The sequence below is a fragment of the Atribacter laminatus genome (assembly GCF_015775515.1).
Taxonomy (GTDB): Bacteria; Atribacterota; Atribacteria; order Atribacterales; family Atribacteraceae; genus Atribacter; species Atribacter laminatus.
In genome coordinates, this window is record NZ_CP065383.1 from 173,015 (window position 1) to 230,685 (window position 57,671).

Consider the following 57,671-nt stretch of genomic DNA (forward strand, 5'->3'; position numbering starts at 1 on the left):
AATTCTTCCATAATCGTGAAGCGGTTTCAAAGGAACAATCGTGACAATTGTCGTGCAATTTGGATTGGCAATAATATTTTTCTTTCTAAAATCGACAATGGCACCGGGATTCACTTCCGGAATAATCAAAGGCACATCGGGGTCCTGACGAAATGCCGATGAATTATCAATAACGATACACCCCTCTTGACCAGCGAGAGGAGCAAATTCCTTACTAATCGATGCTCCAGCGCTAAACAATGCGAAGTCCATTCCTTGAAAACTTTCCGTTGACAGAATCTCGACCGGGATCTTTTCTCCACGAAAAGTAACGATCTTTCCTACCGATCGCTGCGATGCCAACGGTTTTAATTGTTTAACCGGAAAATTTCTTTCTTCAAGAATTTTTAACATTTCCTGGCCAACTGCTCCGGTTACTCCGGCTACCGCGACATTATAGCTCTTCATGGATAGAGACCTCCTCATCTTCGATGAATTCTTTATGAAGCGCTTGAACAGCTTCATTGATACTCGAATTGGGAATTAAACATGATATCCTCAAATTCGAGGTACTGATCATATCAATATTAATCTCCTGCTCAGAAAGAACGTGGAACATTCGATAGGCTATATTGGGATCGCTGGCAATACCCGCTCCAACGATAGAAATCTTTGCTACTGCTTCATCCAGTTTGACCCCTTTGAATTGAACCTTCCGGCTTAAATTGTCCACCACTTTTTTTAAGCGATTATCATCTTCTCGAGATATAACAAAAGCTACGTCTTTTTTATCTTCTCGACCTTCGCTTTGAATAATCATATCCACCGAAACCGAGCAATCAGCCAACTCTTTAAAAATAAGGGCAGCAATGCCTGGCCGATCGGGAACTTCCAGAAAAACCACTTTGATAACATTTCCATTATGGGTAATCGCTCTCACTTTGACGTCTTCCATCGATCGCATTTTTTCCACCCACGTCCCTTCTTCTTGAGAAAAAGTACTCCGTACCTGGACTTTTACTCCATAGACCTGAGAAAAGTCCACAGAACGAATTTGGAGAACCTTGGCACCTAAATTCGCCATCTCGGACATTTCATCATAGGATATCCGATTGATTTTCCTGGCCCGGGGCACGATCCTGGGATCAGCAGTAAATACCCCATTGACATCGGTAAAAATTTCGCAATACTCAGCAGACAAAGCAGCCGCCAAGGCACAGGCAGTGGTATCGCTTCCTCCCCGGCCTAAAGTCGTGATATCATAATCCGAACTCATCCCTTGAAAGCCGGCGACAATGACCACCTTATTTTCATTAAGATGACGAAATATTCTTTGAGGATCGATGGTAATAATCTTCGCTTTGGTATGGAAATTCGAGGTGTGAATCCCTGCTTGGCCGCCGGTTAGAGCTATCGCTTCCTGGCCGAGAGCATTCAACGCCATGGAAAGCAAGGCGATGGATACCTGTTCTCCGGTCGACAGGAGCATGTCCAACTCTCGATCCGGGGGAGAAGGGTGAATATCTCGGGCCATTTCCATAAGACGATCGGTGGTTTTTCCCATAGCCGAAACCACCGCAACCAAACGATGTCCTTGATCCACATAGGATTTTATCCGACAAGCTACCGACTTCACCTTATCCAGATCGGCTACCGAAGATCCACCATATTTTTGAACAATAAGACTCATAATTGTTTCACTCGAATTCCTTGATTCTGCCAATTTACATTTTTTATAATCAGATCTTTGGTGCCCTTTTGAGCAAACAGTTCACTGATCTTTTCCTTGCCAGAGGTTGTGATCGGATCCCGAAGCATTAAAAGAACCGTCGAGCCCGAGCCACTTATAACTGCCTCTCCCATCCCCTTCTCACGTAAGTATCCACGAACCTCAAAAAAACCGGGTATTTTTTGCCCTCGAAAAGGCTGATGAATAGCGTCATCCAGGGCCGTAAAAAAACCTTCCCGGTCTTGACGAAAAATACTCCCCACCAAATAGGCAATTCGGGATAAATTAAATATAACATCTTCCCGTGAATAGTCAGATGGTAGAATCCTTCTCATTTCTTCAGTAGAGAGGGTATATTCTGGAATACAGGCAACGAGATGAATATTATCAAAAAATGGAAATTTTTGATAGTGTATTTGTTCACCGTTTTTCATGGCAACCGTCAAACCACCAACCATGGCGGGAATGACATTATCGGGATGTCCTTCGATTTGGGCGGCGAAATGAATCATTTCCTCAATCGACAGTGCTCTTCCGTTCAACTCATTTACGGTAGCTACCGCCGCGGAAATACAAGCCGCACTGCTTCCCAATCCCCGGCTGACTGGAATCTGATTGAAAGCTTCAACCTCCAATCCCAGCTCGGGAAAATTCTTCCATTTTGAAATTTTTTTTATAGTTCTAAAAAAGAGATTCCGTTCATCTTCAGGGAGATAGCGTTCTCCTTCCCCACGATTTCGAATAATATATTGGTTCTCTTTTATAGTTTGAACACGAACGGTATAAAAAATATCCAAAGCCATCCCCAATACATCAAACCCGCATCCCAAATTGGCAGTGGTTGCCGGTATGCTGACTTCAATCATGCTTTTCTCCAGATAATTCAAGGTGTTCAATGATTTTCTCTTCCGATGCCTCCAATTCTTCTATCCGATCCCGGCATTGTTCAATGGCGATATCAGGATCTTTGAGTCCATGGCCGGTGAGCACACAGACGACCGTTTCCTTTCCCTGGAAAAACCCGGCTTGATTTTTTTTCAATACACCTGCCAAAGATGCCGCCGAAGCCGGTTCAACAAACAATCCTTCTTCCCCGGCTAACATTCTTTGCGCTGCAAGAATTTCTTCATCGGTTACTGCTTCAATGCTCCCACCCGATTCATCACGGGCATTGATCGCCCCCTTCCAACTGGCGGGATTTCCAATTCGTATCGCCGTTGCAACCGTATGAGGTTTCTCAACCGGTATCCCGGTTACCAGCGGGCAAGATCCTTGGGCTTGAAACCCAATCATCTTGGGTAGGACGTTGATTTCTTTTCGGTTAAAAAGTTCCTTAAAGCCCTTCCAATAGGCAGTTATATTTCCGGCATTGCCAACCGGAAGAGCAAGATAATCCGGTACTCCTTTCATCCAATCAACGATTTCGAAAGCCGCTGTTTTTTGGCCTTCAATTCGAAAAGGATTGATGGAATTTACCAATGCCACCGGATAATGCGAGGTTATAGAACGGACAATAGTCAAAGCCTCGTCAAAATTACCCTGGATAGCAATAACCCGTGCTCCGTGCATCAATGCTTGCGAGAGCTTCCCTAAGGCAATTTTGCCTTGAGGTATCAAGACAATACATTGAATCCCTGCTCGTCGAGCATATGCGGCAGCCGAAGCAGAAGTATTCCCGGTTGATGCACACATGATTACTTTCTTGCCTTCTTCGACCGCTTTCGCAACTGCCATGACCATTCCTCGGTCTTTAAAGGAGCCAGTTGGATTCATCCCTTCAAATTTAAAAAAGAGAGACTTTAATTTCAAATGTTTAACAATATGCTGAGACCGGATAAGCGGAGTGCTTCCTTCCTGTAAAGTCAATTCCGGAGTCCGAGGGTTTACTGGAAGATAGTCAGCAAAATGTGAAATAACACCAGGCCAATACAAGTTCATGCCTCCTTGATCATAATAAAATAATTGAGATAAAGAATATCATAAAAACCCTTTATTTGTAACATCTTGGTTTCTATTCAGCAAGATTTTCTTTCAGATCGGTTTCATTGACAGAACAGACTAAAAATCATACTATTTTGATATCCTTAGAAAGGTAGTGTGCTATCCAATGAAAATTTCTACAAGAGCTCGATATGGATTACGATTATTAGTCGATTTGGCCGAACACTCAGGGAAAGATCCGGTTAAATTAAAAGATATTTCCCGGCGTCAAAACATATCCCTCAATTACCTTCGGCAGCTTATCATGCCCCTGGAATCGAATAATATCGTTCGAAGCATCCGTGGAAACCGTGGTGGTTATCTCTTAGGAAAAAAACCAGAAGAAATTAACCTTTTGGACATCATGAACCTTTTAGAAGGCCCAATGAATTTAGTCGATTGTGTTCATAACAAAAACCTTTGTCAAATATCGGATACCTGTCCAACTCGAAAAATATGGGTAGAAATATCGGAAAAAATGGAGCAGTCACTTTCTCAAAGAAGTTTAAAAGATCTCATGGAAAACAATGAAATACTCAACTAAAAATTGAACAGGGGGTCAAAAAAGATTGTCCAAAAACTACCTTCTTGCCCCATTTTTTTTAGCTCTCATTGTTATTGGTTTGGGGCTTTCTGGAATCGGGTCGGTCGTCCCCGAAATGTCCAAACAGTTTGGTGTCAGCTCAGCTGTGATGGGACGGGTTTTCCTTTTCCATGGATTAGGATACTTCATTTCCATTATGGTTGCCGGTTTTTTAGGTGATATTATTCAAAAATCTCTTCTTCTTCGTTTGGGCTTGTTAATTAGTGCTTTCGGGTTTGCCGGAATTTCTTTTTTTACCAATTTTACCCCGGTCATTCTCAGTTTCATGGCAATGGGAATTGGACTTGGTTTTTTAGACTGCATGGTTAATCCAATTTTAACCGAAATTTTTACTAAAAACCCCGGAACCATTCTCAACGTTGTTCATGCTTTTTACGGCCTTGGTTCCTTGTCTGCTCCTCGTTTGTACGCTTTTTTAAGCCAACGACAATATAACTGGCAGAATTTTTACTCTATCGTGACGGTTATCACCGTGGTGGTTTTTATTCTTTTTCTTCTCCCCTTCCTCCCCAAAAGTCAGGGAAAAATGGGCTTTCGAAATATCTTAAAAATTTTTCGCTATCGAGCTTTCTGGTTTATGGGAGCGATAACCATGTTTTATTCCGGTGGAGTGACCGTGTTGAACGGATGGATCGTGTCCTATTTTAAAGAGAAAGGACTATCCGTTCCCGTTGGAGCAGTTTACCTATCCTTTTTTTGGCTGGGGTTAATGGTTGGCCGTTTTGTTCTTTCCTGGATGGCCGATCGAATCGGACATCTCCGCATGATCCAACTCAATACCATTGGAGGAATAATTTTTGTAATTTTAACCATCAGTCTTCCTATTTCGGCAATTCTCACGCCCACCTTCCTCTTCTTTACCGGCTTCATGCTCTCCACTATCATGCCAACTACTCTTGCTTATGCCGTTGTCAATTATCCAGAGACAGCCTCAACGGCTTCGGGATGGGTCTTAACCAATAACGGGATTGCTACGCTCTTTTTCCCATGGTTTGGAGGGATTTTAGCTTCTTATACCAGTTTCCAAACCACCTTGTTATTAGTTCCGGTTTTGCTTGTCACCATGCTCGTTTTTCAGTGGTTATTAGCCGGGGAAATTAAAAGAACTCAAAAATCCCCAGTTAAAAGCACGGTCAGCGGTTAATAGGTTAATAGGCATATACCCTTCCATAAGGACGAGTAGTGGTAGGGAAAACCTTGACAAAATCATCCCTTTTAAAGTCTGGTATTTCCAGGTCAAGGTCTTGAGAAAACTCGTTCAGGTAGGAAGTGATTTCGTCATAATCTCTGGGAGTCGGCTGCTCAATGCCGATTCCCAGACCAGCTTGTTCCGGCCGGAATCGACCGCGAATAAATAATTTCCCTCCGTGCATTCCCGAAGCGATGAACTTCCCCACCGGAGAACAACTTGAATCATAACCAAGACCTAATACAACAATTAAACCCCCTGCCATATACTCCCCAAGAAAATCTTGGCTTGACCCACCGATAATGATAACTGGATAGTCGTTTAGATATGATTTCATGTGAATACCCACTCGATATCCAACATCGCCTTTAACCCATATCTTCCCACCCCTCATAGCATATCCGGCAATGTCTCGAATGTCGCCTTCAACGATAATCTTCCCCGAGTTCATGGTATTGCCAACCCCATCTTGAGCATTCCCATGGACAAGTATGGTCGCACCGTCCATAAACATTCCCAAGTCATCTCCTGGAACACCATTGATCTCGATTATTCCCTCACCAGATAAGGATCGGCCGATATAACGTTGACCGTTCACTCCTTGGAGAGAGAAATTACGAAATCCGTCTTTCCACATGGCTTCGATTTCCTGGTTAATTTCTCGGTAATGACGTCCTTGACAAGGGATAGTAGTCATACTTCAATACCGGCTCCTTTCACTAAATGTTTACGATACCGAGTCGGAAGGTTAATCAATCCGAAATTAGGTTCCAGTAACTTGTCAAAAAAAGCCTGAACCGGTAGTTTTTGTCGCATAAGGTTGATATAAATTCCTGATTTTTCAATATCCCCAATAAAAATCACCCCAACGATACAGTCATCTTTGATCACTAATTTCTTATAATTTTCCCGATCCTTCTTGATTATAATTTCACAGTTATCATCGGTAGGATTCACAATCCCAGCTGATACCAGCGCTTTTTCGCCAACTTCAACCGCATTCATAGGTAAGCTCCCTAGATAAGAAACCACCCGTCCAGACATATTCCAACCGGCAATGCGTCCTTGATTGACCGCCTCAGGCCAAATTGCTACCACATTCCTTTCGCCGGTCAATAAATGACAAGTTTCTGCAACATCACCGGCTGCATAAATTCCCGGACAGGAAGATTGTTGATATTCATCAACCAGAATCCCTCGATTAATTTTAATGTTGGAAGAACGAAGCCAATCGACATTGGGACGGACTCCTATAGCCATAACTGCTATATCGGCTGGGATTCGACGTCCACTTTTTAAAAGAACATCACTCAACTTCCCTTTTTCATTTTCAAAGGATACAATTGTGTCTTCTTTGATAATATGCACTCCGGAACGAAGTAGTGATTTTTCTAAATAATAGGATCCTTCTTCATCTAACATATTTTGCAGAAGGCGAGGTGCCAATTCGATTAAGGTAAGGTTTTTATTCATGCTCATCATGGCTTCACAGGTTTTAAGTCCGATAAATCCTCCTCCAAGAATAACGATATTCTTGGAGGAATTTTTTTTCATAAAGGCATCGATATTCGCCATGTCCTTTCGTCGAGTAAAGGTAAAAATTCCTGGGATTTCATGACCCGAAATCTCTGGAAGGATTGGAACGCCTCCAGAAGCAATCAGCGCTTTATTGAAAGTAATTTCGGTTTCATCGGAAAGAAAAGCAAGTTTTCTATTTACATCCAATTGCTTCACTTTCGTTTCGTATCTGACTTGCACTTGACTTGATTCTTCAAGTGTTCCGTGATAAGCAATGGAGTTAATGGTTTTACCCAAACCATAGGTAATTAAAGGTCTTGAATAAACAGTCTTTTCATCAGAAATCGCCTGGATGCAACAAAAGGAATCATTCTCAACAATACTTTTGATACACCACCAAGAAGCAACCGAATAACCGACGATAAAAAAATCAGTTTCAATTTTCTTCATAGCTGAGAGCCTCATTTGGACAGTTGGCGACACAAGCCGGTTCACCATCGTTTCCGCATAAATCACATTTACTGGCAATTTTGCGCTCTTTCTTTTCTCTTTGGATGACGCCAAAGGGACAACTCATAATACACATCCAGCATCCAACACACTTTTCCTCATCACAAATCACCGCCCCGCTTTTTTCATCCCGATGCATGGCACCAGTCATGCAATTCTCGATACAGGTTGCATCCTCACAATGACGACATTGCAGAGCAAAAGAAAGATATCCTTCTTCTTCCACATGAACTCGGGAAATCGGTCGAGGATATTCTTCCCGGAAAGCTTTAATAATTTTTCCAGAACTAGAATGCTTTACCAAGCATTGAATTTCACAAAGACGACATCCAATACAGTATTCCTCATGGATAACGATTTTTTTCATCATTACCACCCCTCTCCAGCCGGTTTCACTCCCAATATTTGCGACTCCTCCCTAGTGAGCCCTACCGTCCTGAGATGTTCTTTATTGCCTCGCAAACTTTGAATCGAATTAACTCCCATTCCCCCAAGCATTTCTTTGATTTCAAACGCCCAAGCTCTCATAAGATTCACTAGACGACGTTTTCCAATCGAAGGATTCAACCGCTTGGTGAGATACGGGTCTTGAGTGGCGATTCCCCAATTGCATTTTCCGGTATAACATTTTTGACAGAGATGACAACCCAACGCGACCAAAGTTGCCGTTCCGATATAAACGGCGTCAGCACCCAAAGCAATGGCTTTGATGACATCAGCACTGGAACGAATCCCTCCGGCTATAACCAATGAAGCTCGATGACGAATGCCTTCCTGACGCAAACGCTCATCAACCTGAGCTAAAGCTAATTCGATGGGAATCCCAACGTTGTCACGAATGACTTGGGGAGCTGCTCCGGTTCCTCCCCGAATGCCATCGATAGCGACGATATCAGCCCCGGCTCGAATGGCTCCCGAAGCGATTGCGGCGATATTATGAACTGCTGCAATTTTCACCGAGACCGGCTTTTCATAGGAAATCGATTCCTTTATAGCAAATATCAAACGCTGTAAATCTTCTATCGAATAAATATCATGATGGGGTGCCGGGGAAATGGCATCGGAACCCTCGGGGATTTTACGAGTTTGGGAAATTTCCAATGAGACCTTCTCACCAGGGAGATGTCCACCAATACCCGGTTTCGCTCCCTGACCAATCTTAATTTCAACTGCTCCCGCTACCTGGAGATAATCCCGATGGACACCAAAGCGACCGGAAGCCACTTGGACAATAATGTTTTTTCCATAGGGATAAAAATCGGGGTGCAACCCTCCCTCACCGCTATTACAGTGGGTTCCAACTTCGCGGGCGGCTTCAACAATAGAGTGAAAGGCATTATAACTTATCGAACCATAAGACATAGCTGAAAACAATATGGGAAGATTCAATTCCAGTTGGGGCGCCAGCTGAGTTTTAATCACCGGAAAATCTTGATTCCAATCGATATCCAGCATCTCTTCCTTTGCTCCTAAAAAAGTTTTTAATTCAATAGGCTCCCGGAGGGGATCGATTGATGGATTAGTTATCTGACTGGCATTTAACAAGAGATGATCCCAATAGATACGATAAGGTTGATCACATCCCATGCCCGAGAGCAGTACGCCCCCGGTTTCCGATTGTTTATAGAGGTTGCGGATATGTTGAACGCTCCAATTGGCATTCGGATGAAAACCAACTTCTCTTTTTTTAACTTCCAAGGCGTTGGTCGGGCACAGAGTAACGCATCGCTGACAGCCAACACAGCGTTCGTCTTGGCAAGAAACTGTATCGTCATCCTGATCGTAATGATGGACATCATTGGCACATTGACGAACACAGACCTGGCACGCTATGCAACGGTCGGTATCACGAATAACTTTAAACTCTGGAAACAAAACACTTTTTGCCATAGCTAATTTTTTCACCCACCTGTCCAGAGACGACTTCACCTGCTTGGAGAGGTCTTATTTCATCCAAATCAGGAGCAATTTCACGAATAGCCGATTCTTCGCTGGATAAATAAAAAGTTGAATCTTTCCACGCAGCGATCATGGGACGAAGTTTGATCCGATCCACTAATCCAAACATTCCCTTATCAAAACCAACAATGATACTGAAAGGACCATTTAATAGTGCACCGCCGTAAATCATCCGCAGTGAACGATAAAAAGTTTTTTCCGGTTCCGACATTAAATCGATCTCATGCCAGAAAGGACTGGCTAAAACCGAGCCGAGAAAGGGAATGCGTATTTGGTGTTTTCGTCCGAGCAAGTCAACTAAATAGGTAATAACCTCGGTATCGGTCTGCAAATTGCAGTGATAATCAAAATTTTGTAAATAACGTCGGTTGATCCCATAAGAAGAAATTTCACCATTATGAACAACCGACCAGGAAAGCAAACCGAAAGGATGAGCACCCCCCCACCATCCGACGCTGTTGGTGGGAAATCGACCATGAGATATCCAGCAATAAGCTTGATATTCTTCCAGCCGAAAAAAACGGCCGATGTCTTCTGGATAACCAACTCCTTTAAAAATTCCCATATTTTTTCCGCTGGAAATAACATAAGCTCCCGAAATCGAAGAATTTATTTTCATTACTAGCTTAACCACTTCATCATCTTCAGAGAAAATTTTTCCCTTCGGAAAGAGAAAGTACCTTTTAAAATAAGGATAGTTTTGGACTTCTTTGATTTCCCGAAAGGGAATCACTTCAGAGTGTTCGACTTCACATAAATTTTGGATGATATCTTCGGTCGTTATAACCGCTTGCCGATCATCATAAAGAATATGGAAAGCATAAAGATCGGGGAAATCCGGATAGATACCGTATCCCGCAAAACCACCTCCCAAACCGTTGGAACGATCATGCATAACAGCTATTGAACGGATGATTCCTTCACCCGAAATCCTAAATCCATCTTGGTTTAGAATGCCAACTACGGCACATCCAGATGGTATGCGGTAAAGTTGGTCCTCTCTCATGATTTCTTCACCTCGATCCTTCTTATAACAGCGAACAGTGATGAGAATAATTTCGCCCTATCCTCTCTTTCTCCCATTAAGGGAGAAAGAATCATGGGGTTGAGTCATCCAGAAGCTTCGTAATCGAAAGCCGTGAGGATCTCATTCTTTCTTCAATTTCAGCTGCCCATTTCCTCGGTTCTTCAATATCACTGCTGGTTAAAATTCAAGAATCAAGACCTGACCCCAAAAATTACAAAATCGGGAGATAGCGTTCTACTTCATAGGGATGGACCACAGTTCGGTATTCATCCCATTCAATTTGTTTACTCTGAATTAAATATTCATAAATATGATCACCAAGAGCGTTTTTCAGCAAGCTGCTTTCGGATGCACAATCAATAGCTTCTCTTAAGCTCCCCGGGAGTGATTTGATTCGGTAGGACTCCCGATCTTTCTGACTCATGTGATAAACATCCTTTTCTATCGGATCGGGAAGTTGGTAATTGTTTTCTATGCCGGCCAGTCCAGCAGTCAACATGGCCGAAAAAGCCAAATAGGGATTGCAAGCCGGATCGGGATTTCTCACCTCAATTCGAGTCGCTTTCTCCATCCCGGGTTTATAAAGTGGGACTCGGACCAAAGCTGATCGGTTTCGTCTTGCCCAGCAAATATAAACTGGTGCTTCATAGCCTGGTACCAGTCTCTTGTATGAATTAACCCATTGATTGGTTACCAATGCTATTTCTCGGGCATGGGTTAGAATTCCGGCAATATATTTCTTTGCCATATCAGAGAGATAATAAGTATCTTCTCCGTTAAAAAATCCATTATGATCGCCATTGAATAAAGACTGATGGACGTGCATTCCCGACCCATTGATACCCGCCAAAGGTTTGGGCATGAAAGTGGCATAAAATCCATATTTTTGTGCAATTTCTTTGACTACGATTCGGTAGGTCATCACGTTGTCGGCCATCTTTAAAGCATCGGTATAGCGCAGATCGATTTCGTGTTGAGAAGGTGCGACCTCATGGTGACTGTATTCAACTTTAATACCCATATCTTCTAAGGTTCGAATGGTATCCCGTCGGAGATTGGAGGCGGCATCCAAAGTAGTGAGATCAAAATACCCCCCTCTATCCAGTGGAATAGGCTCAGTATCGCTTTTAAAATAAAAGAATTCCAACTCAGGACCGACATAAAAGGACATCCCTTTTTCGGCTAATTTCTTCAGTTTCGATTTGAGAACATATCGTGGATCTCCTTTGTAGGGAGTTCCATCCGGATTGGTGATATCGCAAAACATCCGAGCCACCTTTTCTTCACCACTTCTCCAGGGAAGGATTTGAAACGTTGAAGGATCCGGAAAAGCCATCATGTCACTTTCATCAATACGAGCAAAACCTTTGATTGAAGATCCGTCAAATCCCATTCCTTCATTGAGGGCACCTTCTAATTCTTGGTAGGTAATGGCAAAGCTCTTTAAACTTCCCAACACATCGGTAAACCAGAGTCGGATAAATCGAACGTTGTTTTTTTCGCAGAAACTCAGAACTTCATCTTTGGTTTGCATACAACATGCCATTTTACATTAACCTCCTTAGTCGATAAAAAAAAGGGCGCTTTGCTCCAACAACGGAGCAAAACGCCCTTGTCTCAATCTTATTGTCCAACTCTGGACAATTTTCCTTTAGAAATCAAAAACAACTAAAACTTTCTCACTAATGAGAACATCTTTATGGAACTATTTGGTAAATTCTAATCAAAGTGGATGTTTCTGTCAATAGGAATAAGAGAAATATCTCAACTTCTTTAATAGCGAGTAAGGCTTAAATAAAAACGAGTCAGTAAGATTCCGATATAGGCCAAAAGAAAGGCAATAAATAGAATATTAATAAAAATTCCGACAATTGGAATCAAGCGAATCAACCAAGTGAGTAAATACCCAATAATTAACAACGACAATGAAAGGATGAAAAAAGCAAACACTTCGGCCAGATTTTCGTAAACCATGCGGAAACTGGTTTTTATAGCACTAAAAGGGTCGTCACCGCTGATAACTATTGCCGGTAAACAAAAAATTAATAAAAAGGCCAGAAAAAATCCAGCGAATACAAACCAAATCGAAAAGAATCCAATTAATAATCCCAAACCCAGACAAGCCAAAAGAACATCCGAATATCGGCTCTGGATGATGCGGTAAACCCGGCGAAAATCGACCCGGTTACGATATTGATAATCCCATACCAGTGCAATAAGAAAACACGTACCGAGAAAAACGCTAAACATACCAACAATTCCCAAACCAGCAAGAGTAAAGGATTGAAAGTATGACGATATCCACACCAATCGTCTTCCTGGAGATAGAAATAAAATAAGAGAAAATATCAATGCCGGTCCAATGGTTGGCAGAACAAACACCGGGCGGCTGATTAAGAGACGAAAACTTCCTTTGGCTTCATTCCAGAACTCTCGGCTATTAATCATGTTCTTCTCCTAAAAAAATATTCAGTTCTGTTCATATTACTATCATTCACGGGTCATGACAAGTTTTTTTCTGAGAAAATTTAAGTTGATGGTATAATAACAAAAAGAAATTTTAGTAAAAAAAGGAGGATGTGGTTTGAGAAATAACTTGATGACTGGGTTTTTTATCTTAACCCTTCTTCTGTTCTTCTGTTCAACCAGTTTTGCTTTAGGTGCTTTTGACCAAGCCCAAATCTATTTAGAGAGAGGGGATGTCGACCGAGCGATCCATACTTTAAAACCATTAACCAGCTCTTCGAATGAAGATGAACTCTCTCAGGTAGTAGAGGTTTTATACACCTTATATAGTGAAAAAGGACAAACCCAGGATGCAATTGAGGTTCTCCAAATTTTTATCGAAAAATTCCCTCGAACCCAACTAGCCTACTTATATCGTTATTGGATTGCCAAAACTGAAGAAGAAAGCAAAAAATACCAAGAGTCTTTAAAATTATTACAAAAAATTGCCTCGGAATATCCATCAGATATCAGTGATCCTTATAATATCCGTCAACAAGCGATGGAAGACATAGCTCTCCATCAGGAATACTACTTTGGAAACTATCCAGCCGCCATTGAGAGTTATTTAATGATTTTAACCCAATACCCCGCTTATGAAGAGAAATCGAGAATTCTACTACAAGTTGCTAACTGTTATGAAAAAACAGATCAATTCGATAAAGCCATGGAATCTTATCAGAAAATTCGCTTTCAAGAAACCGATCCGTATTATCTTGATCTTGCTGAGTTGAGGATTGAGTATTTGCAGTCCGATCCAACCTGGGCAAGAAAAAATGCAGCTATTTTAATCAAAGAGCTTCGAGATGCTTTTGAAAAAAAAGATCTTAAAACTATCGAAAGTTTAGCTAAAAAAGGCGATTTTTGGACTGGACAAATGTTCAGCGAATTTGATATTGTGAGTTTTTCTCAAATTGTTCAATATTTTTCAACCTATTTAACTCAATCTCCTCTCCAAGTTCACCCCGCTCAAAAAAGAGAAAATGAGTATATTCTTAAAATTACTTCATGGGGCGATCCTGACTTTTCAACTCTTTATCTCTATATTGTAAAGGGCATTTACGGATGGGAATGGAGTAAAATCGTCCTGTCCAATCCCGAAATCGAGTGTCAGGCAAACAATTTCGGTGACACATAATATGAAATAAATTTGATATTATTCATTTTTTTTGTAAAATAGAAGGAGTTACATAAAGTCAGCTTGTTATAATGGAATACATATCGATTCAATATTGATATATAAGCCCTCGTAACACCAAGCTGAATCCTCCTCAAGCTGGAGGAGTTGGATGAAACAATTCCTCTGGGGGGAGGTTTCATGCCACCTTCAGATTAAAAAAGGTTATTTAATATGAATATATTGTTCTATTCTACAATATATATAATCAATGAGGTGATTTTGTGCAAAAACGAGAAGCCTTAAAAAAAAGGACAACTCTTGAAACCGATATTGAAATATATATTCATCTCGATGGTCATCAGCAAATCAACTTTGACCTTCCAATTCCTTTTTTCCCTCATTTATTGAAAAGTATGGCATTTTTTGCGGATTGGGATCTCAATATAAAAGCTCGTGGAGATGTTGAAGTTGATTTTCACCATCTCGTTGAAGATATTGGTATTGTATTAGGAGAAGCTTTTCGAGCTGCCATTGGTGAAATAAAAAATATTCAGCGTTACAGTAACCAGTTTATTCCCATGGATGAGGCTTTGAGCATGGTTTCTATTGATGTGGGTGGTCGACCCTTCCTCTATTACGATGTCCCAATTGGCTCTCAATTAGTTGGTGATTTTGAGGTTGCTTTGATTGAAGAATTTTTAAGAGCTTTTGCCAATCATTCACAAATTACTATACATAGCAAACTATGGTGGGGTAAAAACGGACATCATATCTTAGAATCTCTTTTCAAGGCTTTAGGAAAAGCTTTAAAAGAAGCTGCAAAATTAAATGGTGAAACAATTCCCTCCACCAAAGGAATCATATAGGAGATTATTAAAAAATGATTGTCATTGTTGATTACGGAATAGGTAATTTGCACAGCGTTTCAAAAGCTTTGGAAAAATTAGGATTCAAGAACCAAATCAGCCAAGACCCAGATTTGGTTGAAAAAGCTCATGCTCTTATCCTCCCTGGGGTTGGATCTTTTGGTGAAGCGATGGAACAAATGGAAAAAAATAATTTCATTGAGGCTATCTGCAACTCGGTTCAAAAAGGGAAACCAATTTTAGGTATTTGTTTAGGGCTACAACTTCTTTTTGAAAAAAGTCAAGAATCGACGAAGAAAAAGGGGCTATCACTCATCAAAGGAGAGGTGCGAAAACTTCCACCAACCAATAAAGTTCCTCACATGGGTTGGAATAAAATTCTTTTCACTAAAAAAAAGGCACTCTCGGGATTGATACCCGATGGCCGTTTCTTTTATTTTGCCCATTCTTATTACGTAATACCGGAATCAAAAGAATGCATTGTCGGAATCAGCAATTATAATGTGGTTATTCCGGTTATTATCAATCAGGATAATATCTGGGGAGTGCAATTTCATCCGGAAAAAAGCTCAAAATGGGGAATCCATTTTCTCGAAACCTGGGCAAAGAGAGTTATCCCATGATATTTCCCATTCCAGCTATTGATATCATCAACGGACATTGTGTTCGCTTAGAAAAAGGCGATTATTCACAAATGAGCATATACAGTGATTCTCCATTGGAAATGGCATTGCATTGGGAAGAAAAAAAAGCTCCAATGCTTCACCTGATCGATTTAGACGGTGCAAAAATTGGTAAACCAGTGAATCATCCTCTATTTCAGAAGATCATTCAATCGGTTCAAATTCCAGTAGAGGTGGGTGGCGGTATCCGAAGTCTTTCCACTTTTCTCTCTTATCTCGATGCCGGTGCTCAACGAATAATCTTTGGAAGTATCGCCATCAAAAATCCAAATCTCATCGAGGACTGCCTTAAAAGAAATCAAGAAAGTGTGGTGATAAGTATTGACTCCCGAGGCGGCATGGTAGCCCTTCAGGGTTGGACCGAAAAAACGACCGTTTCGGCCGTTGACCTCACCAACCAATTAAAAAACCTCGGCGTGATCAATTTTATATTTACCGATATCGAACGGGATGGTGCTCTTCAGGGAGTTGACGTAGATCGCATTCAAAATTTTCTTCAAAAAACCGAAGTTCCGACTTTCATTGCCGGAGGAGTTACTACTCTCGAGGATGTGTTACAGCTCAAAAAATTGAATCCTTGGATAAAAGGTATTATTTTAGGAAAAGCACTCTATTCGGGTGCATTAAAATTTGAAGAAGTTCAGAAAATTCTTCAGGAGGAAGAAAAGTGCTCGTTAAGAGAATAATCCCTTGTTTAGATGTCAAAGAAGGAAAGGTTGTCAAAGGAATTCACTTCGAAAATCTGAAGGATGTCGGTGACCCGGTCGAGCTTGCCAAGCGCTATGAAGAAGAAGGCGCAGACGAATTAGTATTCTTGGACATCACCGCATCCTATGAAAAAAGAGAAACCATGGTGAATATTGCTGAAAAAGTTGCTGAGAATATCTACATGCCCTTTACCGTTGGAGGTGGAATCAGTACTCCTGAACACGTCAGCAATCTTCTCAAAGCAGGAGCCGACAAAGTATCCATCAATACTGCAGCGGTGCTCAATCCCGATTTGATTGCCCAATTGTCTGAAAAATTTGGAAACCAATGTGTCGTAGTTGCCATTGACGTCAAAAAAACCTGGGATCGTATCACCCGTCGTAGCTATTGGGAAGTCTACATCAATGGAGGAAGAACGCCAACCGGAAAAGACGCAATAGCCTGGGCGAGTCAAGTTGAAAACCTCGGAGCTGGTGAAATTCTTCTCACCAGCATGGATACCGACGGTACACAAAATGGGTATGATTTATTCCTCACCAGGAAAATCGTTGACAGCGTAAATATTCCAGTAATCGCTTCTGGCGGAGCTGGAAAATTAGAGCATCTTCTGACAGTTTTTCGTGAAGGAGGAGCCGATGCTGCACTCGTCGCTTCAATTTTCCATTATAAAAACTTCACTATCCAAGATGCTAAAGCCTTTCTTAAAAAGCGCGGAATACCAGTAAGGATAGAAGAACCATGATGGAATCCATTCTTGAACATCTTCATTTCGATGAAAAAGGTTTAATTCCGGCAATCATCCAAGACGAAAAGAGTGGAAAGGTTTTAATGATGGCCTATATGAATTCTGATGCACTGGAAAAAACCATCAAAACTGGTAAAACCTGGTTTTATAGTAGAAAAAGAAAAACTTTATGGAATAAGGGAGAAACCAGTGGTCATTACCAACTGGTAAAAGAGATGTATATCGATTGTGACCAGGATACTCTCCTGATTATAGTTGAACAAAAAGGAGTAGCCTGTCATACCGGATTCAACTCCTGTTTTCATCGCCAGGTTTCAGAAAATGGAATTGCTTCACCTCACCCAGAATTGCCACACTATGCCTTGGGATGCTTTGCTCAGGAACTTTTTGATGTGATTCAAGAACGAGCCAAGAATTCATCGCCACAGTCTTATACCAGCAAGCTTTTGCATTCCGGGGGGGAAAAAATCCTCCGCAAAATTTCCGAAGAAGCGACTGAGGTCATTCTGGCTTCATTAGAAAATGATGAACAAAAAAAAGAGCATTTACAATGGGAAGTTGCCGATCTCCTTTACCACCTTTTGGTTCTCGTCCAGTACGAGCAATTAAACTGGTATGATATCATGAACGAGCTCAAAAAAAGGCGAAAGTAATCAAGAAAGAATTCTAATTTCCCTTCTCCCACTCGCTCTCGATTTTTTCTCCTGGTGGGAGAGCGCTTTATTTTTTTTCCTCTTCCCCTGGTTCACCCTCTCATCTTGTCCTTCTCCCATCAAGGGAGAAGGAACCGCCAAAACCGAGACTGAAGGAATTATAAAATTAAAAATCGAAGATTTAAATCATTCTATAACCTATTGAAGAGGTATCTCCTATTTAAAGTTCGAAAATCTCTTGAATTGAAAAAAACGATATGATATTATGTATGCCGTCGCGTGGGTCCATAGCTCAGCGGTAGAGCAGTCGGCTCATAACCGATCGGTCCCTGGTTCGAATCCGGGTGGGCCCACCAATTTAAAAATCAATACCAATAACCCTATGACAACTCTCCAACAATTACTTGATTTTTTTGAATATCTGTATCCATCCCACTTTGCCCTGCCTGACGACCGGACTGGTCTTCAAATCAAGGGTGAACGGAACCAAATTTCCCGAGTTCTCGTAGCGCTTGAACTCAACCAGGAAGTTTTTCATAAAGTCCTAAAGCACCAAATCGATTTTTTATACCTCCATCACCCGCCAATTTGGAATCCACTTTTTACACTTAACAATGATGATCCCTGGTGCCGGATGATTACTCGACTTTTTCACGAGGGAATTAGTGTTCTTGCTCACCACACTAATCTTGACATCTATCCAGGGGGAATTGCCGATCAGTGGATATCAATTCTTCAACTCAATGGGGAGGTTAAACCGATATCTCCAAGATCAAGCTCTGCATTTAAAATTATAACTTTTATTCCACCCGATTATTTAGAAACAGTCGCTCAATCTCTTTTTCAAAATGGCGCCGGAATTATCGGTCCATATCGATCGTGTAGTTTTCAAGTTGAAGGTATAGGTACTTTTCTTCCTCTTGAGGGAGCTCACCCTTTTATAGGTAAAGTTGGGAATGGGGAAAAAGTCAAAGAAATCCGGATTGAGGTTAACCTTTCTGATCCGAAACTCATCAATCAATTGGTTGACGCTATAAAAACAACTCATCCCTACCAAAATCCGGTAATCGATATCTACCCCTTGTACTTTAATGGTTCGACTTCTGATGGTTTAGGCCGTTTCATCGCTCTGAACCAACCCTTAAAATGGAAAACTTTAATCAAACATCTAAAATCGTTGTTAAAAAATGAATCCTCTCTTTTCAGTCAGAAAGATTATGGAAACTCACTCCTTCAAAAAATTGCTTTATGTCCTGGGAGCGGTGGAAGCCTTCTTGACAAAGTCATTTTGGAAAAATCTGATGTTTATATAAGTGGTGATTTAAGCCACCATGAAATTGAAAAGTTAAAACTCTATCATATTGACTATATTCCAGTTCCTCATGGTGATGGAGAAAGAATCGGATTAAAGATGATCTTTGCGAATATAAAAAAATCTGCTACCGAACTTTTGCCCGAGGTAGTGTTTCTTTTTGAGGACGAGCTGAATGGAGAAGGCTGCTAAATCTCAGGTTAAATACGAATACTTAAGAAAAGTATCAGCAGTTTCTTGTAGATTTTATTGACAAAACCATAGATTACCTATCACAATAAGGAAAGATTTTTGCCAAGGAGGTTGCCTTTGCTCAATATCTTCGAAAACCTGACACATCTCCAGAATATCGATGGAATCATCCTTAGTCAAAAAAAGAAAATTGTCCAAAAAAACGAAGAAATTCGAAAAATTCAGCAAAATATCGAAAACAATAATTTAGAGTGGGAAAATTACCGAAAATTGTATGACAAAGAAAGAATTGAATTATCTCGCTTAGAACTGGAACTGAAAGATGTTGAGGAAAAATTAAATAAATCGCAAAATCAACTCTATAGTGGCAATGTTCAGTCTGGGAAGGAACTGAGCCAATGGAAATCTACCATGGAAAGCCATGAGAAAACTAAGTCGAATCTTGAAGATTACGTCATTAATCAAATTGATAAAATCGAAGGAATGAGAATTAAAGAAAAGGAAAAAGAACATCAGCTTCTTATTCAGCGATTTGAGAAAGATATTGACAGTCTAAAAAAAGATATTGAGAAAATGAAATCGGACCTTTCCAACAATATTCAGCTGAGAACCGATTCTATCCAGAATATTCCTGCTGACATCCTTTCTCTTTATGAAGAATTACGAAAAAAATTCTCCGATCCAGTTGTTGAAATGGACGGTGATACTTGCCGAGGATGCCACCTGGCTCTTCCCTCTTCGATTGCTAAAAGAGTCCGAAAAAAAGAAGAAGTAATTCAATGTCCGAACTGCCAACGCTTCATTTTCTTTAAGTAGTTTTTAAATGGTCCATTTGGTTTCAAATCACCCTCAAGAAAACCATCTTACCTTCATTACCATTCATTTTATACAATACTTGTCTTGATTTTAAAGATAAACCCTCCCACCAATTGCTGGCATCAAATGAAGTTGAAAACATATGCTCAATAACCAATTTTCCCTTTTAGCAAAGGGGGTTAGGAGGATTTGATTTTTTTTACTGCTCCGTCATTGCGAGGAGCGTTTTGTGCGACGTGGCAATCTCTCATTTGTTAGAATCAGTGAGTCGTGAGAAGTGTGACGTGAGCCGGATAAAAGAAACAGCAAGTGATGATAAAAACGACAATCTGGTGTTTCTTTCCCTAAAGGCCTGAAGATGAGATCCTTAAAAATAATTTGGAAATAAAAAAAATTAAAGGATGAGATCCTCACGGATTCAAAAGACGAATCCTCAGGATGACGCTTGCGGCGTCAGATGAGATCCTCGTGCTTCCGAATACAAAGCCTCAGGATGACGGCATTATTAATCGTTCCGGTATTTTTAGAATAGTGTATAATATCAGTGGGAAGATCTGGCAACCGCAGGTAAACAAACCTGAGGAAAGTCCGAACTCCACAGAGCAAGGTACTGGATAACATCCAGCGGGGGTAACCCCGGGAAAGTGCCACAGAAAAGCAAACCACCTTGGTTTTTTACCAAGGCAAGGGTGAAAAGGCGAGGTAAGAGCTCACCGATCACCGGGTGACCGGTGTTATCTGGAAAACCCTACCTGGAGCAAGGCCAAATAGGAAGGAATGAGGCTGCTCGCTGACCTTCGGGTTGGCCGCTTGAGGAACCGGGCAACCGGTTTCCCAGATAGATGGTTGTCGTTCTCTTTTGAGAATACAAAATTCGGCTTATCGATCTTCCTAAAAAAGAAAGGTTAAGTTATCTTTCTGATAACTTAACCTTTCTTTTTTTTAAATTTCCAGCAAAAATTATCTTTTACGCAAGATCGAATGCATAGCAATAGATACGATGACAATTAAACCATATATAAGCTGGGTCCAGAATCCGGTCATACCAATTGCAATGATTCCCGCTTCTAAGCATCCTAATATAATTGCACCGATAAAGGTGCCAAAAATGGTCCCCACTCCTCCATCAACCGGAGTCCCTCCTAAATATACTGCAGCAATTGTTTTCAAAAGATATCCTTGACCAAGAGTTGGCCAATAATAAGTTACCTCGAGGCTGGCAAGAACACCTGCAAAAGCAGAAAATAAACCCATTTGGGTAAAAACCATCATTTTTACCCAGTCAACATTAACTCCCATTACTCGGGCACTCTCTGGATTGTCACCGGTAAAGTAAACATGGGCACCAAATCGATGACGATTTAAAAAAAACCAAATAAAGAAAGCTATGATCACCGTCCAAATCATCTGCGCGGGAACCAAGCCTCCCAATCTTCCAACTAATAATTTATAGACAGCGCTGGTTTTAGCCGGAACCAGTGTTTTTCCTAAACCACCGCTGACTACCGCCGTTGCTCCAGCCCAAAAAAACTGGGTACCAATGGTTGTTATCATGGATGGAAGTTTGAGTTTGACAATCAATAAGCCATTCATCAACCCGGCACCTAATCCAAAAACCAAAGCCAATAGCAACGCCATACCCGGACTTCCGGTTCGATGGAAGATCACAGTAAATACCCACCCCGCAAAACCCATGATCGAAGGAAATGAAAGATCCATCTCACCTGAAATAACGACCAAGGTCAAAGATAATGCCATGATGGCAAAGAAGGGGATGGTTGACATAAAAGAATAATAAATATTATAGGATAAAAAGGTTTGAGGGCTTCCTATGGTAAAAAGGATAAAAATCCCAACCAAAACAATAATGACGCTGATTTGAGATTTACTTTCACTTAGTAGTGCCGAACTCATAATCTCCTCCGTGCTTCCTCTTAAAATGATGCCATAAGACTATTCAAGTCCCAAACCAATTTAATTTTAAGAAAATATTCACCTCTAATTTTTTCCGCTAATCTTACGGCATTTTGGATTGCATATCATCCTGGGGTTGATCACAAGCAACAGTTGAAGCCTCATTATCACTTAATTTTCCCGTTCGAGCTACCAGATAAAGTCGGTTAACTAATTCTTCCAAAGATACTTCATCTTTGCGAAATTGCCCAACAACACTACCTCGGTCCAGCACAACAATGCGGTCGGCCACCGGATAGACATGATATATATTATGTGTGATAAAAATACATGACTTCCCCCTCATTTTGATATCATCAACAAAACCAAGTACTTTCTGAGTTTCAGATAAAGAAAGTCCAGTTGTTGGCTCATCAAGGATGATAAGATCGGCTTCGAAGTGAAGAGCTCGAGCTATGGCCACCCCTTGTTTTTCTCCACCTGACATTGTTCCAACCACTGCATCAGTCGTTAAAGCCGATGAGGTAAAACCCATGTATTCTCTCATAATCCTTTCGGTTTCTTCCTTTTCCCTTTTTACATCGATAAACCCCCAGCGGGAAGTTATTTCTCTTCCCATAAAAATATTTCTCCAAAGACTGTGCTCTTCACTTAAAGCACGTTCCTGGAAAACGGTTTCGATGCCAATATCACGGGCTTTCGCTACATTATAATTGACCAGTTTTTCTCCCTTCCAAAAGAGATCACCGGAGTCCGGTTGATGGACTCCGGTGATAATCTTGATCAGGGTGGATTTCCCGGCACCATTATCACCCAATAAGCCAACCACTTCATTGGTGTTAATTTCCAGGTTAATCCCCTTCAAGACCTCAACATGGCCAAACGATTTCTTGATATTGCATAATTTGACCAAAGACTCTTGAGTAGCCACTAATTATCGAATCCCTTCTTCAGCCAGCTTTGCAACAGCTTCGACATTGTCAGCATCTATAAATCCGGAACCGGTATCGATATGCAGCCCGGAAAAACCATATTTTTTAGTTAAGCAAATCTGGAGTATTGGCAGATATCCTTGGAGATAAGGTTGCTGGTCAAGGATCAAATCGCAAAAACCATTTCGAATCGCCTCAACCGTAGCTGCGGTCAAGTCAAACCCAATCCCGATCACATCATCTGGACCCTTGCCAGCTCCCTTTAAATAGGTTTCCAAAGTAGCGGTGAGTCCACCGTGATCAGTCACGATAATTTTGCAATCTGGATGAGAAGAGAGATAACCACTAACTATTGGGGTTCCCAATGGAGCATCAGCGTTCACTTCAGGAGATATCTCGATATAGTCGACGACTAATTTGGCTTCTTCAAATGCATCGATTACGCCTTTGGTTCTAAGACCACGAGTTTCTTGGGAAAGTAATCCCCAAACCATGGCCCGATCCCCTTCCTTAAGTCCAAACTTTTCAATCGCTTTTTGACCTAAGGCAAGACCAGAAGCATAGAGTTCCTGACCAACATATCCAAAACCTCTATCTTTATATTTCCCCTCAGCTATTGGCAAAGCAGTGTTTTGCGAAGTAACGATAATGCCTGCGGCGACTGCTTCATCAATAAGCGGATCCAGGGCATCATCTCCAGGGTGTCCCATGATTGCTATTCCATCGGGTTTGGCAGCAATTGCATCTTTAAACTGTGCGACCATCCGGTCTGGTTGCCACTGGGAAAATACATATTCAACCGTGCAACCAAAGTCCTCTTCAGCCGCTTTAGCGCCTCGATATACTACCGAAGCAAAGGGATCTCCTTCTGATCCACCTGGGAAAAAACGAATCCGTATTCCTTCAAAATGTTTCCCCTGAGCCGATGCTGCTCCAACCAGGGTTAAAACTAAAGACAAAACCAGCACAAGAACTAAAAATTTCTTCATACTTAAACCTCCTTAATTGTTTATGAAATATTCTTTCTATTCCCCTTCTTAAATATTTTTTACCAACTTGACCTCCCCTCAAGTGTTATTTTTTCATTTATAAGTTTATTCTACCCCAAAAAGTATCATTTTTTCAACATATATCAGCAAAGAACTGGAAGTTTAACAAAGCCTTTCTGTACCTTGCGTTTCAATGGTTACTTGTTATTCGTCAGCTTTTTACGTGTATGACATCCGGGCTACTTGGTAGCATTGAATGAGAATGATAATAGCTATGGCTGTTTAAAACCATCGCTGCGAGGGGTGTGGCGTCGTGGCTCTCTCATCCATCCGCTCTGTCTTTCTGATGAGTTCGGCATTATTAACCGGATGACGCCTTACTATAATTCCTTCTCCTTTAAGAGAAGAAGGCCGTACTCTCCCCTCACTCCGTCTTAATCGGATAATTGCCGTGAGATTGAACTGTTTCCAAAAAGGTTAAAAAGTTCTCAATCGGGGTATCCAGTTGAATATGATGAGTTGGAGATAGGATTAAACCTCCTCCTGGAGCGACGTTTTGAATCCGAGAAAGAGTTTCTTGGCGAACATCCTCGACTGATCCAAATGGAAGGGTATACTGTTCATCAATAGTTCCCCAAAATGATAAGTTTTTACCATACCGCTTTTTGAGATAAACTGGATCCATTGCTGCGGGTTGAATTGGATTGAGAACATCAATCCCAATTTCGATTAATTCATCGATAATCGGATATATATTCCCATCGCTATGGTAAGCAATCTTCAGGTTTGGATTAATAGCTTTCAGTTCTTGACAAAATGCAGCCATTCGAGGCTTGAGATACTTTCTCCACATCTCAGGGGATATCATCATCCCTTTCTGAGTTCCTACATCATCACCAATCCAAATACCATCTGCTCCCATCTTGGTTAAGTTACTGGCAGCAACAAGATGATAATGAAAGGGAATGTCAAGGATGCAGTTGGCTTTTTCTTCATCATAAACCATATCCATTAATAAACGGTTTAAACCTCGAAGATACCATGCCCCCTCAAATATTGTACAAACTGTTACTCCAAGGATGTAATAATCCTTCCCATACTGCTCAATAATTTTACTAAAAGGGGCATAAAGATCTTTCCGATTTGGATCTGGAGGCTGGTAATTGTTTAATCGATCTTCATCGGCAAGAGGATTCTCGGCTATTTCAGTATATCGACCAACCCCAAACCTGGTATCATACTCGGCTTGCTTCCACTTAATACCCCAATCACAGGTATATTCATCTTCATTGGAAGCATAATAGGAATTGGCAATTCCAACTGAATACTGAATGATATCAAGATGAAAATGCTCTTCTAAATCATGGGTTTCTCCTCCATGGGGATTGACCAGATGCATAGGGAAATTCAGTTGTTTTCTCAATCGTTCAACAAATTCAGGGACAAAACTGGCAGTAACCGGAACTCGATCTGGTTCTTGATGTGATAATGCTGTTTTAACTCTTTCTTTGCTATTCAAAAATGAACACCAACCCCTCTATATAAATTTTAGAAAGCTTATCTCTCAATAAATGCCTCTACTCATTTTAGAATATTCTCTCACAAATCCAGAAACATTCAAATATGAGTAAAGATTCCTGTCTATCCTGAAAATACCATCTTATAAATTCCCCCATTGAGGGGGGATAAAGGGGGGTGTGCCTTTAATCGGTCATCCTGAGCCCTCGCTTTTTGAGGGCGTGAGGATCTCATCTTTTAATTTTTTTCTTCATAAATACTTTAAATGATGAGATTCTTACGTCGTCCGGCAAAAACACCGGACTCCTCAGAATGACTAAGTGGATGGTAGAGATTGCCACGTCGCACAAGACGCTCCTCGCAATGACCGAGCAGGAAAAAAAACTCAAATCCCCCTAACCCCCTTTGCTAAAGGGGGAAACGATTCCTGGGAAGGCATTTTCATCCTCATCTGGTGCTGCAAAGCAGCATGAAGGTCTATCCTAAAAATATAGGAATGAGTAAAAAGGAATCAAACAAAAAAGAAAAAGGCACACCCCCCTGAATCCCCCCTCAATGGGGGAATGAATTCAATAATTATAAAAGATGAGATTCTCACGTCATCCGGCAAAAACACCGGACTCCTCAGAATGACTGAGTGGGTGGATGAAATTGCCACGTCGTCCAACCAAAAATCGTTTGGACTCTTCGCAATGACGGTTTTATATAGGTATTTTCACCATCATCCTCACCTTCTCTAATCAAGGGAGAAGGAATTAAAAAAGCCGCCCTTTCGGCTTTTATCGCGCCCGATTAATAGAGCGACATGCCATGGCATGTCGAATCTTGGTTTTCGTCCTCATCTTACATAGGGGAAAGGAATGGATAGGACTCTGATCGTACAAAATATTAATTTTTTACCCCTTTCACCGAGTTCAATTTTATGAAAAAAAAGGATATACTACCGTTTGTATGCTTTTAACTGTCAACAAATAATACGCAAAATATTTTATAAAAGAAAATAAATAACTTAATCTTGAAGTGATATTCAAAGGAGAGTCTTTTGAAAGTAAATCGAGCACTGATAGCTGATCTTTCCTTGGCAGGAGTTTGCCTTGTCTGGGGAGGAACTTTTGTCATGATGAAAAACTTATTAGGCAGAGAAGCCCCGTTGAATGTTCTCTTTTGGCGATTTGCCATTGCCACTTTATTTTTGCTACTCATACTTCCAAAAAGAATACCAGATAAAAAAACCTTTAAATACGGCCTAATATTAGGAGTCGCTCTCTTTGGTGGTTATCTTTCTCAAACCTTTGGCTTAGTTTACACAACACCAGCCCGTTCAGCTTTTATCACCGGATTATCGGTTATTTTAGTCCCCTTTTTTTCTTTCATATTCCTACGAACCAAGCTGAAAAAAGAAACTATGATTGGAGTGGCTATGGCTCTGGTTGGATTAGCTTTTCTGACCTATAATCCTACCGAATTTTTAAAAGGGCAAATTTTTGGAGATTTATTAACCTTGGTTGGTGCCGCAGCTTATGGATTGCAGATCGTATTAGTTGAAAAGTTTTCCCAAAAAAGCCAAGCTCTTCCTTTAGTAATTATTGAAATGGGTACAGTGGCCTTTTTGAGCCTTTTATTAGCAATTCCTTTTCGATCTCTCCATTTTCCGGCTCAATGGACCGATATCGGCCAGTTTGTTTTTTTAGGGATTGCCGCAACTGGTTTGGCTTTCGCCATCCAAAAAGTAGCGCAAAAACACACTACCGCTATACACGTGGGAATCATTTTTGTTTTAGAACCGGTTTTTGCTGCAGTAGTTTCTTACTTTCTTTGGCAAGAGAAATTTACACCCCGCACTATAGCGGGGTGCTTCTTTATCGTTGCCGGGATTCTTTTTGCTGAAATATCACCCCGGCTTTTTAATCATTCACCGGATTCTGAATCAACAATTTTTAAATCAAATTCCAAGCCTTCAACATAGAGAAGATCAATAATTTTTTGAAGTAATCCCTGCTCTTCAGCTCGGCTCATAGGAGTCCCTTTTCTTCTAAAGTTAGTTAAAACAATTTTCATTTTATCGTCCTCCTGTTCCGGTCATGAGATCCGGTTTTATGCTTTTAATCGCTTTAAGGCAAGTTCAACTCGATCCATGGCTTCAGAAATATTTTCCATTGAATTTGAGAAAGAAATTCTTAAATAACCTTCACCCTGTTCACCAAAACAAGTTCCGGGGAGAAGCGCAACCCCAGCTTCTTGCAAAAGATAGGCAGCCATCTCTCGGGATGTTAATCCAAAAGATTTAATGTTGGGAAAATAATAAAAAGCACCATTTGGTTTGACGATTTGAACCCCTTCAATTTTGCTCATCCGATCAAATAAAAAGTCTCTTCTTCGACGAAATTCGTTGGACATATTCTGAACCGAGTCTCTCTCGAATAAAAGAGCTTCAGCTCCTGCCATCTGAGTAAAAGTACAGGTACATGAGTTGGAGTTGGTTACTAATAAAGTTAAATATCCGGCTAATTCCCGAGGAAGAACTGCATAACCCAACCTCCAACCGGTCATGGCAAAGGTTTTAGAAAAAGCATCGAGCAATACTGTTCTCTCTTTCATGCCTGGATATTGGAGTATGCTTACATGATCTCCATCATAAACTATTTCGCTATATACTTCATCAGTAAATACCATTAAGTCCTCTTCGATTGCAACTTGCGCTATTGCTTCTAAGTCTTCGGCCAATAATCTCGAACCAGTCGGATTATGAGGAGAATTTAAAACCAACATCTTGGTTTTCGAAGTTATCAAACTTTTTAGTTCATTGGTGTCCACCCGAAATCCATTCTCTTCTAAAAGAGGAAGTGGCACTGCTTTTGCTCCGGCAAAATCAATAATTGACCGATAAGCTGGAAACCCAGGATTAGGATATATCACCTCATCACCTGGCTGAAGAAGCATAAGAAAAGTTAAAAATATGACTGGTTTGGCTCCTGGGGTGATAACAACTTCCTCCGAATCAACGTTTACTCCCCGGGTTCTTTTCATGTAAGTTGTAACTGCTTCTTTTAAGTCGTTTAATCCAGAAGAAGGTACATAGTGGGTATGCCCAGTCTGGATAGCTTGAATTGCTTTATTTTTAACTCTTTCAGGAGTCTCAAAATCTGGTTCTCCGATTTCAAGATGAATAATATTTTTACCTAACTTCTCCAATTTTTGTGCTTGAGCTAAAACTTCAAAGGCACCTTCACCACTCAAGTGGTATACTCTGTCGGCAATAAAGTCATTCAGTTTGGCAAATTTTTTTACTTTCTCAATGGATTTCATGGTCTCACCTACCTTATTTGGTAATACTCTAACCACCGAACCGTCTTTTTGCAATACCTCAGTATTGAAATAAATAATAAACGGAATTACTCATTATATCATGAGAGCTCATTTTGCTAATATTACCCTCTCATTTCTTGAAGCTGATTTTGATGGGTAAATCCTTATGCCGTTTGGTAATAAACAGATAAGGATAAAATACAAATTTAGAAACGAATCGAATCCCGCATCCCCCCCCAGGAGAGAGGAAAGAAAAAAGCGAGAACTCTCTCGCCTGGAGAAAAAAATTAACTTGAAGGTTCGATCAGTGCTACCGCTTCGTAATGAGGTGTTTGAGGAAAAAGATCGATCCAGGTTATTTTTTTCAACATGAAATTATCTTCAGCAAATACCGCTAAATCACGAGCTAACGATGTGGTATTGCAAGAAACATAAACAATTTTTTCGGGATGAGCTGCGACTAAAGTTTTGATAACTTTTGGCGTCAAACCAGCTCGAGGAGGATCAACTATTCCTTTCTTAAGAGAACTTCCAATAACATCCAACAAAACCTTTTCAACTCTCCCACAAATAGCTTTATAAGAAGAAATCGAGTTTAGCGTCGCATTGAATCGAGCATCTTCAACAGCCTGGGGATTTTCTTCAATTCCAGTAATCCTGTTCCCCTGGCGTGACAGATACAATCCAATACTCCCATTCCCTGAATAAAGATCAAAAAGAGACTCTCCTGGTTGAAGATCAGTATAATTCTCAATAATTGGAAAAAGCAGCTCGCCGACATGAATATTAACCTGAAAAAAACTATCAATGGAGACTTTATACTGGGTTGAGCCAATGGTCTCGATATAGTATTCTGAGCCATATAATAGAATTTTCTCTTCAAATAGGAGGGCATTGGCTGGAGAATCATTAACAATATGTACCAAACCGGAGACACTGGGAAAATTATGGACCAAATCCTGAACCAGCCTATCCTCCTCGGGAAGTTTCCCACTTACTGTTGAAAGACCGATTAAATATTGGTCAAGGCTGCGGTTATAACGTATTAACAGATTTCTTAAAAAACCATCTTTGCGAACCGGATCATACCCTTTTAAGTTATTACGGTTCCCATAAGATCGAAAAAAATCTAATAACCCAGCAATCACCTTTTCATTCATCAAATAACAGGTTTGTAAATCAATAAGATCCCAGTATTTTCCCTTGGGTCTCAACCCGCAAATCAGTTTCCCATCTTGGGTACCAAAGTTAAATTCCATTTTGTTTCGATAGCCAAGGTGTTGAACTGATGGAATAAACCCTTCATAGTCTACTAGTGAAAGATTGACTTTCCCAATTCGTTCGATGGCATTGAGGGCATTTTTCTCTTTTATTGATACTTGCTCAGCATAATCCGCAAATTGAAGACTACAGCCACCACAACCCATTTGAAAATGAGGACAAACTGGCTCGATTCGCATCGGGGATTTTTCAATGAATTCACTGAGTTCTCCTTGCAGAAAATTTCTTTTGACTTTTCGAACTCCAACTCGACATTTTTCTCCAGGAAGAACCCCAGGTACAAATACCACCCAGTTTTGATGACGCATCACTCCAGTACAATCGGGAAGAGCAAAGGTCTCAACCGTTCCTTCGATAACATCACCTTTCTTCAGCATGAATGACTCCCCCGTTTTTGACGAATCACCTCATAAAGTCCTATACCAAAGGCAACCGATACGTTCAAAGAACTCACTAAATTTTCCATGGGAATAGAAACGACGTAATCGCAGAGTGAACGAATAATCTTTCGAACTCCTCGATCTTCCCCTCCTACTATAATTCCCCAAGAACCACGAGTAAAATCCATTTTCCATAAAGACAATTCAGCAGCAGCTTCAAAGGATACCATCCAGAAATTATTCTCGCGAAATTGCTTAACAATTCCAGTAAAATTATTTTCCTGAACAATATCGATTTTTTCCATTTCTCCCGCTGAAGCTTTTATTACTTCTGAATTTATCGGAGCGGTATGAGCCTTACTGGTTATAACTCCATCAACACCAAAAGCTGAAGCCGTCCTGAGTATTGCACCTAAATTACGCGGATCTTCAACGCTATCAATAAAAACCACCAAAGAATCCCTTTTGGATTTTGCTTTGATTAAAATGTCTTTCCAGGTTGGATTTCCCAATGGTTCATAAACCAAAAGAACTCCCTGGTGACGAGCTTGATAACCGGCAATTTTTTGCAAAGCAAACTTATCCAACCTAACAAGGGGTAAATTTAAACGATTGGCTAAATCGACAATTTTACTAATTACTTCACCTTGAATATCCTTTTGAAGATAAAGTTTTAATGGTTTTTTTCTTGGTGATTCCAACGCTCCTATTACTGGATTTCGTCCGTAAATTATATTTTGCATTGCTTTCCTCTTCTACAAACTTATTTAAATTCACTCTCAAATTTGATAAATCAAGCTTCTGCAAAAGATTTTATTATAGGGACGCAATTTACAGCATCCGATTAACGTAGCGACATGCCATGGCATGTCGAATCCAGGTTTTCATCCTCATCCTCACCTTCTCTCATTTTTCTTTTTTTCCTCTCCCCTGGTGGGAGAACCATTTCTCTATTTTTTCCTCTCCCCTGGTGGGAGAGGATTAAGGTGAGGGGGAACTTAAATCTCTTATCGAGTTTTAAATTCAAAAAACCATACTTGGGTTATAATCCAGCCTTTCACCCTCATCCTCACCTTCTCCCATCAAGGGAGAAGGAACTATAGTCTTACGTCTTAAGGATTGTGATTTCTCAGATGAGGATCTCATCTTTTAATTTTTTTTAAAAAAAATACTAAATGAGATTGCCACGTCGCTGCGCTCCTCGCAACGACGGAACAGAAAAAAAATTCAAATCCCCCTAACCCCCTTTGCTAAAGGGGGAAAATGATCGGCAGATAAATATTTTCATCCTCATCTGGTGCTGCTATGCAACATGAACACCTATTCACAAAAAGAGAACGTATCAATTCAATAAATTTTTCACTATTTTTTGGAATGGATTTTCAACAACGATCAATCATTGAAGTAATTATTTTGCTTGACTCATTAGATGGGGGAATTATGAATAACCTTCCCTAGCTTAATTGATCTTGAGCTTAGTTAATCTTCATCTCGATAATAACGAGGCCCCAGAGGTGTATCTTCGATGGTATAGCCGGACTTCAAGATGGTATCTCGTAGCAGGTCTGCCTGGGAAAAAACTCGATTTTTTCTGGCTATTTCCCTATCTTGAATCAGTTTTAAAACTTCTCGATCTTCTTCTTCCATTTCCTGAAGCGGTATCACGCCTAAAATTTGGTTCACTTGATTGAGAAAACCTAAAATACTTTTTAGGGTATTGAGATTCCATTTTTTTCTTTTGGGTTGAAGATAGGTATTCATTTCTTTAATAAAATCACTCAAAACCGCCAAGGCTTGAGGAGTATTAAAATCATCAGCAAGTGAAGCAATAAACTTTTCATACATTGACTGGATTTTATCTATTAAACTTTCATCGCTATCCAGCCATTTCGAATCTGACTGGATTTGGTTATAGATGAAAAAGAAATTCCGAACAAAATTTTTAATCCGATTTAAATAACTCCCAGCAGCGTCCAAAATCGTATCATCGATATTAATAGGATTGCGGTAATGAGTAAAAAGAATAACTAATCGCAAGACACGAGGATCACGATTGGTATAAAGTTCTCGAACGGTCAAGATATTTCCTAAAGACTTGGACATCTTTTCATTTTGAATATTTACATAGCCATTATGAAGCCAATATTTAACGAAGGTTTTCCCGGTAGCTGCTTCACTTTGGGCAATTTCATTCTCATGATGAGGAAATATTAAATCAATTCCTCCGGCATGGATATCAAGGGTCTCGCCTAAATATTTCATCGACATCGCCGAACACTCAATATGCCATCCCGGCCTCCCCTTTCCCCAAGGACTTTCCCAATAAGGCTCTCCTGGTTTGGCACTTTTCCAAAGAACAAAATCGGCGGGATTTCTTTTTTGGTAACGAGCTTCAACTCTCGCACCTTCCATCTGGTCTTCTAAAGGTTTTCGAGATAATTTGCCATAATCAGAAAAACGCGAAACATCAAACAAAATATCACCTTCGAGAGCATAAGTGTAACCTCGATCTTCAAGCTGTTTGATGAGTCCGATAATATCATCGATATGCTCAGTCGCTCGGGGAGAAACGGTTGGTTGTTCTATACCCAATCGATCGGCATCGATTAAATATTGTTCAATATAGTAAGAGGCAATTTCTTCTGGTTGAAGCCCTTTTTCCCTAGCTCGGTTGATTATTTTATCATCTACATCAGTAAAATTTTGTACAAAGGTAACTTCATAACCCAATTGTTTAAAAAAACGTCGTAAACAATCAAATACTACAAATACCCTGGCATTTCCAATATGGATTAAGTCATAAACGGTTGGCCCACAGGTATATAAACCTATTTTCTCTTTATTCTGAGGAACAAACAATTCTTTCTTTTGGGTTAGCGTATTGTAAAGGTAGATTTCCAATTTCGTTCCCTTTCCTGTTTTTCATTATGAATGAAAACATTAAACCAGTTTTGCCACAAGAAATATAATTATTTGGCCTTTTTCGTTATAGATAATTATGTCACGTGGTGGCCTCTGATAATGATAAAAAACTGGATTGAGCTCATGAGATTGCCACGTCACTTCGTTCCTCGCAATGACGAGCAGAAGTTCCTTCTCCCTTGATGGGAGAAGGTGAGGATGAGGGTGATTATTTTGAAACCCACCACACTCACCACTCGCTTCTCACTATATTTTCAGGATAGACCCTCATAATATGTTGCGACACTATTTAAGGATGAAAATCCAAGATTCGACATACCGTGGCAGGTCGCTACATTAATGAAAGAATGGGCACAATACATTGTGCCCCTCCAATTTTAATTCTTTTGTGAGAGCATGATACATCATGCCCTTCGGTTATTGAATGAAGTCAAATTTACTTTTTACCGAGTAAAGTCTAATCAATAACCTCAATAGTCACATTATCGACGCCATTTTGATGGATCCCAATGGTTTTTGCCGCTGCGAGCGATAGGTCGATTTCCCGATTTTTGCTTCTCGGTCCCCGATCATTTACTCTTACAACAACTCTTTTACCATTATCTGGATTCGAAATCAGTAGAATCGAGCCAATCGGGAGGGTTCGATGAGCAGCCGTAAAAGCATACGGATTAAATGTCTCTTCACAGGCCGTTGCCCTTCCGGAGAATCTTGGTCCATACCATGAAGCTAAACCAATAATTTTATTGACTACTCGTCCTTCGTATCCATCATATAAACGATAAAATTCCATTTGGATCTGATTTAACCAGAGAAGAGCAAGGTCTAACATTTCGGAGTTATTTAAAGAGGCATCGCTTGGGTAAACTGAAAATAGAAGTTTTTGGTTACAATAAGCATTTACTTGTTTTGATTCAGGTGAAACATAGAAATTAATGGTACCCGATGGTGGATGAATGAACAAATCCGACAATCGCTTATAAATTTTCTCAGCTCTTTCATCAATAGAAGAATAATCACCGGAATGACGAACCCGCATTATTCTCCTTCCGTTAATATGAATCGTTCCTGAATTTCGTGTCACCATTCGACCTGGTATCGATTTGTTTGCCAAAACTGAATTAGAAAAAATAAAAACTGCTAGGGATAAAATAAGGGTTATCGATATCCCTTTCATGAATTTCTCAAAATAAGACATACGGATAGGCATGCTATGCCTTCCCCCTTTCCTAAACTTCCTAGTCTTTCATTGGTCGTCGCTTTAAGGCCGATCGATTGAATACTTACCCCGGTTGCTCGGGACAAGTTTTGTTTCATTTCTAGAGAAAAAGGTGTGATTTGGGGAAACTCGGCAATGAGGGTGCAATCAAAATTAACGATATCCCACCCATCTCCCCGTATTTTTTGTGTTATTTCTTCCAATAATAAAAGACTGTAAGCACCAAGGAAACGTTCATCTTGATCGGGAAACCAATGCCCGATATCCGGGAGCGATGCCGCTCCCAACAAGGAATCCATTAATGCATGGCATATCACATCACCATCGGAATGCCCGGATAAACCAAGATGATAAGGTATGGTAACGCCACCTAAAACTAACTTCTTTCCTTCAACAAAAGGATGAATATCATATCCCAAGCCCACCCTTATGCCGTTCAGGATTTTATCCATCGTAAATTCTCCTCGGCTCGGATAAAGTCCTGGGGTGTGGTTATTTTATAATTTTCTTCAGAACCGATTACCAAGTAAACTGGAATTCCCAACCGCTCAACCATGGCTGAATCATCAGTCGCACAAAAACCGTCAGCTTTGGCTTTTTGGATGGCTTCCCAAATAATTGAAATCTTAAATGATTGAGGGGTCTGGGCTCTCCAAACCATTGATCGATCTAAAGTTGATTCAATACAGTTATTATTTTTACTCACCTTTAAGGTGTCAACCGATGGTATAGCACAGCACACCGCTCCATATTTTACGACATCCTCTACTGAGCGTTTGAGTATTTCATCACTTACCAAGGGTCGAACTCCATCATGAATTAAGACATAATCGTTAGGACGGTTAAAAATTAATTCCAATCCGGCGTAGACTGAGTCCTGTCTGGTGTTTCCACCAAAAACAAAACGTAATGCTTTTTTGGCGTGTATATTGGTTAGAACTTGATCCCGGAACTGCTTTTCATGATTTTTGTTAATAACAACAATTATTTCATCAATTAAGGGTGACTTTTCAAACACATCAATAGTATGTGCTAACAGCGGTTTTCCTAAAACCGGTAAAAATTGTTTGGGAATAATTGTGTTCATTCTTTCTCCAGTCCCGGCAGCAACGATCAACGCTATGAACAAACAATATCACCTCATGTTTCAGGATAATGAGTTTCTCTATTTTACATTTTTCCTCTCGGTTTGGCAAAAATCATCCTTCCCGCCGGAGTCTGTAGAACGCTGGTTACAACGGTATCTATTACAACATTGATGTATTTTTTTCCTCCCTCAACCACCACCATGGTTCCATCGTCCAAATACCCTACTCCTTGATCGGATTCTTTCCCTTCTCGAATGATTTGCACTCTCAGTTCTTCTCCTGGCAATACATAGGGCTTTAACGAGTTAGCGAGTTCGTTGATATTAAGAACTTCAACTCCTTCTAACTCAGCAATTTTGTTCAAATTATAATCATTGGTAATTACTTTTGCCCCCATTACTTTTGCCATCTTGATCAACTTGGCATCGACATCCCGTATCTCGATAAAATCTCTCTCAACGATGCGGATATTAACCTTTTTTTCCTTTCTCATTTTATTTAAAATATCCAAGCCTCGCCGCCCTCGACTTCTCTTCAAGGGATCTTGGGAATCGGCAACTTGCTGTAATTCTTTTAGAACAAATCGAGGTATTATCATGTCACCTTCAACAAAACCGGTTTTGCAAATATCTGCTATTCGTCCATCTACGATTGAACTCGTATCAAGTATTTTAGCTATATTGTTTTGCCCCCGTAAAAGTTTCATTTTCGGGATTCCGGTAAAAATCATAATAATATCTTCTTTGCGAATTATTGCCAATGCCAAACCAATAATGCCACAAGCCAAAGTCACTAACAGTGGTAGAGTAGTAATCTTACTAAAAAGGAAGGAAAGAGGGTAGGTTAAAAGGGCTCCAATCACCAGGCCTACAATCAATCCCCCTAAAGCAACTAAAATATCAATAGCAGACAGCCGATTAACTGCGAGGGAGATTTTATTCCATTTCTCCAGGAAAAAAAATCCGGTATATTTCTGGCTTAAATAGGCAATAAAACTATAAATACCGGTAATGAGAATAATTCCAAGCCATGAATACAGATTTAGTGAAGTTTGTAGGGATCGGTAAATTAAAGTACTCAGAATAAAGACAATAATAATCGAAACGATATACCCCCACTTACCACCACTCGTCATATCATATCTCCTCCTAACTGAATGGATAATAAGCTTCATTATCTCAATTGCTTATGTATTGGAGTAAGTCCCTCCTCTCTATTAGAAGTTTAAAGAAAAAAATATCTTGCGGTTTTAACCTTCTTTTTTTAAACCGCTTTTCCATATGGATAAGTTGAGATTATAATTCCCATATTTGAGTGTTATAAAAATAATTATAACACTCAACCAATACTATCCAAAATACTATTTATCTTTCATTCAGTTCCTGGTGGGCTAAATTCAAAAACCTTTCATTTTATGGTACTAAATTTTCTTTTTGTGCTGCTTCATAAAGGGTTTGATATCCAATAATTTTCAATCCCTTTAGCTTTTTCTTGGCGCTATTATGGAGATGATATTGCGATGTGACCACCCGACTAATTCCCATTCTAGCCGCTTCTTGAATCCTCCCTTCAAAAAAGTGGACTGGACGAATTTCTCCTCCTAACCCAACCTCTCCTAAATATATGGTGTTTTTATTGAGACTCTTTTCTAAACGTGAAGAAATGAGACTAAAACAGATGGCTAAATCAGGAGTAGTCTCGGTGACCTTCATTCCTCCAGCCATATTCAAATAAATATCTTGCTGACCGAAACGAATACGCACTCGTTTTTCAATTACTGCAACCAAAAGATGGAGGCGATTGACATCAAAACCAACACTCACTCTCCGTGGGTAATCAAGGTAAGATTGATTGGCTAAAGTTTGAACTTCAAGAAGTAACGCTCTTCTTCCCTCGGCAAGAACCGTGCGTGCGGTACTGCTATTGTCAATATCTTTTTCCACCAAGAAAAATTTTGAAGGATCAATCAATTCGACCAATCCTTCTTCTTTCATTTCCAATAATCCAACTTCTTGAGTTGAACCAAATCGGTTTTTTACACTTCGTAAAACCCGAAGTTGATGATGGGCTTCGCCGTCTAAATAAAGAACTACATCAACTAAATGTTCCAAAGTCCTCGGTCCGGCAACGATGCCTTCCTTGGTTACGTGGCCAACTAAAAAAATGGCAATATTTTTCTTTTTTGAAATATCCATAAACCGAGAACTCAAATCGCGGATGAGAGAGATGTTCCCAGGCATGACATCTAGTTCATCCAAAGATAAATTTTGTATTGAATCGATAATAATTAGAGACGGAGTGATATTCTCTATGCTTAGCTCTATATCGTTATAACTATCAGTTGAATGAAGCCATAAATTGGGGTTTGGTTTAAAACCAAAACGTTGTAACCTGATAAAAAGCTGATGGAGTGATTCTTCAGTACTAATATAGAGCACTTTTTTTCCTTGACGGGCAATTCCAGCGGCTATTGCTAAAAGCAAAGTGGACTTCCCAATTCCTGGGTCTCCACTCAAAAGGGAAAGAGATCCTTCAACAATACCACCGCCTAAGACACGATCAACTTCGACCAAACTCGTACCAAACCGCCGATCAATTTCGTAATTTTGATTAAATAGGTCTGGAAAAGAGATTGGTTGAGTATTGGACTTAGACCCATTTTTTTTTGCGGATTTTGGGGGCAAAGAAACAATTTCTTTAAAAGTATTCCACCCCCCGCACTGGGGACATTTCCCCAGCCAGCTGGGGGTGGAATATTCACAAGTCTGACAAACAAACTCCGATTTTTTCACACTAATCCTTTAACGATAGCTCAAGAGGCAACATTTTATCAAAGCGAAGGGATTCTTCTTCTAGTCCGATCAAAATCCGGTCTCCTTCTTTAAATGTTCCTTTTAAAATGAGATCCGAGATTGGATCCTCCACCATTCGTTGGATCGCTCTTCTTAGTGGTCGAGCACCAAAGTTTGGATCATACCCTTCTTTAGCAATTTTTGTACGTGCCTCCGGCGTTAATTCAACGGTTATTGATTGTTCAGCAAGACGTTTGATCGTCTCTTTCATCATTAAATCAACAATTTTCTCAATTTCTTCCTGCTTTAAGGGTTTAAATACTATTAATTCATCAATTCTATTAAGGAACTCAGGAACAAATACTCGCTTTACCTCTTCCATGACTTTATGCTTGATGTCTTCATAAGTACAACCTTCATCGGTCGTATTTCCAAAACCAATGGAAACATTAGATGAGATCATCCGAGCACCTAAATTGGATGTCATGATAATAACGGTATTTTTAAAGTCTACGGGTCTTCCCTGAGCATCGGTCAAACGTCCTTCTTCAAGAATTTGAAGAAGAATGTTAAAAATTTCCGGACTGGCTTTTTCAATTTCATCAAATAAAATGACCGAGTAAGGATGTCGTCGAACTTTTTCTGTCAACTGTCCACCTTCATCGTAACCAACATATCCAGGAGGAGAACCAATTAACCGGGATATGGTATGCTTTTCCATATATTCTGACATGTCAAGAGTGATGAGTGAATCCTCTTTCCCAAAAAGGAATTCCGCTAATGCTTTCCCTAATTCAGTTTTTCCTACTCCAGATGGACCCAAAAAGATAAATGAACCGATTGGTCGACGGGGGTCTTTAAGACCTGCTCGAGACCTTCTTATCGCTCGAGATACTGCTTTCACTGCTTCATCCTGTCCGATTAAACGTTTATGAATTTCTTCGTCCATATTGACCAGACGTTGCTTTTCTTCGAGTGCCAACCGGGAAACCGGTATTCCAGTCCAGTTGGCTACCACTGCTGCGATGTCTTCTTCCGTTACCAACGGACGCATGGTATCGATCTGTTGCAACCATTCGTCTTTATTTTTCCGGTATTTTCTCTTTAATTGATCTTCGAGATCTCTCAGGGTTGCAGCTTCTTCAAAATCCTGCTGTTTTACCGATGTTTCCTTTTTGACACGGGTTTCCTCAATCTCTTTTTCCAATTGCTTTAAATCATCCGGTAAAACTGTTGCTCGGAGACGAACCCGGCTGCTTGCCTCGTCCATTACGTCGATAGCCTTATCTGGAAGGTAACGATCGCTAATGTATCGTTGTGAAAGATGAACCGATGCTTTGAGAGCTTCGTCGACTATTTCAACCCGATGGTGTTCCTCATAACGTTCTTTGATTCCTCTCAAAATTTCAATACTACTTTTTACTGACGGCTCGTCGACGTACACCGGCTGGAAACGTCTTTCCAATGCCGAATCTTTTTCAATATATTTTCGATATTCGGTAATCGTTGTTGCCCCAATGGCTTGCAATTCCCCGCGGGCTAAAGCCGGTTTTAGTATGTTGGCAGCATCAATGGCTCCCTCCGCAGCACCAGCACCAACCAAGGTATGAACTTCATCAATAAACAGAATGATTTCCCTGGTTTGAACTATTTCAGAAATAATTTTCTTAAGCCTTTTTTCGAATTCACCTCGATATTTGGTTCCAGCGACAATTGCTGCTAGGTCAAGACTAACCACTCTTTTATTTTTTAGTATTTCATGAACTTCACCTTTAATAATTTTTTGACCTAATCCTTCAACAATAGCGGTTTTTCCAACCCCCGGTTCACCAATCAAAACCGGATTATTCTTCGTTCTTCGGCTCAAGATTTGAATAACTCTTTCTATTTCTCTCTCTCGACCAATAACTGGATCTAATTTTCCTTCTTTGGCAAGCTGAGTTAGGTCTCGGCTGAATTCATCCAAAATCGGTGTTTTACTCTCTCTTTTAGCTTGACTAGCCGGTGCAAAGGGATCTTGCTGTTGGGAATTTTCATTTAATATTTGATTCAATCTCATTCGGACGGTTTCAATATCAAGCCCGAGCCTCCTGAGGATCTGGGCACCTACTCCATCTCCTTCTCGAAAAACACCAAGCAGAATATGTTCGGTCCCGACATATTTATGCGATAAACGACGTGTCTCGTCTAAAGCTAGTTCCAATACTCTCTTGGCACGTGGTGTAAAAGCTACCTCAGTTGCGCCTTGATATTCAGTCCGGTCAACAAAATTTTCTAATTCATTTCGAACCGCTTCGACACTAATATCAAGACTTTCGAGAATTTTAGCCGCAATTCCTTCTCTTTCTCTTAATAAACCTAAAAGAAGATGTTCAGTCCCTATATAATTGTGCTTGAGGCGCACGGCTTCGTCTTGAGCCAATATAATTACCTTTCTGGCTCTTTCGGTATATCGCTCAAACATCGTAAAGTTCCTCCCCAGAGATAACTCTGAAAAAACGCAAAATATTCAAACATTCTTGTTTTAAACTGGTATCGTTTCCCCAGATTTTTTGCAATATCTGTCTTACTTCTAATAATTTTAAACCTTTACGCGGTGAAAATATTCCACATTGCCAGGCTAATGCCCAAACTGAAAGAAAATCAAAAATATCTTTTAACGAAAAATGACTACTACGATACAGTTGTCTTCCTTTTATCATAACCGTTTCTTCAAGTTCCCGACTTCGGGGTGGATTATTCTTTAAAGCTTCACGAACTTGTTTTTCCCACTTTGACAACGTACATCCGAACTTCTTTAAATCACTTATAATCTGCCACTCAGAAACCCCTAAAGAATGAATATTGGAAAAATGATAAATATGACCAATAACACCATCTTCTCCGCGGAAATTCTTAACCAGTAAATTTTTATCTGTCATCCATTGGATAAAACGGTTCTCACCGTAAAGCAAAGATAAAGCCGGAAGATGAATGGTTACTGATAGATCCATCCCTGTTCCGACTTTATTTACATGCGAAGTAAGAAACCCCCATTCTTCAGAAAAGGCATAATCAATGTTTTTTTCAATGATATTATCTAATTTATTGACATCTTGGTAAATTCGATTCAAATCTAAGCCTGTAGTAACTGAAAAAATTTGGAGATGATCCAGATAATTTATTAATATCCCCTTATAATTCGAATAAATCAAATACCGATTCGATGGATCTTCCAGTACCTCTCTGGGGATTAAGTTTTGATAATAAAACCTCTGAAGCACATTGTTTGGCACCGTATCAAGTTGCACCCATTGATATTTTTTGGGAGCAAAAAATTTTTGATAGAGATTTCTAATTCTTTGTTTGAGATCTTCAATCCAGATTGACGTTGCTCGGTTGGGAAATGGAATACCTTCTATATTACGAGATAAAGATATTCGAGAAATAACCTTTGACAATTCGCCTGGTTTTTGAGAAAAAAACTTGGGAAAGAATATTGTCATCTTAGATAGGACTCAAACTTCTTGAGTCTTCGGACTACACCACTAGCTTGTTCATAATTTTCTTCTTCAAGACATCTTTGATATATTTGCTTCATTTGATCGATATCTCTTTTTATTTTTTTTCTCCGAAATAACCGAACAGGGACTTTCCCACGATGAATGAGTTCTGGTTGCTTATCAATAATAAAATCCCGTATTAGTTCCTGAAAAGTACCATAACAATGAGCACACCCCAACAAACCACTTTCTAAAAAATCTTTTGCAGATGTGAGACAATAGCTGCAAGACAAACGAGATGTGTTCTTATCAGTTTCTTTTGGCAGGGAAAATTTCTTTAGGTGTAGTGGTTTTTGATTCTGGTTGGTTACCAAGCATGATACTGGAACCGTATTGGCACAAAATTCACACAAATAAAGTTTTTTTTCAATATTCTCTTCCTTATCTAAGACAAAAAAAACTATACTGGCAATCTTATCATTACACAGTTCACATTTCATAATCATACCCAACCTTTAAAACTTGAAGAAGCATTTCTCGAAGGATGTTGGACCGCAATATGTTCACATCCCGAACCGAAAGGAGTGAATCAAAGTTAAGTTTATTAAAAGTATCTATAATCGCCGCTTTCATCAAGGAACCTTCTCTTGAGGTAATAAATCCCTCTCTCTCTAACCATAATAATAAACTTTCTACTTCACTTTCTTTGATATCTTTTTCGGATATTTCAAGAAAATTAACTACTGGTTCCAACCGATCCATTTGTATTTGTTGTATTTTGACATACCCGCTTCCTCCCCTTCGGCTTTCGACAATAAAGCCCTTAAAAACATTAAAACGGGTCATCAATACATAATTGATTTGAGAAGGCGCACAATCAAACTCCTCAGCCACCCTGCCCCTTTGGATAGTAACAGTGTTGTTAGGTGATTTTTTAATGAGTCGAATTAAATATTTTTCAATAGAGTCGCAAAGGGAGTACACCTCTACCGACCTCCCATTTTCGGTCGTTCTGGCAATTCCAACCAGCAACAATACTGCCTCAAACTGCAATATTCTTTTTTGACCATTATTGACATTTACTATTATAGGAATAATCTTCCCGATTGTCAATCAACTTTCGGTCGGAGAATAGGAAAGAAAATAACTTCCCGAATCGAAGGCGAGTTGGTTAAAAGCATAACCAGTCGATCAATGCCAATTCCCATTCCACCAGTAGGTGGCATCCCATATTCAAGAGCTTCTATATAATCTTGATCAATAAGATGGGCTTCGACGTCACCCCTGTCTCTTTTTTGAACTTGATCTAAAAATCTCTTCTTTTGTTCGATAGGATCGTTCAGCTCGCTATAGGCATTTCCTAATTCTTCCTTACCAATAAAAAGCTCAAATCGTTCCGCAACCAAGGGATCATTTTTTTTCGCTTTGGCTAATGGTGATATTTCAACCGGATATTCTAAAACAAAAGTTGGATTAACCAGGTGCGGTTGAACAAAAATATCTAAAAATTCATTAACGTATTTTCCCCGATCCCAAGTTTGGTCACAGTTTAAGCCGGCTTTTTTCCCTCGTTGATATAGAGTTTCAACACTATCATTAAAAATATCTATTCCGCCTTCTTTTTGGATAACTTCTCGAAGGTTTAATCTTCGCCATGGAGGGGTAAAATCAATAGTCATATCTTGGAAATTTACTTCATAAGTCCCCAAAATTGAAAATACAATCGATGACAACATTTGTTCACATAAATTCATCATCGTCTCATAGTTTCCATAAGCCTGGTAGAGCTCTAACATGGTAAATTCCGGATTATGACGAACCGATATCCCCTCATTGCGAAAATTTCGGTTTATTTCATATACCTTTTCCATGCCACCCACAATAAGACGTTTGAGATAAAGTTCTGGAGCAATCCTGAGGTATAAATCTAAACCAAGAGCATTGTGAAAAGTTACAAAGGGACGAGCCAATGCCCCTCCAGGTATGAGTTGCATCATCGGAGTTTCAACTTCCAAAAAATCTCTTTCATCTAAATATTTTCGGAGCTCACTTAACACTTGGGAACGTATTTGAAACACTTCTCTGACATCAGGATTCATAATTAAATCGAGATAGCGCTTTCGATATCTCACTTCAACTTCTCTTAATCCGTGCCATTTCTCTGGAAGTGGATGTAAACATTTGCTAAGAAGACTAAAATTTTCAACAACAATAGTCAGCTCACCACTGTGGGTTTTAAGTAATTTTCCTTCTAATCCAATAACATCTCCCACATCCAAACTTTTAAATATCCCAAAAGAATCATCACCAACAGTATCTTTCTTAACGTAGATTTGGATCCTTCCCAAACGATCTTGTACATCAGCGAATATGGCTTTTCCGTGACGGCGAATAGCCATTATTCTACCGGCAATTCGCAAGAGAACATCTTGGTCCAGATATTTATCTGGATGAGATCGAATGCCTTGAATGGAATTTTTCTCGGGAAAGGGTACTCCGTAGGGATCAATACCTAAATCTCTTAATTCATGTAATTTTTTAGTTTGTTCTTCAACATTTATTTGGTCGAACTGCTCCTGCGCTTCTTCATTCATGATTAAACGGATTTACCTCCTTTTTCTTTATATCTATCACTCGATATTTTACCATTCCAGCAGGTACCTTTAATTCAATCTCATCTCCCTTGGTCTTTCCAATCAGAGCTTGAGCCAAAGGTGACTCAAAGGAAATCTTTTGGAGAGAAGGATTAGCTCCCACTGAGTCAACTATTGAGTACTCAATCTGTTTTCCACTGTTGAGATTTTCGAGCATCACTCGCACCCCTAAATGGATTTTTTCTGAATTTCCCCCAGTTTGTTCTTCGACGATTGTCGCTTTCATTAGCTTTTCTTCCAAAACCAAAATACGTCCTTCAATAAAGGCTTGCTCATTTTTAGCTTCTTCATATTCAGCATTTTCGCTTAAATCACCGAATGCTAAAGCTTGGTTAATCTTTTCTGCAACTTCTTTTCGCTTCACCGTTTTGAGATGCTTTAACTCTTTTTCCAAAATCTCATATCCCTCTTTAGTTAGCATAATCTTTTCGTCCAATTTTTTCTTCTCCATCAATTAAAACCTCCTGAAAAGCTTTTCCGCTATCGAAATACCATATAAAATGCTTACTGGGTTGTCAAGTTATCCCCAAGGAGATAATCTCGCTTTGGAAGGTTCATTGCTGCTGTTTTTTCTCGCGGAAGGATATCATTGTTATTGAAATATGAATTATACTTTTTTCTTAACTATGATTCAAGTCATTTTTTATTTTTCTACTGACAACATTGAAAAATGAATATTCTTAATGATCAATTCTTTTACCGATAATTTTCCCCCTATTTATAATTTTTGTTCGGCGAAGTCGAGGAATTTTTTACATAATGAATGGCAAGAGATGAAATATAACCGGTGAATAAACCGGTTAGAATAGCAAAGGGAAGTAGCAATAGTAAATACCAAAAAATATGAGTACTTTGTATATACAAATAAGCAACAATAATCTGGCCGATATTATGAAAAAGGGCTCCAAACATGCTGATGATGAGAACTGATTCGGTGGCCTTACTCGTCATTTTCATTCCCAACCAGGCAAATAATCCTCCACTCAATGAAAGAAAGAACCCAATATTGAGAAAGTTTCCGGAAATTAGTCCTCCTAAAAAAACCCTTAATAAAGCAACCAATAAAGCCTCGTTTTGGCCTAACAATACCAAAGCTATCAAGGTGACAATATTAGCAAAGCCTAATTTCGCTCCGGGAATAAATAAATTAGGAAGCGGGATCAAGCTTTCCAATCCATGCAAAACACTTCCCATTGCCACCAAAATGGCAACATATATTAATCGATTAATTCTGTTTGATTTAATAACCAACCGATTATTTTCCATTTTTTATCTCATATCCAAATATACTATAATTTTTTTATTTCCTGGTTTCTTTGGGAATGACAGCTGTCATATTTGGTTTAAAATATGAATGGACAAGTTCAATAAAGCTGTTATTTCAACTCCTTTATTAAAAAGAGCTTTTTAAATTTAAAGATATTATAAACCAATGGTGATGTTGAAATGGACAAAAAAAATAAAAGAAAAAACATTCTCATTACCGGTTTAACTTCACTCCTGACTGATATCAGCTCGGAAATGATCTACCCAATCATTGCTCTTTATTTAAAAGCCCTGGGAGGCAGCCCGGCTATTTTAGGAGTCATTGAAGGTGTTGCCGAGTCAACGGCGTCGATTCTCAAAGTGTTTTCCGGAGCTTTTGCTGACCGAATCGGCAAAAGAAAGCCTTTAGCAATTGCTGGCTACTCCTTTTCTGTTATAGGAAAAGTTCTGTTCTATTTAGCCAATGGTTGGAGTTTTATATTTGCCGGACGATTTTCTGATCGTTTTGGAAAAGGTGTGCGCACTGCACCCCGTGATGCCATGATTTCAGAATCAGTCGAAGGGAATAATCAGGGAAAGGCTTTTGGTCTCCATCGTACCATGGATTCAATGGGTGCCGTGATCGGAACACTCATTACTTTTTTCTTCCTCTTTCGTATTCAAGAAGCTGCCCAACAATCAGGTCATTCGGCTTTTTATGTTCCTACCTTTCGTCTTATTATTCTTCTCAGCCTTATTCCAGCAGCGATTGGGGTAGTTGTTCTCTTTTTGACCATTGAAACCGGCAGCGGTAAAAAAAGTACTCATGCTCTGCTTTCTTGGAACTCATTTCTCAACCTGGATCACAAGCTGAAGATTTTCCTGCTCGCCACCTTTTTATTTACTTTGGGAAATTCCTCCGACCAGTTTATCTTATTAAGAGCAACTGAACCTGATTTAGGATATAGCGCTGCTCAAGTCATACTTCTCTATCTGCTCTTTAATATTGTATATATGGTGGTTTCTTATCCGGCAGGATGGCTTTCTGATAAAATTGGTCGCAAGTGGATATTAGCTGGAGGGTTTCTCCTTTACAGCATCACTTATTATGTAATTGGTTTTACTCCCGGCTTTATTATCCCGGCCATGATCCTCTATGGTTTCTATATCGGTATGACCGAAGGGGTTGCTAAAGCATTGGTTTCAGAACTTTCACCTGCTTCAAGGAGAGCTACTTTAATCGGTCTTCACGCAACCATACTGGGAATTGGCCTCTTTCCGGCTTCTTTAATCGGGGGATTGCTTTGGAGCGCTTTTGGCCCTTCGGCAACTTTTCTATTCGGAGGATCAATGACATTTATCTCGGCTTTGATTCTTATTTTATTTCTATAAACATCAGCAACTATTTTGCAGCCAGGTCTTTTTTCCCTTTGATCCAACTGCTCTTTCTCACCATATCCAAAGGAAGAGGTGTGTTTTATGATTTTCACGCTTTCAAAGCCTCAAATTTTAAATTATTATTCTACTCTCCACTCACTTCTCACTAATTTACTAGATAATATATAATAATCATACCAACTCTTCTAAAAATGATTGGAATTATGGAGGCTAAAGATGCGTTTCATCGCCTTTTTAACCGATTGGGGAATGGCCAGTTATTATGTAGGAATTGCAAAATCAGTTATGAAGCAGATCAACCCAGGTGTTGAAATCATTGACATCAGTCACGATATTCAACCTTTCAATATCCGTGAAGCCATGTATATTCTTCATCGTACTTTTCCTGATTTTCCTCCCGAAACAATCTTTTGCTCAGTAGTCGATTACGGAGTAGGCACTGAACGTTTTCCAGTTGCCGTCGAGCTTACTAATGGTTCGTTTTTAGTTGGACCGGATAATGGAACCTTTACCCTCCTTATCGAACAGTACTCTATAAAAAAGGCAGTCATTCTCCAGAATCCTTCCTACTTTTTTCGGCTAAATCCCAGTAGTACCTTCCATGGACGAGATATTTTTGCTCCAGTAAGCGCACGCCTTTCAATGGGTGTTCCCTTAGAGCATTTTGGACCGACCGTGGATTCCCTCCGAACTCTTTCGGTCAACCGACCTAAATTTCATAACCACACCATAACCGGTGAAGTCGCTTTTTGTGACCGTTTTGGCAATATAGAAACCAATATCCCAGGACAATTGTTGAATAATTTTGAACTACAACCAGGAGATCCTTTGGATATTATGATTAATGAGTGCTCTTTTAATGCGGTTTTTTTCGAGGCATACGGATTGTCTAAAAAAGGACAAATTTTAGTTCATACTGACAGCTCAGATTTTGTCGAGATAGCTGTGAACCAAGGAAATGCTAGGGAAGTTCTACTTGATAATAAAGATATTAACCAAATATCAATCATTAACAAGAAAAAAATATTCATAAATAAAAAAACCTAACGCGAAAAAACACCGGCATGATAAACCAAGCCTTTCACCCTCATCCTTACCTTCTCCTATTTTTCTTCTTTTTTCCTCTCCCCTGGTGGGAGAGGATTAAGGTGAGGGGGAAATTAAACTCTTATCGAGCCTTTAATTCAAAAAACCATACTTGGGTTATAATCCAGCCTTTCACCCTCATCCTCACCTTCTCCTATTTTTCTTCTTTTTTCCTCTCCCCTGGTGGGAGAACCATTTCTCTATTTTTTCCTCTCCCCTGGTGGGAGAGGATTAAGGTGAGGGGGAAATTAAACTCTTATCGAGCCTTTAATTCAAAAAACCATACTTGGGTTATAATCCAGCCTTTCACCCTCATCCTCACCTTCTCCCATCAAGGGAGAAGGAACTATAGTCTTACATCATCCTGAGCGGTGCTTTTTCCGCGTGAGGATCTCATCTTTTAATTTTTCTTTTATTCTTTAATTTTTTTCATTCTCCTCTTCGCCTAATGGCTCTTTATTGATCCTCATTAGGTGTTCCCATAAAGTAACATGAAGTTCTATCCTGTCTTTCTTCCTTTTAAATACTGGTCAAAGAAAACGGCGAGGATAATAATCGCACCAATAATGATCTGCATAATAAATGGATCAACACCTAATAGGTTACCACCATTTCTCAAGGTTTGGATGATAAGGGCACCCAGCGCAGTACCAAATATTGATCCCACTCCCCCACTAAGGCTCGCCCCACCGATAACCACTGAAGCGATCGCATCAAGTTCATAACCCTGTCCACCGGTTGGCACGCCAGCCGCCATCCTGGTCCCAAGCATTAAACCGGCTATACCACTAAAAAGACCGGCAGTAACATAAAAATTATATAAATTAGAACCAATATTTATCCCTGATAACCTGGCAGCTTCAATATTACTACCTATAGCATAAAGATTTCTCCCGTACATAGTGTATTTTAAAACAAAAGCCATAAAAATAGCTAAAAAAATCCAGGTCCAGGCAAGGGCTGGAATACCCAGCATGGTTGCAACTGAAAATTCTCTAAATTCCATCGGGAGACCGGAAATCATCCTACCGCTGGATGAATACATGACAATCCCTCTCACCAAAGTCATCATTCCCAAGGTGGCAATAAAAGGTGGTACTTTACCGTTATGCACTGCTACCCCGTTCGCTAACCCGATTAACGCTGAAACTCCCAGAGCAAGTATAATTGCCAGGGATGAAGCCATCTGAATATCGCCCCGGTTAGAAGTTAAAAGCGCATAAACCATTCCGGATAAACCAACAATAGAACCGACTGAAAGGTCAATGCCCCCAGTAATAATGATAAGGGTCATCCCTATAGCAACCACTCCATTGATCGATGATTGTCGAATCAAATTGGTAATATTATCCCACGAGGAAAAATTACCTTTGGTTGCTATGGTAAGATAAACTGCCATAACAGCTAATATTATCAAAAGGTTTCTTTCGGCGAAGGCCTTACGTTGATTGCTTTTCATCACCTTATACTGCCTCCCTGATTTTTTCTTTTGAAACAATATTTTTCATCGCCAAGGTTAGAAGATATTCCTCCGAGAAATCCTTCCTTTCCACTTCACCAGCGACCATACCATTAGAAATCACCAGAATCCGGTCCGATAATCCTATCAATTCCGGCAGATACGATGATATTAAAATAATTCCTTTCTCTTGATTGAGAATTTCATTGAAAAGCCTATAAATTTCCGCCTTGGTACCCACATCAATTCCAGCTGTTGGTTCGTCAAAAATAAGAACATCAGGGTTTCTACATAACCACCTGGCTATAACAACTTTTTGTTGGTTCCCCCCGCTTAAATCAGATACCTTTTGATATACGCTCCCAATCTTGATAGAGAGCTTATCAACGTATTCTTTGGTTTGTTCGTAAGCCTTTTTGTAATTCAATATTCCAGCTTTCATAACTTTATCCAGGTTTATAGCATTAACATTAAATTCGATATCTTGCTGCGCAAAAGTTCCCTGATTTCTTCGGTCTTCAGGAAGATAACCAACTCCACTTTTTAACGAATCTTTTGGTTTTCTTATAGATATTTCCTTTCCGTTGGCTATTATCTTTCCTTTATCAAATTTATCAGCACCAAAGATTGCTCTGGCGATATCAGTTCTTCCCGCTCCAACTAAACCAAATATGCCCAAAATCTCTCCAGCTTTAACATTGATAGTAATATTCTTAAATTTGCTTCCCGAAAGGTTTTCAACCCGAAGGAGCTCCTGACCAATTGCAACTTCTTTTTTATAATACATTTCTTCAATGGCTCTACCCACCATCAAAGGAATAAGCTTTTCTACGCTTCCTAATTCTTCAGTAGTATAGGTTCCTACCACTGCCCCATCTTTGAGCACGGTTACGGTATCACAGGTATCAAAAACTTCTTCAAGGTTATGGGAAATATAAATAATGGCCGAGCCTTTTTCCCTTAAATTTTTAATAATTCGAAACAAAATTTTGGTTTCATTTCGAGTGAGCACCGCAGTCGGTTCATCAAATATGACCAGTTTTGGGTTTTGCCAAAGGGCTTTAGCAATGGTAATCATTTTCCCCTCAGCAGCACTTAACTCTTTTATGCTTCTTTTTACATCTATATCGACTTCTATCTCTTCAAGGAATTTCTTGGATTCCCTATGCATTTTTCCCCAGTCAATAAATGGCCCTCTTTTTGGTTGATTTCCCAGAAAAAAATTCTCAGCTACACTCAGATCTTGAGCAACCATTACATCCTGGTAAACTGCGTATATTCCTAATTCTTTTGAAATAATTGGTGAATTCCTTGAGACTTCTTTATCTTCAAATATCATCTTTCCTGAGTCTTTGATATAAGCCCCAGTAACCACCTTAATGAGGGTTGATTTCCCCGCACCATTTTCTCCAACCAGCCCTCGGACCTCACCCGCTCTCACTGAAAGGTTCACCTGATCCAAAGCTTTCACTGCGGGAAAAGATTTGCAAATATTGTCGAGCCTTAAGATCTCTTTTCCGAAGGACATAAGACCTCTCCTTTAGTTTGAAAATGATCACTGCGGATTTTTTTTCAAATAGTCTGTTTTAAAAAGATTAAGAAGTTTAAATTCCTTCTTTTTTAATCCAAGTCAAAACCGTATTATTTAATTATCATTTCAATCCCAACAAAATAAAGCCATATTGCAAAAAAGCAGTACGCTTATTTGAACCTAAGAAAATACTCTTAAAGTGCTTCTCTTCTTTGATAATTAAATAGAAATGAAATAGCGAGTGGATTATAACCACCCGCTATTTCATTCAATCTATTAGTATTTTTTTCTGGAGAAAGGATCAAGAATCCATATTGAATCATCAAGGTTTTCCTTGGTAACTACGTATACTCCAGTGTCATAATACTGTGGTAGTGGTTCGCCATTAATTGCCATAAAAGCAAACATGACACCTTTGTAACCCATACCATGTGGATCTTGAAGAATAAGGGCTTTCAATGCTCCACTTCGCAAGGCATCAATTTCCTGGGGATCGGAGTCATAGGCGACTGCAATAATTTTATCTTGTAGACTCCGTTCCTCGATCACCCTCGAAACACCATCGCCAGTATGGTTGTTATCGGCAAAGAAGCCTATTAAATCAGGATTTGCAGTTAAAAGATCCTCGGTTGCATTAGCAGCGACAGCAATATCGTTATCCACATATCGGGTAGAAAGAACTTCAAGATCTGGAGCTAACTCTTTAAGTTTGTCTCTGAACCCATCGTCTCTCTCAATAAGAACCGGAACTCCAGCCATGGCGCTAATGAGGCCAATTTTCCCTTGCAGAGGTTTTCCAGCCGCTTCGAGAGATTCGACTAGTTTTTCAGCAGCAAGGGACCCTCCTACTTTGTTGTTCGTTGCCAAGAAGGAATTATATTCTGTGTCATAAACAAAATTGTCAATCAAGATGACTTTTATGCCCTGTTTGTAAGCACCATCAAGGACCAAAGAGGTAGCTTCCGCACTGGTTGATGCAATAACAATGGCATCAGGTTTGGTACTAACAACATTCTCCAAGATAGCCACTTGCTCATCAATATCAGATTCAGAAGGTGGACCATAAACGGTTACTTTGACCAAGCCTTTAAGATCTAACTCAGCATTTTTTGCACCAACAATAGTGTATTGCCAGAAATCTGAGTCAGTTGCCTTAATAATAAATGCTACATCATAGGGTTCAACATCGGCAGCATAACAAAAAGCAGTTCCCAAGAGGAAAAACACCATAATCAATGTTAACATAATTTTACGCATTTTAGGACCCTCCTCATATTGTGTTTAGTATTAACTTTTTTTAAGTACTAACTCCCTCCTTTCATCATTAATCGATAGATACCACCTCCTTTTATTGGTTTGCAAAATAATTCTACCCAATTATATTTTCAAAATTATTATACAATTTTACATTTATAGAGTCCAATAATTAATATTAAATCATCGTGATTAGGACAAACCCCCCTTTAAAGGTTTATTTTTCTAATTTTTTAAATTCTCCTTTATGACCTTTGCTAAAGGGGGAATTTGATACCTAAGTAGGTATTTTCCATTTTCGTTTAAATAAAAATAAGTGGCATAGGGTTTATCCTAGAATCCCGCGGGCATGATAAATCAAGTCCCTACCAAAGATTATAAAATTGTAAGGGTACAATGCATTTGCCCATTCTTTAATTAATGTAGCGACATGCCATGGCATGTCGAATCCAGGTCCCTTCCTCACCTTCTTCCGTTTTTCTCTTTTTTTCCTCTCCCCTGGTGGGAGAGGATTAAGGTGAGGGGGAACTTAAATCTCTTATCGAGTTTTAAATTCAAAAAACCATACTTGGGTTATAATCCAGCCTTTCATCCTCATCCTCACCTTCTCCCATCAAGGGAGAAGGAACTATAGTCTTGTGTCATCCCGAACCCTCGCTTTTCGAGGGCGTGAGGATCTCATCGACCCAATCTGGCATTGCGAGACCTCGTTTTTTGAGGTCGTTGGCAATTTCATGAGTCATCTTTTATTATTTGTAGGATTGAGAAATTGTGGAATAGGTGAATATGAAAGGATGGGATTCTCACGTCGCACAATACGTTCTTCATAATGACGGAGCGGGTGGATAAGATCTTCAATTCACTCTGTTTATTGAATTGACGACTTTAAATATAAGTAACTTTCATTTTCATCTAATGCCAAAACCTGACTTTAGTGTCAATTGTTGAAATCGTTGAAAATAAGAAGGGATAAATATATACTATGATTATTAAAGCAAAGGGAGGGAAAAAATGAAAAAATTTTTTTGGTTTACTTTACTGATTGTTATAGTTACTCTTTCATTTGGAGCAAGCCTACTCTTGGCTGCTGAACCAGACTTTAGTAAAGTTCCAACTGCACCAAAACCAGAGAAATTAACGATTGTACTGTTTGAACCCGTAGAACAAAAAGCCGCCATAGAGGTGAGTAAGCTTTTTGAGGAGAAATTCGGTATAAAAGTTGAAATCAATGCGATTCCCTGGTCAAATCTACATGAAAAAATTATCGCCGATCTTACCGCCAGAACTGGAACCTATGACATCATTTTTATCCCGGGCTTATGGTCACTTGAGTTTATCTATGCTGACTACATTGAACCACTTAACCAATTTTGGGATAACCCCAACTTACCGAAGTTTGATATCGAAGATTATCCTGCCAGCGTCGTGAATCTGGTTTCTCAGGATGGGAATATTTACTGGATCCCTCATCATGGAACCACCCAAATCCTTTTCTATCGAAAAGACCTTTTTGAAGCCGAAGGATTGAAACCCCCGGAAACCTATGATGAGTTGTTTGAAATCGCCGCAAAGTTTACCAATAATCCCAAATATCCTGATGTTTGGGGTTTTGCAACTACTCCTGCACAGGGTGAATTCGCTTCCAGCACCTGGAGTACCTGGCTCTGGTCATGGGGTGGAGACTACTTCGATGAAAATTGGAATCCAATTTTTAATAATGAAATTGGTGTTGCATCTTTAGAAGCCTATGCCGAAGCAGTTAAGAAATTTTCACCTCCAGACTCACTCAACTGGGGCAATGACGATAGTGGTGCTGCCTTCCAACAAGGTAGATTGGCAATGCTTCAAATGTGGCCATATTTAGGAGCAGCCATGGAAGATCCCAGCCAATCCAAAGTGGTGGGAAAAGTTGGATATGCTCCACTTCCGAAAAAGGAACTTCTTTTCCCAAGGTTAGGATCGTGGGGTGGAACCATTTCAAAATTCTCCAAGAACAAAGAATGGGCTTATATGTGGTTAGCTTTTTATAATAGCAAAGAAAATACTGATAATATTTTAGTTCCCTCTGGTGTCGCTGTAGACCGGTTATCAACTGTTGAAGAATTAAAAGACAAAATACTCTGGCAAGAAGCTGTCAACTTAAGCTTTGAACACACCAAGGAAAGACCGGGTATCCCTGAAATTACTCCAATCATCGACGTCTGGGGTCTAGCAGTTTCGAAAGTGGTTACCGGACAAGCTGATGCTAAATCGGCTCTGGATGAGGCTGCGGTAAAAGTTCGTAAAATCTTAGAAGATGCTGGATATTACGATTAAGAATATCGACTAGAGATGGAGGGGTTAAAACCTCCCATCTCACTTTTAGATTCTTAATGGCTCTTTTTAAGGAACAACCTTAAAACACCGAAAGGACAAGTCAGATTATGCGATCTCCAGCTTATAATCCGATACCCTCCCAGTTAAAGAAGTCGAGAAATGGCAGTTTCCATTACAGCGAAAAATCCACCCCTTTTTGCATGCTTGCACCGGTTTTAGCAGGTTTGGCGGTTCTAGTTTATTTTCCTTTGTGTAATACAATTGGTCTTTCTTTTCTTCGCTACTTCTGGAACAAACCCCAGCAACCGATACGTTGGGTTGGCTTAAAAAACTATATCGATGTTTTTACCGACTCCTTATTCTGGCAATCGCTGAACAATACCATTGTTTTCACGGTGGTTTCAACCGGCCTAACCTTATTAATCGGACTGGGAATCGCTCTCCTGATCAGCCGGGATTTTCCTGGAAAAAACATTTTTATCTCCCTCATCCTCCTTCCGATGATGATTTCCCCGGTCGCCGCTGCACTCTCCTGGAAGTTCTTATATAATGGAGAATGGGGAGCGGTCAATTATTTTGTTGGACTGCTGGGTATTTCCAAACAAGCTTGGTTGGCTGATCCCAAATTAGCCCTTCCGGCTATCATCGTAACCGATATCTGGTTAAATGCACCTTTCGTTTTTTTGGTGATATACACTAGTTTGCAAGCTCTGCCTCAAGAACCAATCGAAGCAGCTCGAATTGATGGAGGAACGGGCTGGCAAATACTTTCCAAAGTTATCCTTCCCCTTCTGGCACCGAATTTTCTGCTCATTCTGGTTATTCGCCTAATGGATACCTTCCGGGTTTTCGATTTCATCTATGTTATGACCAGCGGAGGGCCAGGCGGCAAGACAGAAACCATTGGCTTTTTGAGTTATGAAAGAACTTTTCGTCATTTCAACATGGGTCAGGGCTCAGTCATTGCTATTTTTCTTCTTATAGCCGTCCTTTCCCTCTCGTGGTATTTCATCAAAACTCTTCGACTCCAGTTGCAAGAACAGGCTAAATAAAAGGGAACTGTGTATTGAGAATTAAACTCAAAGATTGAAAGGTAGCTTTGATTATGAAAAAACCGGTAACCTATAAAAAAATTTTCTTCTGGATACTTTTTTATTTTGTCCATATTTGTGTCGTCCTTTTTTTTATCTTTCCAATTTTTTGGATTGCGACAACCTCTCTTAAGCAAAGAGTTGATGTCTATACTGAAAAACCGGTCCTTATCTTTCGAGCGACTTGGGAAAATTATCAGCGTGTCTTTCAACTCCAAGACTTTAGCCGTTATCTGCTGAATAGTCTTATTGTCGCCGGTAGCGTTACTCTCATTATTATGTATTTAGGAGCTCTGGCTGCTTATGCTCTCACCCGCTGGCGGTTTGTCGGTTATAATTGGATATCGTTAGCAATCATCTCAGCTCGGATGTTTCCACCTATTGCTCTCCTTCCTTCGTTCTTTTTATTCGCCTCCCGTCTGGGTTTGGTCGACACTCGTCAGGTTTTGGTATTTGCTCATGCTACCTATGGATTACCTTTTATCGTTTTTATGCTGGCCGGTTTTTTCCGCCAAATCCCCAGAGATTTAGATGACGCCGCCTTAATTGATGGCTGCAGCCGCTGGCAGCTTTTTAACCGAATTATGCTTCCCAGCGTAGCACCCGGTCTGGCAGCAGCTGCGATTCTCTCTTTTGTATGGTCCTGGAATGAATTTCTTTTTGCCTTAGTTCTCACCCGGGCTTCCACCAAAACCTTACCGGTGGTGATTTCAGAATTCATTGGGTTTGTTCAAGTCGACTGGCAAGGTTTAACTGCAATGGCTACCATTTTAATGATTCCATCCATCATCATTACTTTTGCTACCCAAAGATACCTGGTTCGGGGGTTAACCGCTGGAGCGGTAAAATATTAGCTAACCAAGGAGGATATAGATAATGAAACAAGAATTGTGGGAAACCGTTAAAAAATATTATCTCAACTGGTGGAACAACGATTTCATTGGACGAATCCCCTTTTGGGTATCAGCCCCCAAGGACAATCCTCGATCACAAGAAACTCTCTTTGGAAAACATTTATGGATCCATGAAAAAGAAAAGTTTAATACCGAGAAGATCATTAAAAATGCCAGGGAGATACTCCGAGCCACTTTTTACGGAGGTTTAGCCTTTCCCTGTTTTTTCCCCAATTTTGGAACCGATGTTTTTTCCGCCTATTTGGGAGCAGATATGGAATTTTCCGATCTTTTCCCACCGGTTGCCACTGGACCTTCCTTTATTAAAGAAGATGTTATTTCAGTTTCCTGGGCAAAATGGGGCAACCCGGTTTTAACTGATTACTCCAATCTTTCCCAATTGCTAATCAATGAAGACAATCCCTACTGGCAAAAAACCCGTGAATTTATCCGCTATGCTGCCCAGCTTTCTCAAGGAGAATTTTTCGTAGGGGCAACCGATATTCACCCCAGCATGGATTCTCTGGCAGTTCTCCGCGGCAGCCCCCAGAATCTCTGTCTTGATTTGGTGGAAAATCCCCAAGGCGTCAAAGAAGCCATGGAATTGCTTTGGAAAGTTTGGGTTCGGGTTTACGAAGAAACCTATTACAACCTGATTAAAGATCAACAAGAGGGAACGACTGCTTGGATAAATCTCTGGGCACCAGGGAAGTTTTATCCGGTGGAAAATGATCTTTCTCTGATGATTTCGACCGATATGTACCAGGAGTTCTTTCTTGAAGAATTGGAAAACGAAATCAATTATTTAGACTACTCCATCTACCAT

52 protein-coding genes, 1 tRNA gene and 1 other RNA gene (2 of these 54 running past the window's edge) are annotated in these 57,671 nt (G+C 39.9%); 19 read left to right on the plus strand and 35 right to left on the minus strand.

Annotated elements, in window-relative coordinates:
* The 4 genes in view from RT761_RS00870 to thrC are tightly spaced (each overlapping or abutting the next) and all read right to left on the minus strand, a layout consistent with a single transcriptional unit that may run on beyond the window.
* Positions 1–447, minus strand: partial view of an aspartate-semialdehyde dehydrogenase gene (locus RT761_RS00870; protein WP_218112212.1) — the beginning only. Its footprint begins 573 nt before the window's first position; only the first 447 of its 1,020 coding nucleotides appear in the window; its start codon is at positions 445–447; the stop codon falls past the left edge of the window.
* Complete coding sequence (locus tag RT761_RS00875; protein WP_218112213.1) at positions 434–1,669, minus strand: aspartate kinase; 1,236 nt, start codon at positions 1,667–1,669, stop codon at positions 434–436. Before RT761_RS00875 ends, RT761_RS00870 begins: the two co-directional genes overlap by 14 nt.
* Entirely contained in the window at positions 1,666–2,574 is a 909-nt protein-coding gene (gene thrB, locus RT761_RS00880; protein WP_218112214.1) for a homoserine kinase, read from the minus strand. Before thrB ends, RT761_RS00875 begins: the two co-directional genes overlap by 4 nt.
* Positions 2,567–3,640, minus strand: coding sequence for a threonine synthase (thrC, locus tag RT761_RS00885; protein WP_343073760.1), 1,074 nt, complete (start codon positions 3,638–3,640; stop codon positions 2,567–2,569). Before thrC ends, thrB begins: the two co-directional genes overlap by 8 nt.
* Before the next feature lie 175 nt (positions 3,641–3,815).
* On the opposite strand from thrC, the gene RT761_RS00890 reads away from it, so the two are divergent.
* Together RT761_RS00890 and RT761_RS00895 are read left to right on the plus strand one after the other, a co-directional pair.
* Positions 3,816–4,232, plus strand: coding sequence for an RrF2 family transcriptional regulator (locus RT761_RS00890; RefSeq protein WP_218112216.1), 417 nt, complete (start codon positions 3,816–3,818; stop codon positions 4,230–4,232).
* Between the two features lie 25 nt (positions 4,233–4,257).
* A complete protein-coding gene (locus RT761_RS00895; RefSeq protein WP_218112217.1) occupies positions 4,258–5,436 on the plus strand; it encodes an MFS transporter in 1,179 nt (392 codons plus the stop codon).
* A 4-nt stretch (positions 5,437–5,440) separates the two neighbouring features.
* Here RT761_RS00895 and RT761_RS00900 read toward each other — a convergent pair whose 3' ends face one another.
* From RT761_RS00900 to RT761_RS00930, 7 genes are all read right to left on the minus strand, one after another.
* Complete coding sequence (locus RT761_RS00900; RefSeq protein ID WP_218112218.1) at positions 5,441–6,178, minus strand: GltB/FmdC/FwdC-like GXGXG domain-containing protein; 738 nt, start codon at positions 6,176–6,178, stop codon at positions 5,441–5,443.
* Positions 6,175–7,449 (minus strand): NAD(P)/FAD-dependent oxidoreductase, encoded by a 1,275-nt coding sequence (locus tag RT761_RS00905; RefSeq protein WP_218112219.1) that lies wholly within the window; start codon positions 7,447–7,449, stop codon positions 6,175–6,177. Before RT761_RS00905 ends, RT761_RS00900 begins: the two co-directional genes overlap by 4 nt.
* A complete protein-coding gene (locus RT761_RS00910) occupies positions 7,436–7,876 on the minus strand; it encodes a 4Fe-4S dicluster domain-containing protein (protein WP_343073761.1) in 441 nt (146 codons plus the stop codon). The genes RT761_RS00905 and RT761_RS00910 overlap by 14 nt, the downstream gene beginning before the upstream one ends.
* Positions 7,877–7,878: 2 nt before the next feature.
* Positions 7,879–9,399 carry a glutamate synthase-related protein gene (locus RT761_RS00915; RefSeq protein WP_218112221.1) on the minus strand — a complete coding sequence of 507 codons (1,521 nt, stop codon included), beginning with the start codon at positions 9,397–9,399 and terminating at the stop codon, positions 7,879–7,881.
* On the minus strand, positions 9,368–10,477 hold the full coding sequence (locus tag RT761_RS00920; protein ID WP_343073762.1) for a class II glutamine amidotransferase: 1,110 nt from the start codon (positions 10,475–10,477) through the stop codon (positions 9,368–9,370). The genes RT761_RS00915 and RT761_RS00920 overlap by 32 nt, the downstream gene beginning before the upstream one ends.
* Before the next feature lie 229 nt (positions 10,478–10,706).
* Positions 10,707–12,041, minus strand: a complete 1,335-nt coding sequence (locus RT761_RS00925; RefSeq protein WP_218112223.1) for a glutamine synthetase family protein — start codon at positions 12,039–12,041, stop codon at positions 10,707–10,709.
* 227 nt (positions 12,042–12,268) lie between these two features.
* Positions 12,269–12,943: a hypothetical protein gene (locus RT761_RS00930; protein WP_218112224.1), complete on the minus strand. Its 675-nt coding sequence runs from the start codon at positions 12,941–12,943 to the stop codon at positions 12,269–12,271.
* A gap of 136 nt (positions 12,944–13,079) precedes the next feature.
* On the opposite strand from RT761_RS00930, the gene RT761_RS00935 reads away from it, so the two are divergent.
* The 10 genes from RT761_RS00935 (at position 13,080) to rnpB (ending at position 20,993) form a co-directional block, all read left to right on the plus strand.
* Positions 13,080–14,138, plus strand: a complete 1,059-nt coding sequence (locus RT761_RS00935) for a tetratricopeptide repeat protein (protein ID WP_218112225.1) — start codon at positions 13,080–13,082, stop codon at positions 14,136–14,138.
* A gap of 263 nt (positions 14,139–14,401) precedes the next feature.
* The gene (hisB, locus tag RT761_RS00940) at positions 14,402–14,986 is read left to right on the plus strand and encodes an imidazoleglycerol-phosphate dehydratase HisB (protein ID WP_218112226.1); all 585 of its coding nucleotides are present in this window, start codon (positions 14,402–14,404) and stop codon (positions 14,984–14,986) included.
* A 14-nt stretch (positions 14,987–15,000) separates the two neighbouring features.
* Positions 15,001–15,609, plus strand: coding sequence for an imidazole glycerol phosphate synthase subunit HisH (gene hisH / locus RT761_RS00945; RefSeq protein WP_218112227.1), 609 nt, complete (start codon positions 15,001–15,003; stop codon positions 15,607–15,609).
* Positions 15,606–16,355, plus strand: coding sequence for a 1-(5-phosphoribosyl)-5-[(5-phosphoribosylamino)methylideneamino]imidazole-4-carboxamide isomerase (gene hisA / locus RT761_RS00950; protein ID WP_218112228.1), 750 nt, complete (start codon positions 15,606–15,608; stop codon positions 16,353–16,355). Before hisH ends, hisA begins: the two co-directional genes overlap by 4 nt.
* Positions 16,337–17,119, plus strand: a complete 783-nt coding sequence (gene hisF, locus RT761_RS00955) for an imidazole glycerol phosphate synthase subunit HisF (protein ID WP_218112229.1) — start codon at positions 16,337–16,339, stop codon at positions 17,117–17,119. Before hisA ends, hisF begins: the two co-directional genes overlap by 19 nt.
* Positions 17,116–17,775 carry a bifunctional phosphoribosyl-AMP cyclohydrolase/phosphoribosyl-ATP diphosphatase HisIE gene (hisIE, locus tag RT761_RS00960; RefSeq protein WP_218112230.1) on the plus strand — a complete coding sequence of 220 codons (660 nt, stop codon included), beginning with the start codon at positions 17,116–17,118 and terminating at the stop codon, positions 17,773–17,775. The genes hisF and hisIE overlap by 4 nt, the downstream gene beginning before the upstream one ends.
* A 281-nt stretch (positions 17,776–18,056) precedes the next feature.
* Positions 18,057–18,131: transfer RNA gene (locus RT761_RS00965), tRNA-Ile, on the plus strand.
* A gap of 26 nt (positions 18,132–18,157) precedes the next feature.
* The gene (locus RT761_RS00970) at positions 18,158–19,279 is read left to right on the plus strand and encodes a Nif3-like dinuclear metal center hexameric protein (protein WP_218112231.1); all 1,122 of its coding nucleotides are present in this window, start codon (positions 18,158–18,160) and stop codon (positions 19,277–19,279) included.
* 117 nt (positions 19,280–19,396) lie between these two features.
* Positions 19,397–20,095 (plus strand): zinc ribbon domain-containing protein, encoded by a 699-nt coding sequence (locus RT761_RS00975; RefSeq protein ID WP_218112232.1) that lies wholly within the window; start codon positions 19,397–19,399, stop codon positions 20,093–20,095.
* Between the two features lie 545 nt (positions 20,096–20,640).
* Positions 20,641–20,993, plus strand: an RNA gene (gene rnpB / locus RT761_RS00980) — RNase P RNA component class A.
* Positions 20,994–21,055: 62 nt separating this feature from the next.
* Here the strand turns inward: rnpB and RT761_RS00985 are convergent.
* The 4 genes from RT761_RS00985 to RT761_RS01000 form a co-directional block, all read right to left on the minus strand.
* Positions 21,056–22,009, minus strand: a complete 954-nt coding sequence (locus RT761_RS00985; RefSeq protein ID WP_218112233.1) for an ABC transporter permease — start codon at positions 22,007–22,009, stop codon at positions 21,056–21,058.
* Between the two features lie 103 nt (positions 22,010–22,112).
* Positions 22,113–22,940 (minus strand): ATP-binding cassette domain-containing protein, encoded by an 828-nt coding sequence (locus tag RT761_RS00990; protein ID WP_218112234.1) that lies wholly within the window; start codon positions 22,938–22,940, stop codon positions 22,113–22,115.
* 3 nt (positions 22,941–22,943) lie between these two features.
* On the minus strand, positions 22,944–23,930 hold the full coding sequence (locus RT761_RS00995) for a sugar ABC transporter substrate-binding protein (protein WP_218112235.1): 987 nt from the start codon (positions 23,928–23,930) through the stop codon (positions 22,944–22,946).
* Positions 23,931–24,354: 424 nt separating this feature from the next.
* Entirely contained in the window at positions 24,355–25,449 is a 1,095-nt protein-coding gene (locus RT761_RS01000; RefSeq protein ID WP_218112236.1) for a uroporphyrinogen decarboxylase family protein, read from the minus strand.
* A 1,041-nt stretch (positions 25,450–26,490) separates the two neighbouring features.
* Here RT761_RS01000 and RT761_RS01005 point away from each other — a divergent pair.
* Positions 26,491–27,414, plus strand: coding sequence for a DMT family transporter (locus RT761_RS01005; RefSeq protein WP_218112237.1), 924 nt, complete (start codon positions 26,491–26,493; stop codon positions 27,412–27,414).
* Here RT761_RS01005 and RT761_RS01010 read toward each other — a convergent pair.
* From RT761_RS01010 to RT761_RS01090, 17 genes are all read right to left on the minus strand, one after another.
* On the minus strand, positions 27,357–27,506 hold the full coding sequence (locus RT761_RS01010; protein WP_218112238.1) for a hypothetical protein: 150 nt from the start codon (positions 27,504–27,506) through the stop codon (positions 27,357–27,359). The two genes, RT761_RS01005 and RT761_RS01010, sit on opposite strands and share 58 nt — an antisense overlap.
* Positions 27,507–27,542: 36 nt before the next feature.
* On the minus strand, positions 27,543–28,754 hold the full coding sequence (locus RT761_RS01015) for a pyridoxal phosphate-dependent aminotransferase (RefSeq protein ID WP_218112239.1): 1,212 nt from the start codon (positions 28,752–28,754) through the stop codon (positions 27,543–27,545).
* 287 nt (positions 28,755–29,041) lie between these two features.
* Positions 29,042–30,412, minus strand: a complete 1,371-nt coding sequence (rlmD, locus tag RT761_RS01020; protein ID WP_218112240.1) for a 23S rRNA (uracil(1939)-C(5))-methyltransferase RlmD — start codon at positions 30,410–30,412, stop codon at positions 29,042–29,044.
* Positions 30,406–31,158: a 23S rRNA (guanosine(2251)-2'-O)-methyltransferase RlmB gene (gene rlmB / locus RT761_RS01025; protein WP_218112241.1), complete on the minus strand. Its 753-nt coding sequence runs from the start codon at positions 31,156–31,158 to the stop codon at positions 30,406–30,408. Before rlmB ends, rlmD begins: the two co-directional genes overlap by 7 nt.
* A 736-nt stretch (positions 31,159–31,894) precedes the next feature.
* On the minus strand, positions 31,895–33,316 hold the full coding sequence (gene cysS, locus RT761_RS01030; protein WP_218112242.1) for a cysteine--tRNA ligase: 1,422 nt from the start codon (positions 33,314–33,316) through the stop codon (positions 31,895–31,897).
* A 478-nt stretch (positions 33,317–33,794) separates the two neighbouring features.
* A complete protein-coding gene (locus tag RT761_RS01035) occupies positions 33,795–34,547 on the minus strand; it encodes a septal ring lytic transglycosylase RlpA family protein (RefSeq protein ID WP_218112243.1) in 753 nt (250 codons plus the stop codon).
* Positions 34,511–34,987, minus strand: a complete 477-nt coding sequence (ispF, locus tag RT761_RS01040; RefSeq protein WP_343073764.1) for a 2-C-methyl-D-erythritol 2,4-cyclodiphosphate synthase — start codon at positions 34,985–34,987, stop codon at positions 34,511–34,513. The genes RT761_RS01035 and ispF overlap by 37 nt, the downstream gene beginning before the upstream one ends.
* Before the next feature lie 5 nt (positions 34,988–34,992).
* Positions 34,993–35,685 (minus strand): 2-C-methyl-D-erythritol 4-phosphate cytidylyltransferase, encoded by a 693-nt coding sequence (gene ispD / locus RT761_RS01045; RefSeq protein WP_218112245.1) that lies wholly within the window; start codon positions 35,683–35,685, stop codon positions 34,993–34,995.
* A 41-nt stretch (positions 35,686–35,726) separates the two neighbouring features.
* On the minus strand, positions 35,727–36,779 hold the full coding sequence (locus tag RT761_RS01050; protein WP_218112246.1) for a PIN/TRAM domain-containing protein: 1,053 nt from the start codon (positions 36,777–36,779) through the stop codon (positions 35,727–35,729).
* Between the two features lie 277 nt (positions 36,780–37,056).
* Positions 37,057–38,436: a DNA repair protein RadA gene (gene radA / locus RT761_RS01055; RefSeq protein WP_218112247.1), complete on the minus strand. Its 1,380-nt coding sequence runs from the start codon at positions 38,434–38,436 to the stop codon at positions 37,057–37,059.
* 1 nt (position 38,437) lies between these two features.
* Positions 38,438–40,900: an ATP-dependent Clp protease ATP-binding subunit gene (locus RT761_RS01060; protein ID WP_218112248.1), complete on the minus strand. Its 2,463-nt coding sequence runs from the start codon at positions 40,898–40,900 to the stop codon at positions 38,438–38,440.
* Positions 40,893–41,921 (minus strand): ATP--guanido phosphotransferase, encoded by a 1,029-nt coding sequence (locus RT761_RS01065; protein ID WP_218112249.1) that lies wholly within the window; start codon positions 41,919–41,921, stop codon positions 40,893–40,895. The genes RT761_RS01060 and RT761_RS01065 overlap by 8 nt, the downstream gene beginning before the upstream one ends.
* Positions 41,918–42,418: a hypothetical protein gene (locus tag RT761_RS01070; protein ID WP_218112250.1), complete on the minus strand. Its 501-nt coding sequence runs from the start codon at positions 42,416–42,418 to the stop codon at positions 41,918–41,920. Before RT761_RS01070 ends, RT761_RS01065 begins: the two co-directional genes overlap by 4 nt.
* Complete coding sequence (locus RT761_RS01075) at positions 42,408–43,031, minus strand: CtsR family transcriptional regulator (RefSeq protein ID WP_218112251.1); 624 nt, start codon at positions 43,029–43,031, stop codon at positions 42,408–42,410. The genes RT761_RS01070 and RT761_RS01075 overlap by 11 nt, the downstream gene beginning before the upstream one ends.
* Positions 43,028–44,512: a lysine--tRNA ligase gene (gene lysS / locus RT761_RS01080; protein WP_218112252.1), complete on the minus strand. Its 1,485-nt coding sequence runs from the start codon at positions 44,510–44,512 to the stop codon at positions 43,028–43,030. The genes RT761_RS01075 and lysS overlap by 4 nt, the downstream gene beginning before the upstream one ends.
* Complete coding sequence (gene greA, locus RT761_RS01085) at positions 44,505–45,023, minus strand: transcription elongation factor GreA (protein ID WP_218112253.1); 519 nt, start codon at positions 45,021–45,023, stop codon at positions 44,505–44,507. The genes lysS and greA overlap by 8 nt, the downstream gene beginning before the upstream one ends.
* A gap of 263 nt (positions 45,024–45,286) precedes the next feature.
* Positions 45,287–45,838 carry a Gx transporter family protein gene (locus RT761_RS01090; protein WP_218112254.1) on the minus strand — a complete coding sequence of 184 codons (552 nt, stop codon included), beginning with the start codon at positions 45,836–45,838 and terminating at the stop codon, positions 45,287–45,289.
* Between the two features lie 180 nt (positions 45,839–46,018).
* Between RT761_RS01090 and RT761_RS01095 the strand changes: the two genes are divergently transcribed.
* On the plus strand, positions 46,019–47,209 hold the full coding sequence (locus RT761_RS01095; protein ID WP_218112255.1) for an MFS transporter: 1,191 nt from the start codon (positions 46,019–46,021) through the stop codon (positions 47,207–47,209).
* A gap of 222 nt (positions 47,210–47,431) precedes the next feature.
* Positions 47,432–48,262, plus strand: coding sequence for an SAM hydrolase/SAM-dependent halogenase family protein (locus RT761_RS01100; RefSeq protein WP_218112256.1), 831 nt, complete (start codon positions 47,432–47,434; stop codon positions 48,260–48,262).
* A 538-nt stretch (positions 48,263–48,800) separates the two neighbouring features.
* Here the strand turns inward: RT761_RS01100 and RT761_RS01105 are convergent.
* The 3 genes from RT761_RS01105 to RT761_RS01115 all read right to left on the minus strand — a co-directional run bounded on the left by RT761_RS01105 (position 48,801) and on the right by RT761_RS01115 (position 52,548).
* Entirely contained in the window at positions 48,801–49,760 is a 960-nt protein-coding gene (locus RT761_RS01105) for an ABC transporter permease (protein WP_218112257.1), read from the minus strand.
* Positions 49,761–49,764: 4 nt separating this feature from the next.
* Positions 49,765–51,288, minus strand: coding sequence for a sugar ABC transporter ATP-binding protein (locus RT761_RS01110; RefSeq protein WP_218112258.1), 1,524 nt, complete (start codon positions 51,286–51,288; stop codon positions 49,765–49,767).
* Positions 51,289–51,567: 279 nt separating this feature from the next.
* Positions 51,568–52,548: an ABC transporter substrate-binding protein gene (locus RT761_RS01115; protein ID WP_218112259.1), complete on the minus strand. Its 981-nt coding sequence runs from the start codon at positions 52,546–52,548 to the stop codon at positions 51,568–51,570.
* 1,008 nt (positions 52,549–53,556) lie between these two features.
* Here RT761_RS01115 and RT761_RS01120 point away from each other — a divergent pair.
* From RT761_RS01120 to RT761_RS01135, 4 genes are all read left to right on the plus strand, one after another.
* Positions 53,557–54,861: an ABC transporter substrate-binding protein gene (locus tag RT761_RS01120; RefSeq protein ID WP_218112260.1), complete on the plus strand. Its 1,305-nt coding sequence runs from the start codon at positions 53,557–53,559 to the stop codon at positions 54,859–54,861.
* A 107-nt stretch (positions 54,862–54,968) separates the two neighbouring features.
* The gene (locus RT761_RS01125; RefSeq protein ID WP_218112261.1) at positions 54,969–55,913 is read left to right on the plus strand and encodes a carbohydrate ABC transporter permease; all 945 of its coding nucleotides are present in this window, start codon (positions 54,969–54,971) and stop codon (positions 55,911–55,913) included.
* A gap of 53 nt (positions 55,914–55,966) precedes the next feature.
* The gene (locus RT761_RS01130; RefSeq protein ID WP_218112262.1) at positions 55,967–56,806 is read left to right on the plus strand and encodes a carbohydrate ABC transporter permease; all 840 of its coding nucleotides are present in this window, start codon (positions 55,967–55,969) and stop codon (positions 56,804–56,806) included.
* A gap of 22 nt (positions 56,807–56,828) precedes the next feature.
* Positions 56,829–57,671 carry the 5' portion of a hypothetical protein gene (locus tag RT761_RS01135; RefSeq protein WP_218112263.1) on the plus strand. The gene runs 306 nt beyond the window's last position, so 843 of the gene's 1,149 nt are visible here — the first part of the coding sequence; the start codon lies at positions 56,829–56,831; the stop codon falls past the right edge of the window.

Bases quoted from the DNA above. Each gene is read 5' to 3' on its own strand.
- RT761_RS00875 (WP_218112213.1), bottom strand. From the start codon at position 1,669: ATGAGTCTTATTGTTCAAAAATATGGTGGATCTTCGGTAGCCGATCTG.
- thrB (WP_218112214.1), bottom strand. From the start codon at position 2,574: ATGATTGAAGTCAGCATACCGGCAACCACTGCCAATTTGGGATGCGGG.
- RT761_RS00890 (WP_218112216.1), top strand. From the start codon at position 3,816: ATGAAAATTTCTACAAGAGCTCGATATGGATTACGATTATTAGTCGAT.
- RT761_RS00900 (WP_218112218.1), bottom strand. From the start codon at position 6,178: ATGACTACTATCCCTTGTCAAGGACGTCATTACCGAGAAATTAACCAG.
- RT761_RS00905 (WP_218112219.1), bottom strand. From the start codon at position 7,449: ATGAAGAAAATTGAAACTGATTTTTTTATCGTCGGTTATTCGGTTGCT.
- RT761_RS00910 (WP_343073761.1), bottom strand. From the start codon at position 7,876: ATGAAAAAAATCGTTATCCATGAGGAATACTGTATTGGATGTCGTCTT.
- RT761_RS00915 (WP_218112221.1), bottom strand. From the start codon at position 9,399: ATGGCAAAAAGTGTTTTGTTTCCAGAGTTTAAAGTTATTCGTGATACC.
- RT761_RS00925 (WP_218112223.1), bottom strand. From the start codon at position 12,041: ATGGCATGTTGTATGCAAACCAAAGATGAAGTTCTGAGTTTCTGCGAA.
- RT761_RS00930 (WP_218112224.1), bottom strand. From the start codon at position 12,943: ATGATTAATAGCCGAGAGTTCTGGAATGAAGCCAAAGGAAGTTTTCGT.
- hisH (WP_218112227.1), top strand. From the start codon at position 15,001: ATGATTGTCATTGTTGATTACGGAATAGGTAATTTGCACAGCGTTTCA.
- hisA (WP_218112228.1), top strand. From the start codon at position 15,606: ATGATATTTCCCATTCCAGCTATTGATATCATCAACGGACATTGTGTT.
- hisIE (WP_218112230.1), top strand. From the start codon at position 17,116: ATGATGGAATCCATTCTTGAACATCTTCATTTCGATGAAAAAGGTTTA.
- RT761_RS00970 (WP_218112231.1), top strand. From the start codon at position 18,158: ATGACAACTCTCCAACAATTACTTGATTTTTTTGAATATCTGTATCCA.
- RT761_RS00985 (WP_218112233.1), bottom strand. From the start codon at position 22,009: ATGAGTTCGGCACTACTAAGTGAAAGTAAATCTCAAATCAGCGTCATT.
- RT761_RS00995 (WP_218112235.1), bottom strand. From the start codon at position 23,930: ATGAAGAAATTTTTAGTTCTTGTGCTGGTTTTGTCTTTAGTTTTAACC.
- RT761_RS01010 (WP_218112238.1), bottom strand. From the start codon at position 27,506: ATGAAAATTGTTTTAACTAACTTTAGAAGAAAAGGGACTCCTATGAGC.
- RT761_RS01015 (WP_218112239.1), bottom strand. From the start codon at position 28,754: ATGAAATCCATTGAGAAAGTAAAAAAATTTGCCAAACTGAATGACTTT.
- rlmD (WP_218112240.1), bottom strand. From the start codon at position 30,412: ATGCTGAAGAAAGGTGATGTTATCGAAGGAACGGTTGAGACCTTTGCT.
- rlmB (WP_218112241.1), bottom strand. From the start codon at position 31,158: ATGCAAAATATAATTTACGGACGAAATCCAGTAATAGGAGCGTTGGAA.
- RT761_RS01035 (WP_218112243.1), bottom strand. From the start codon at position 34,547: ATGCCTATCCGTATGTCTTATTTTGAGAAATTCATGAAAGGGATATCG.
- RT761_RS01050 (WP_218112246.1), bottom strand. From the start codon at position 36,779: ATGACGAGTGGTGGTAAGTGGGGGTATATCGTTTCGATTATTATTGTC.
- RT761_RS01060 (WP_218112248.1), bottom strand. From the start codon at position 40,900: ATGTTTGAGCGATATACCGAAAGAGCCAGAAAGGTAATTATATTGGCT.
- RT761_RS01065 (WP_218112249.1), bottom strand. From the start codon at position 41,921: ATGACAATATTCTTTCCCAAGTTTTTTTCTCAAAAACCAGGCGAATTG.
- RT761_RS01070 (WP_218112250.1), bottom strand. From the start codon at position 42,418: ATGAAATGTGAACTGTGTAATGATAAGATTGCCAGTATAGTTTTTTTT.
- lysS (WP_218112252.1), bottom strand. From the start codon at position 44,512: ATGAATGAAGAAGCGCAGGAGCAGTTCGACCAAATAAATGTTGAAGAA.
- greA (WP_218112253.1), bottom strand. From the start codon at position 45,023: ATGGAGAAGAAAAAATTGGACGAAAAGATTATGCTAACTAAAGAGGGA.
- RT761_RS01090 (WP_218112254.1), bottom strand. From the start codon at position 45,838: ATGGAAAATAATCGGTTGGTTATTAAATCAAACAGAATTAATCGATTA.
- RT761_RS01095 (WP_218112255.1), top strand. From the start codon at position 46,019: ATGGACAAAAAAAATAAAAGAAAAAACATTCTCATTACCGGTTTAACT.
- RT761_RS01100 (WP_218112256.1), top strand. From the start codon at position 47,432: ATGCGTTTCATCGCCTTTTTAACCGATTGGGGAATGGCCAGTTATTAT.
- RT761_RS01105 (WP_218112257.1), bottom strand. From the start codon at position 49,760: ATGAAAAGCAATCAACGTAAGGCCTTCGCCGAAAGAAACCTTTTGATA.
- RT761_RS01110 (WP_218112258.1), bottom strand. From the start codon at position 51,288: ATGTCCTTCGGAAAAGAGATCTTAAGGCTCGACAATATTTGCAAATCT.
- RT761_RS01115 (WP_218112259.1), bottom strand. From the start codon at position 52,548: ATGCGTAAAATTATGTTAACATTGATTATGGTGTTTTTCCTCTTGGGA.
- RT761_RS01120 (WP_218112260.1), top strand. From the start codon at position 53,557: ATGAAAAAATTTTTTTGGTTTACTTTACTGATTGTTATAGTTACTCTT.
- RT761_RS01125 (WP_218112261.1), top strand. From the start codon at position 54,969: ATGCGATCTCCAGCTTATAATCCGATACCCTCCCAGTTAAAGAAGTCG.
- RT761_RS01130 (WP_218112262.1), top strand. From the start codon at position 55,967: ATGAAAAAACCGGTAACCTATAAAAAAATTTTCTTCTGGATACTTTTT.